A 56,424-nucleotide genomic window follows, 5' to 3' on the forward strand; every position below is an offset into this window, starting at 1 on the left:
TGCGCCGCAGCGATCCCTTTTTTGAGCGCGAAAGCCTCAACTATGAGTTTCCCTTGCCAAGCCGGGAATTTGTCATCCAGATGCTTGCAGACCAGGGGGTGCCCCTTTCCTTCGATGAGCTGTCTGAAGCCCTGGATATCCTTCCTGTCGAGATGGAGTTTTTTGAACGCCGGATGATCGCGATGGTGCGCGATGGTCAGGTGGTACGCAACCGTCGTGGGGCGTATCTCCTGCCTGCCAAGGCAGATCTCATCCGTGGCAGGGTACAGGGGCATCCGGATGGCTACGGTTTTGTGGTGAGCGATGAGGAGGGGCCGGATATCTTTCTCGGTCCCAATGAAATGCGTGAGCTGCTTCATGGGGACAGGGTGATTGTCCGGATCGCCGGTCTGGACCGGAGAGGTCGCCCTGAAGGCAAATTGGTGGAAGTGCTGGAGCGGGCCAATACGCGAGTTGTTGGCCGGGTGCTGGTGGAGAATGGCGTCACCCTGGTTGTGCCAGAGAATCGCCGGATCTGCCAGGAAATCCTGCTCCAGCCGGGTGCCAAGAAAAAAGCTGTGGCGGGGCAGGTGGTCATGGTCGAGTTGATTGAGCAGCCCACCCGCTATGCTCAGCCCATCGGCCGCATTGTCGAGGTGTTGGGCAATTATGCTGATCCGGGCATGGAAATCGAGATTGCCCTGCGCAAGCACGAGCTTCCGTTTGAGTTTTCATCGGAAGCCAGGGCCCAGACCCGCAAGCTGCCAGAGAAGGTCCGGAAGATGGACTGGAAAGGTCGGGAAGACCTGACCGCGCTTCCCCTGGTCACCATTGATGGAGAGACAGCCAGGGATTTTGATGATGCCGTCTTTTGCGAACGACAGGGCAGGGGCTTTCGTCTGGTGGTGGCTATCGCGGACGTGTCCCACTATGTTGCGGTTGGTTCCGCCCTGGACGGGGAGGCTTACGAGCGGGGGAATTCCGTGTATTTTCCGCGACGGGTGATTCCCATGCTGCCGGAAAAGCTCTCCAATGGCCTGTGCTCCCTCAATCCGCAGGTCGAACGACTGTGCATGGTGTGCGACATGGCCATCTCCATGACCGGTACGATCAAGCAGTACCGCTTTTATCCTGCAGTGATGCTCTCCAAGGCGCGGCTCACCTATGATCAGGTGGCCCAGGCCCTTTACGAGGAAAATCCGGCGGCGATTGAGAGCGTCGGTGAGTTGCTGCCGTATCTGCGCGATCTGGACAAGCTGTTCCGGGTGTTGCTCAAGGCACGTGCCAAGCGGGGAGCCATTGATTTCGAGACCCGGGAAACCCGGATGATCTTCGACGATAACGGAAAGATTGCACAGATCGTTCCGGAAAGCCGTAATGATGCCCATCGGCTTATCGAGGAATGCATGCTGGCCGCCAATGTGTGTGCATCTGACTTCCTCCAGGTCCATGAGCACCCGGCGCTCTACCGGGTGCATGAAGGACCCACACCGGAAAAGCTTGCCAAATTGAGGGAGTTTCTCGGGGAGTTCGGCTTGCAGCTGACGGGAGGGGAGGCGCCTCGGGCTGCCGACTATGCGAAGCTGCTGGAGCGGATCAAAGACCGGCCTGATTTGCAGCTGCTGCAGACCGTCATGCTTCGTTCCCTTCGCCAGGCTGTCTACAGCCCTGACAATGCGGGCCATTTCGGTCTTGCTTACGAGGCCTATACCCACTTCACCTCCCCTATCCGGCGTTACCCTGACCTTCTGGTTCATCGGGCGATCAAGGCTGTGCTGACCCACCAGCAGTACGTCCCGGCCCAGGAAGAAGGCGCCTGGGAGGCTATCGGGATGCACTGCTCAATGACCGAAAGGCGTGCTGATGAGGCCGATCGTGATGTGGAGAACTGGCTGAAGTGCTATTACATGCAGGATCGCATCGGCGAGGAATTCGACGGCAGTGTATCGGCAGTGGTACCTTTCGGCCTCTTCGTGGCCTTGGATGACGTGTTCGTGGAAGGGCTCGTTCACATTTCAGAGCTGGGTAGCGATTATTTTCACTACGACGATGCGCACCACAGTCTGGTGGGGGAGCGTACCGGCGAGCGTTATCGCCTTTCAGATCGGGTCCGGGTTCAGCTGGTTCGGGTCAACATGGAAGCCAGCAAGATCGACTTCCGTCTGCTCCGTGGCCCTGAGCGCAGCACCGAACGAATCGGCAAGACTGCGCGGGACAGGGAGGCTGGCGTGTCAGCCTCGGTACTGCCGGTGAAGGAAGCTCGCCAACGTAGCCGCAAGGCGGACGGGGTGGCTGAACTCCCGGAGACTAAGGTCGTCAAGGCACGAAACGCCACCAAGTCACCCACGACACCGAAGCCGCGCAAGAGCGCGACCGCCGCAACCAAGAAGAAAGTCAAGTCCCGTGTCTGATAACACCCCTGCCAGTTCCCGCCTGATTTACGGCTTTCACGCTGTCCTGGCCAAGCTCCGCCATGATCCGGAGGCCCTCTTCGAAATCTATGTTGACGCTCAGCGCAGCGATGCCCGGGCCAGGGATTTGCTCCGTCACGCGGAGCAGTTGGGAGCCCGTGTCATCCCTTCCGAGGGCGAGCGTCTTGACAAGATGGTCGGCACCCGACGTCATCAGGGCGTTGTTGCCCGGGTGGACGGTCGCCGCAAGGAGCTCAAGCTGGTTGATGTGCTGGATGGCCTCACCGAACCGGCCTTGTTTCTGGTCCTCGACGGTATTCAGGACCCCCATAACCTGGGAGCGTGTCTACGGGTTGCCGATGCGGCAGGTGCTCACGCCGTCATCGCACCGAAGGATAAGGCTGTTGGCCTCAATGCCACGGCAGTGAAGGTTGCCAGTGGCGCAGCCGATACGGTTCCTTACATTACCGTCACCAACCTTGCCCGTGCCCTGCGTGAAATGCAGGAAGCGGGGGTATGGATCCTGGGTGCTGCGGGCGAGGCGGAAAAAACCATTTACACGGTTGATCAGAAGGGACCGATCGCCTGGGTCCTGGGGGCCGAGGGGGACGGTTTGCGCCGACTGACCAGAGAGACCTGCGACGAACTCGCCCGCATTCCGATGCACGGTACCGTTGAAAGCCTCAATGTCTCTGTGGCCAGCGGCCTGTGCTTGTTTGAGTCCCGGCGGCAGCGGGCTTGAATCATTTCCATTACAGCCCCGGACGCGATGCGTCCAGGGCTGCACGACTCATCAATCCACCCGATTGAGCTTGTCCATGTACTGTTTCGTGAAAACCCGTTCAGGCAGATCTTTTGGGGTCATCTGGGAGTAACGCAGAGTGGAGACGTCCCCCTTTTTGAGGGCATCCTCCATGATCAGCTGCGTGGGTCGGATACGCCCTCCCAGGCTCTGGAAGTTCTCGTAACGACAGACCTTCAGGAGCCGGTTGGACAGGGAATAGAACTCTGCCCGGTGAGGCCAGTTGTTGGCCTGGCGCACCCAGTAGATTACCTTGGCGTAGGTGACACCCCGGTCCACCGCATTGAGCTCCAAGACGTACATTTTCTCTCCGTTGATGGTCTCGCTTCGCAGGAGCTTCGGTTCATAGTCACCGGCAAAGTTGGCCCGCGCCAGGTCACCATTGGAGACCTGTCCGGTCAGGCGCTGGGAGAGGGACAGGCGCACGGGTTGCGAAATGTTCGGCATGAAGATCCACAGATCCCGCCCCCGCATGAGCATCGCCTGGCCGCGGTCGACGGCAGGCTCGATGGTCTGGACGATGGTGTTTTCATTGCCCTTGGAAAGGACCCGGTATTTCCGCTTGTCCAGTTCTTCGCCAGGGCTGAGCGTGTCGATATCGATGACGACTTGGAACCCGTCCCGGGGAAAACGCACCTCATCCGCCTTGGCAACGACTTCTCTGGCCAGTTCGGTATCGTCGGCCATTGCTAAGGGGGGGGCGAGGACTGCGGCAAGGGTCACACAGATGCAGACCGCTTGCGAGCGGACGGTGGAAAGATAAAAGTTGAAGCTCATAGTGTTATCCTTTGGACGCAAACAACATACTCCAGAGCATCGATGCCAATCATTCGTGTAGAAGATGTCTCCAAGACATACCGACTCGGCGAACAGAATGTTACCGCGCTGGAAGGCGTTTCGTTGACAGTTGAGCCTGGAGTGTTCATGGCGATTGCAGGACCTTCCGGAAGCGGTAAATCCACGTTGCTGAACATCATGGGCTGCATCGACACGCCGAGCAAGGGGCGTGTGGAGATTGACGGCAAGGATGTATCCGGACAGACCCCGGATGCCCTGGCGGAGGTTCGGGCCAGAACCATCGGTTTCATCTTTCAGACGTTCAACCTCTTGCCGGTCCTCTCTGCCGAAGAGAACGTGGAATACCCTCTGCTGCAATTGCCGGAGCTGTCCCGGGCCGAGCGCAGGGAACGGGTGGCTCATTATCTGGCCATGGTGGGCCTGTCCCGGTACGCCCGTCACCGCCCCAACCAGTTGTCGGGGGGGCAGCGTCAGCGGGTAGCCATCGCGAGGGCGCTGGTAACCCACTCGCGGGTGGTGCTGGCGGACGAGCCCACTGCCAACCTTGATCGTCGTACAGGTGAGAGCATCCTTAACCTGATGCGGGACATCAACCAGAACGCCGGAACGACCTTTGTGTTCTCAACTCATGACAAGCGAGTCATGAACCGGGCGGATCGGCTGGTTCGCATGGAGGACGGTCAGATCACCGCACTTGGCATGAAGCGCGATGGTAACTGGATTTTTGTCCAGGATCGCCGCAAGCCGGAAGACGATCCTGAGATCTGAGTGTCTGACCGAGGAGTTTTTTGTGAAAACATTGCCTGGCTTGCGCTTTTCCCCTGCGTGTACGGTTTTCTCCCTGGCCTTATGCATGGGTCTTCCCTCCGCCTGGGCAGAAGAGGATCTGCCTGATCTGGAGTTGGAGACAGGGGGCGTCAGAACGGGGGGGTATCTCCAGTTCGACATGGCACGCACCTATGTTCAGCCTGAGCACTGGTCGATGGCGCGAGCCCGGGCCGAGGTTTCGGCCACCGGGGGAGGCTCGGGATTCAAGTGGAAGGTGTCGGGGCGCGGCGATGTGGATGGGGTGTTCGCTATAGACAATGGCTTCTATCCGGACGCGGTCAGACGCGATCAGCAGTACCAGTTCGATCTACGGGAAACCTACCTGGATTTCTCGGCAGGAGACGTAGATTTCCGGCTGGGGCGGCAGCATGTGGTCTGGGGGGAGATGGTTGGTCTGTTCTTTGCCGACGTGGTGTCCGCCCGGGATCTTCGCAGCTTTTACCTGCCCAGTTTTGACCAGTTGCGGATTCCCCAATGGGCGGCACGGGCAGAAACCTATTTTGGTGAAACCCATGCGGAACTGCTCTGGATTCCAGTACCAAGCTATGACCGCATCGGGAAACCCGGTGCGGAGTTTTACCCGGTCAGGCCACCTGCGGGCGTAACTGTACTTGGAGAGGCGAAGCCGGATAACAGTCTGGGCAACACCAACTGGGGTGGGCGTCTGTCCCGCATGATTGGCGGTTGGGATATGTCAGGCTTTTACTACCGGAGCATGGATGTCTCGCCCGCTTTTTATCTCGAGGCCGGTGCCCTGCAGGCGCGCCATGAGCGCATCAACCAGCTTGGCGGAACCCTGACCAAGGATTTTGGTGACTTTGTCCTCAAAGGGGAAGTGGTCCGTACCAACGGGCGCAAGGTGAGCAACCTCTGGGCGCCTCAGGGGCTTGCTCCACAGGAGCAGACTGACTATGTGGTGGGGATCGATGTTCCCACCTTCAATGATGGCCGTGTCAACATCCAGTACTTTGCCCGGCGGACTCACGATCTTGATCGGGGCACCGGGCTTGAAAAGACCGAAGGCGGCGTGAGTCTGCTGCTGGCCACCCGGCTGACGAAAGGCTGGGAGGCAGAGGCTCTGCTGGTATCCATGCTGCAGCGCACCGACTACATGTTCCGGCCCAAAGTGACCTGGACGGCCAGCCGTAGCTGGCGGCTGACCTTTGGCGTTGATGTTTTTGGAGGCGAGCAGGTTGGTCTTTTTGGTCGCTACGACGACAGGGACCGCATTTATACGGAAGCCCGGTGGTCCTTCTAGAGGATGCCTTGGGGAAGTGAAGGGGCTTCTGGCTACGTTCGGTCGTGCGGCGTGATGTTTTTCTCCAGAGCCCTCCGCTGGCTGTCTTAATATTCACTTGTTATCATCAAGGCCTTGCCAAAAGTCTAAATCAGGGAAAACACCACATGAAGCGCTTATTGACTATGGGTTTGACGGCGTGTGCCTTGGCAGGCCTGGCGGGCTGCGCAACCAAGTTTCCTCCGGCACCCGAATCGGCAGGCAATCCGGAGTACAGCTATGTCATCGGGCCGGGTGACAGCATCAATATCGTTGTCTGGCGCAATCCCGAGCTCTCGATGTCAGTGCCTGTTCGCCCCGATGGCAAGATCACGACGCCTCTGGTTGAAGACCTGCCGGCGGCGGGCAGGGATTCGTCGACCTTGGCCCGGGAAATCGAGAAGGCTCTTGGCAAGTACATCCGAGATCCGGTAGTCACCGTGATCGTGACGGGTTTCGTCGGCACATCTTCCTTGCAGGTCAAGGTGGTGGGTGAGGCGGCCCGGCCCCAGGTGCTCCAGTACAAGAAGGACATGTCCCTGCTGGACGTGATGATTGCCGTGGGTGGTATCACCGACTATGCCGATGGAAACTCCGCGGTCCTCCTCCGCACTTCGGAGGGCAACAAGCAATACACGGTTCGTCTCAAGGATCTGGTCAAGCGGGGTGACGTTTCTGCCAACGTGGAAATCCGGCCTGGCGATGTGCTGATTGTCCCGCAGGGCTGGTTCTGAACGCCTGTCAGCTTCACTCTCCTTGTCCCCGGAGCTTGTTTTCCGGTGACTCTGTCATGCTTGGAATAGCCTAATGGAAGAAATCTTAAGACAGCTGTCGGTGCTGCTGCGCGGCATGTGGCTCTACCGCTGGTGGGGGCTTCTTGTTGCCTGGATCGTGGGACCGATTGCTGCCGTTACCATCTATCTCCTCCCCGATCGGTATGAGTCATCAGCCCGGGTGTATGTGGATACGCAGTCCATACTCAGGCCGCTGATGTCCGGCTTGGCGGTGCAGCCCAACGTGGACCAACAGATCAACATGCTCAGCCGGACCCTGATCAGTCGGCCAAACGTGGAAAAGCTGATCCGTATGGCAGATCTCGACATCACTGCCCAGAGCAAGGAAGAGCGTGAGGCCCTCATTCAGAGGGTGTCCAAGGCACTCGAGATCCGGGTGGCGGGTCGGGACAATCTTTACACGCTGGCCTATACGGACACCAACCCGGAACGGGCCAAGCGGGTGGTGCAGTCTCTCGTTTCCATGTTTGTGGAGTCGGGATTGGGGGACAAGCGGAAGGATTCCGATTCGGCACGCAAGTTCATTGAAGATCAGATCAAGAGCTACGAGCAGAAGCTCGAAGAGGCTGAAAACCGCCTGAAGGAGTACAAACTGCGCAATCTGGCGACGGTGGGAGGCGGACAGGATTATTTTGGAAAAATGACGGCGGCGAAGGAGCAGCTTGAACAGGCGCGGCTTGCCTTGAGCGAAGCGGAGAATTCCAGGGATGCTCTCAAGCGGCAACTGGTTGGCGAGGAGCCTGTGTTCCTTCCTGACAATCCTTCGAGCTCTGCACTGGCGACCGTATCGGTCCCGGATCTCGACGGTCGTATCGACACGCTGAAGAAATCCCTGGATGGCTTGCTGCAGCGCTACACCGACCAACACCCGGATGTGGTGGGGGCACGGAAGATGATCGAGACCCTGGAAGCCCAGAAGCTTCAGGAGATCAATGCCCGCCGCAAGGCCGCTTCCAGTTCCGGTGCAGTACAAACTGCGCCATCGCTGGTGTCGAATCCCGTTTTTCAGCAGTTGAAGCTGTCTCTTGCCGATGCGGAGGCGAATGTTGCGTCGATCAAGGCCCGCGTTGTTGAATATGAGAGCCGAGTCCAGTCCCTGATGGCATCCTCGCGCATGCTGCCCCAGATCGAGGCGGAATTCACCCAGCTCAATCGGGACTACGACATCAACAAGCGCAACTACGAGGCGTTGGTGTCCCGTCGTGAGTCGGCTGTTATGGCCGTCGAGATGGGGGCAACCTCCGGTATTGCCGATTTCCGGCTCATCGACCCCCCTGCGGTGCCCAGCAAACCTTCCGCGCCCAACAGGCCGTTGCTGATGCCCCTGGCTGGCTTGGGGGCTCTGTTGATTGGCGCTGCGCTGGCCTTCCTGATCAGCCAGATCAGACCCGTCTTCTCGGATCCCCAGGTTTTGCGGGATGTTACCGGTCTGGCGGTGCTGGGATCGGTCAGTGTGACCGCGGATCCGGCCCGGGAGAGGACCCTGCGGCGGGCCCGGATTGTTTTCCTTGCGTGCCTGGGCGCATTTGTAAGCTTGTTTGCGGCATTAACGGTTTGGCTGACTCTGGCCAGGCTAGCGTGAGGGCGAACCATGAGCATTATTGAAAAAGCGGTCGAGCGGCTGGAGCAACTGCAGAAAGTATCGGCCCTCCGCACCCCTGAAGCGGAGTCTCCGCCAGAGCAGGCCTCGGTTCCGGCTGCCGATCCCGGCAGCTCCCCCCCAAAAATCACGGCTGCAGCCACGGCGGATCTGGATGCAGGAGCCAAGCCTGTGCAACAGCCTGTCCAGACGCAGCCGAATCCCGAGCGCTATGTGGAGATCGATATCGATCGGCTCAATTCGATCGGAATCGTGACCCCCAACGCTCCCCGTTCCCTGATTGGTGACGAGTACCGGATCATCAAGCGTCCCCTGCTTCGTAACGCCCAGGGCAAGGGGGCGGCGGCGATCGCCAATTCCAACCTGATCATGGTGACCAGCTCCCTGCCTGGGGAAGGGAAGAGCTTCAGCTCGATCAATCTGGCCATCAGCATAGCGATGGAGCTGGATCATACTGTTCTGCTGATTGATGCAGATGTGTCCCGTCCATCCGTTTTGAATGTGCTCGGACTGCCCCCCCGGAAGGGCTTGATGGACGTCCTGACGGACAGCAGTGTGGAGTTGGGCGATGTCCTCCTGCGTACCAACATCGAGAAGCTCAGCCTGCTTCCGGCGGGTTCGGCGCATCCGCGGGCGACAGAGCTTCTTGCCAGTGATGCGATGAATTCATTGCTGGCTGAACTGGCTGAACGATACTCCGACCGGATCATTGTGTTCGATTCCCCCCCACTCCTCGTCACGACGGAATCCCGGGTGCTTGCAACCCACATGGGACAGATCGTGATGGTCGTGGAGGCCAACAAAACGACCCAGAGTGCGGTCCGGCAGGCCCTCTCGACCATCGAGTCGTGTCCGGTTCGCCTCATGCTCCTTAACAAGGCAGAGCGCTCCGGGAGTGGTGCCTACGGGTATGGTTATGGCTACGGTTATGGGTATGGTTATGGATACGGCCATGCCCCCAAGGAGGGAACGTAAGCGTGCGGGCAATCGGACTAGCAAGACGCAGCGTTTCTCTTGCCGTTCTTTCAGCATTGGCCGTCATGCAGTCGGTGCAGGCACAGGAAGGCAAACCGTTTTTTACCCCTTATCTGGGGGTGTCGGAAACATTTACCGATAACGTCCGGCTCAATGAGGACAAGGTTTCTTCGCTGATCACTACCTTGTCTCCTTCCGTGAGTACGGTATCCCGGGAAGGACGAATCAATGGTTCCCTGCAGGCTGCCTGGAACATTTCCCGCTATTCGTCCGACGAAGGCAGGAACAGCAGTTTCTTGACCCTCAACGGCAAGGGCAGGGTCACGGCTGTTGAAGGGCTGGCCTATGTGGATCTGGCAGCCCTTTCGTCGCGGCAGATCCTTTCAGAGTTTGGGCCCCGTTCAGCAGATGGTGTCACTGGCCTGAACAACCTTGCCTCCACCAAGACGTTTTCAGTCACGCCTTATCTGACCCGACGGTTTGGTTCCGCAGGCACCGCTGAAGCCCGTTACGCACTGATCGACAGTCGTACGGACGGTGGCCTTGGAGGGAGCTCGGACATCGAGAACAAGCAGCGTAATCTTTCCCTGTCGGCCTCGGACCCTGCAGCTTTCGGGCGGCTTGGCTGGGGTGTGGATTACCGCGATCAGACGACCGAAAACAGCCGTTCCCGAAGCCTTGAACTGCAGTCCTTGCGGGCTAATCTCACGTTGCGTTATGACGCGGAGTTGCAGTTCCGCCTGATCGGTGGCAAGGAGCGCAACAACTACAACTCCTCGCGTACGAAGGACGCCACGCTTTACGGTGTTGGCATGGATTGGTCTCCGGGGCCCAGAACAAAAGTCAAAGCGCTCTGGGAAGAACGCTTTTTCGGACCGGCGTTTGACCTCAGCCTGAGTCAGCAGCAGGGACGCTTCGTATTCAGTGGAAATTTCTCCAGAAACATTTCTTCCATGGGACAGAGCGCCCTGAATCAGGCGGCAATGGGCACCTACGACATGCTGATGCAGATGACGTCAGGATTGATTCCCAACCCTCAGGAGCGCGACCTCTATGTGCGCCAGTACATGCGGGATCGTCAGTTGCCAGAGCAGATTGGCGTCAACCAGACTGTTTTGACAAGCAGCGTGTTCCTGTCCCGAAGTCTCAACCTGACCTCGGGTTATCAGGGTAGCCGTACGAGTCTATTTCTGACCGGGACCCGCTCCGAGCGTAATTCCGTGAGCAGTCAGGAATTTTCCATCGGTAGTGATTTCGAGAACTACAACAAGATCACGACAACCTCCGGCTCGATTCTCTTGAATCACAGTCTGACTCCGCTGAGCTCGGCCAACGCGACGTTCACGGTCTCGCGCAGCGAGGGGGACAGAAATGCATCTGCCAGAAATTCCTCCCGGTCCCGGTCCCTCCAGGCGGGCCTGAGCCGTGCCCTGAGCAAGACAGTGAACGGTGCGATCACCCTGCGCAACGTGCGCGGGCAAACCCTGGCGAATGATTACACCGAGAATGCCATCATTGGCACGATTGGCCTGCGGTTCTGAGGATATATGTACGAAGCCTATTTCGGTCTGCGGGGCAAGCCCTTTCAGCTCAATCCTGACCCGACTTTCTTTTATGGTAGCCGTGGGCATCGGAGGGCGATGGCGTACCTGGAGTATGGCCTTCACCAGAATGAAGGATTCATCGTCATTACTGGTGAGGTCGGGGCTGGCAAGACCCTCCTCGTCCGCAGTCTCCTCGAAAAGCTGGATTCGACAAGAATTGTTGCCGCCAATCTGGTAAGCACGCAGATCGACGCGGATGACATCCTCAGGATGGTAGCCGCCGCTTTTGGCATTCCGTGCAAGCAGATGACCAAGAGTGATCTGCTCCTGGCAATCGAGGCTTTTCTGGTCAGCACTACCGCCAAGGGAAAACGGGCACTGCTGGTGGTCGATGAGGCTCAGAACCTGTCTCCCAGGGCGGTCGAGGAGCTGCGCATGTTGTCGAACTTCCAGCTGGAGGATCATGCGTTGCTGCAGAGTTTCCTGGTGGGGCAGCCGGAATTTCGCAACATCATGCAGAGTCCCGAAATGCTGCAACTCCGGCAGCGGGTGATTGCCTCCTATCACCTGGGACCTCTGGATCTGACTGAAACACAGGCCTACATCGAGCACCGACTGAGTTGCGTCGGCTGGAAGGGCAGTCCGGCCTTCGAGGCCGAGGCCAATAAGGCAATTTATGCGTTCAGTCAGGGAATTCCACGACGAATCAATGCACTGTGTGACCGCCTGATGCTGGGTGCGTTTCTTTCGGATCAGCGGAACATCAGCGCTGGACTGGTGGAACAGGTCACTACGGAAATGCAGGATGAGCAGGTCGTGCCGAGCCCACTTCAGGCTGCGGCGACCGGTAGCGGCGGCTCGCTGCAGCCAGTGGGGCTGGAGCAGCTGCTGGCAAACCCGGAGACGGTTCGCACGTTGCAAGGTTTGGGGCCGGGTTATGATGCCGCGCGATTCGAGGAGCGTCTTGCGCTGCTGGAGCGTACCCTTTCTGCGACCCTGAATGTCCTGAATCAAGTGTTGACGGCGGCGACTGGAAAACCTGCCAGCAATGAGGAAGAAAGGCTTGGGAAGGAATGAGCGCGATGAAGAGTGGCGAAGGCCATGTCGTGAATGCCCTGACCATCGATGTGGAAGACTATTTTCAGGTTTCTGCCCTGGCGCCGCACTTTCCAAAGGATGTCTGGGACACGACCCCATGCCGCGTGGAAAGGAATGTGGAGCGCATCCTGGAAATGCTCAATCAGCGTGGAGCCAAAGCCACTTTCTTCACGCTCGGCTGGGTTGCCGATCGTTATCCGGAGCTTGTCCGGCGGATCACTGCCGAGGGGCATGAGCTTGCCAGTCACGGTTATGCCCACGAGCGGGCCAGCGACCAGTCTCCCGACAAGTTTCTAGCCGACATCCGTCTGGCCAAACTGGTCCTGGAAGACATCAGCGGTTGTCTGGTCAAGGGATATCGGGCACCGAGTTTTTCGGTTGGCCTGAGCAATCCCTGGGCGCACGCCTGTATTGAGGATGCCGGTTACGTCTACAGCTCCAGCGTCTATCCAGTCAAGCACGACCACTACGGTGTGCCCGACGCTCCCCGCTTTCCTTATCTGGTGGGCTCGCTGGTGGAGATTCCGATCACGACCGTCCGCCGGTTTGGACGGAACTGGCCGGTCGGAGGAGGGGGGTATTTCCGGCTTCTGCCTTATCGTCTGTCCTCCTGGGGCATACGCAAGGTCAATCGGGAAGAGCGGAAACCGGCCATTTTTTATTTTCATCCCTGGGAAATCGACCCTTCTCAGCCGGTGGTACGGGAGGCGTCCGCCAAGACCCGTTTCCGCCATTATGTAAACCTGGAGCGGACCGAAGCCCGTCTGGACCGTCTGTTGCAGGATTTTGCCTGGGGTCGGATGGACGAAGTCTTTCTCCCGCTCGCCCGCGCCACTGCCTGAGGTTTTCGATCATGTTCCCCATTGATGTTCGCCCTTGCGGACCGGCCGATGCTGCTCGCTGGAATCAGTTCGTTCTTTCCTGTCCGGATGCCAGCTTTTTTCATCGAATCGAATGGCGGGGGATCATGGAGGAAGTCTTCCGTCATCGTACCCACTATCTGTTGGCGGAGCGTGCAGGTGAGATCGTTGCTGTTTTGCCGCTCGTCGAGGTGAAAAGTCGTCTTTTTGGCCACTCTTTGAGCTCATTGCCTTTTGCGGCCTATGGCGGTGTAGCAGGCTCCGATCCGGAGGGGGTGGCCGCGCTGGAGGAGGCTGCAGAGGCCTGTGCCCGCCAGGTCGGCGCCGAACATCTGGAATACCGCAATCTGGTAGTTCGTCACCTGGAATGGCCCCGGCAGGATCTGTATTTCACCTTCCGCAAGCCGCTCTTCGATAACGATGAATCGAACATGGCGGCGATTCCCCGCAAGCAACGGGCCATGGTCCGAAAAGGCATCAAGAATGGCCTGGTCAGTGCCATTGACACGACCGCCGATCGTTTTTTCAGCCTTTATTCCGACAACGTACTTCGTCACGGTACGCCAGCCCTGTCGAAGCGGTATTTCGAAACCCTCTTGCGTGTGTTCGGGCGGGACTGCGAGATCATGACGGTCACCACCGCCGACGGCAAACTGCTGTCATCGGTGCTGAGCTTCTACTTCAGGGATGAAATCCTTCCGTATTACGCGGGGGACGATCTTGCCGCCCGGGATCTGGCGGCCAACGATTTCAAATACTGGGAGTTGATGCGCCATGCCACTGCCCGAGGCTGTCGTCTCTTCGATTATGGACGCAGCAAGCTTGGCACGGGTCCCTTCAGTTTCAAGAAGAACTGGGGTTTCGAGCCCACACCTCTTTCTTATGAATATCGCCTTTTCAAGCGAGAGGGCATTCCTCAGAACAATCCGATGAATCCCAAGTACCGGGCGTTCATCGCTCTCTGGCGCCGTTTGCCCATCAGGGTGGCCAATACGCTGGGCCCCCATATCGTCCGCAACCTGGGGTGACGGGGAGTGACTGACCGTACGCCGCTGCTGTACCTCGTTCACCGGATTCCCTTCCCGCCCAACAAGGGTGACAAGGTGCGCTCCTTCAATATCCTGCGTCAGCTCGCGCGCCGCCACCGGATCTTCCTGGGTACCTTTGTGGACCAACCGGAGGATCTCCAGCATGTGGCGCGTCTGGCTGAATGGTGTGAGGAGGTCCATGCAATACCCCTGTCACCTCGCCTGGGCCGAGTGGGCAGTTTGCGCGGAATCCTGACGGGAGAGGCATTGAGCCTGCCTTATTACCGGAATGGAGGGCTGCGAAGCTGGGTGAATACCGTGATTTCCCGCCATGGCATCCGTCAGGCCGTCGCCTTCTCGGGGCCCATGGCCCAATATCTTGATCATCCGGCGCTGCAGCGCCGGATCGTTGATTTTTGCGACATGGATTCGGCCAAGTGGTCCCAGTATGCTGGGGATTGCCGCTGGCCCATGTCCTGGCTGTATCGTCGGGAGGGTACGTACCTGCTCGAGTTCGAACGGACCGCCGCGGCGCTCAGTGATGCGAGCCTGTTTGTAACCGAAGCCGAGGCATCCCTGTTCAGAGGGGCCGCACCTGAGGTGCAGGAGCGGGTGGCGGTCATGCAGAACGGGGTGGATGCAGATTTCTTCTCCCCCGAGCACGCCTTCGATACGCCCTATCCTGCGGGTGGGCCGGTACTTTTGTTCACTGGCGCGATGGATTACTGGCCCAACGTGGATGCCGTGTGCTGGTTTGTCAGTGATCTGCTCCCGAAGATCAAGCTGCGATATCCGGGTGTCCGCTTCTGGATTGTCGGCATGAATCCAGCCCCGGCTGTGCAGGCGCTGGCGGGGGAGGGCGTGGTGGTGACCGGTACCGTGCCCGATGTAAGGCCTTACCTGGCGCATGCGGATGTGGTTGTTGCTCCCTTGAGGATTGCCAGAGGAATCCAGAACAAGGTCCTTGAGGCGATGGCCATGGCTCGTCCGGTGGTGGTTTCTTCTGCCCCAGCAACAGGGCTGGCAGCAGTTTCTGGCACTGAGTGTGAGATTGCCCATGGTGACGAAGAATTCGTTTCGCGTATCCTGACCCTCCTGGATGATGTAGTATTGCGCCGCAACATGGGTGCGGCTGCCCGTGGGCGGGTTCTCGCCAGTTACAGCTGGGGCGCGCACCTTGGATTGCTGGAACGCCTGCTTCATCCGACCGTCTAGCCCGCATTGGTGCGGGGGCAACTCTTCAGTATCGTGACTCCATGAACGACTCTCGGCTCCTGATCATGCATGTGGTCTTCCGCTTCGATGTGGGCGGACTGGAGAACGGGATCGTCAACCTGATCAATCACATGCCGGCAGAGCGCTATCGTCACGTGATCGTGGCCCTGACCGAGTGCGTGCCATCCTTCTGCGCCCGCATCCGTAACCGGGAAGTGGTTTTCCTGTCACTCCACAAGGGAGACGGCCACGGCTTCAGGCTCTATCCCGAACTGTATCGCCTGTTTCGTCAGTATCGGCCGGCGGTAGTCCACACGCGGAATCTCGCAGCCCTGGAGGCGGTGGTGCCGGCATGGTTGGCCCGAGTGCCCGTCCGCATTCACGGGGAGCACGGCTGGGACAGTTTCGATCCTGATGGACGGGTAGCCAGATACCAGGTCCTGCGACGGCTTTATGCTCCCTTCGTGTCTGGATATGTGGCCTTGTCCCGACGGATCGAAAATTACCTGCTCGACAAGGTGCGGATCAAAGCGTCCCGAATCCGGCGGATCTGCAATGGGGTGGACGCCCGCCGTTTTGCGCCGGTGACGGAGCGTCAGCCGGTGGCGGGATCGCCTTTCAATTCTGGTGGCCTGCTGGTGTTCGGTGCGGTGGGCCGCCTCCAGAAGGTCAAGGATCACGCAACACTGATCAGGGCCTTCGCCGAATTCCTGCAGCGATGCCCGGATGCCCGTGCTACAGCCCGCCTCGTTATCGTGGGTGGGGGACCGCTCCGGGACGAACTCGAGGGACTCGTCGGCCGCCTTGAACTGGCAGATCTGGTCTGGCTGGCTGGGGAGCGTTCGGACATACCCGAGATCAATGCAGGGCTTGACGTGTTCGTTCTTCCTTCCTTGGGAGAGGGGATTTCCAACACCTTGCTTGAAGCCATGGCATCGGGGCTGCCCGTGATCGCCACCGATGTGGGGGGCAATGGGGAACTCGTGGTGGCCGGGGAGACGGGGCTGCTTGTCCCATCTGCTGATCCGGGCGCCATGGCACAGGCTCTTCTGCTGCTCTTCAGGGATCGGGAAATGCTGGAATCCATGGGGCGAAAGGGGCGAGCGCGGGTGGTCGACCTGTTCAGCCTCGATGCCATGGTCAGTGCCTACATCAACTGTTACGAGGATACGCTCACCCATGCAGCCTGAGCGATCTGCCAGCCTGTCCCCAGCCTGACCAAGGAGCTACATCGACATGTGCGGAATTTCCGGTCTCTTCGATACCCGCGGTCTGCGTGCATTTGATCCTGCCCTGATCCGGCGGATGAATGACATACAGTTTCACCGGGGACCTGATGAGGGCGATATCTACCAGGAGCCCGGGGTGGCGCTCGGGCATCGTCGTCTCTCCATCATTGACTTGTCCTCCGGTCAGCAACCCCTCTTCAACGAGGATGGTTCGGTCGCCGTGGTCTTCAACGGTGAGATCTACAACTTCCAGGAGCTGGTACCGGAGCTTGAGGCACTGGGGCACGTATTTCGTACCCGCAGCGATACGGAGGTGATCGTTCATGCCTGGGAGTCGTGGGGCGAAGCCTGCGTCCAACGCTTCCGCGGCATGTTCGCCTTTGGCCTGTGGGACAGAAACCGCCAGACCTTTTTCCTTGCCCGCGACCGTCTTGGGGTCAAGCCCCTTTTCTACGCGCTTCTCGGCGACGGGACGCTGGTGTTTGGCTCCGAGCTCAAGGTGCTGATGCAGCATCCGGGGCTGGATCGGCGTATGGATCCCCTGGCTGTGGAGGAGTACTTCAGCCTCGGCTACGTGGCCGAGCCCCGCTGCATTTTTCAGGGTGCGCGCAAGCTGGAGCCCGGCTTCAGCCTATGTATCCGCCGCGGTCAAGGGGTCCCTGAACCCCGAGCTTACTGGGATGTGCGCTTTACGCTGGATAACCCTGTCCGCTTCAGCGACGCTGCGGCTGAACTGACCGAAAGACTGCGGGAGTCCGTCCGTTTGAGGATGATCGCCGATGTCCCTTTGGGCGCATTCCTCTCCGGTGGTGTGGACTCCAGTGCGGTGGTAGCCACCATGGCTGGTCTGTCGAAGACGCCGGTAAATACCTGTTCCATCGCCTTTGATGATCCAGCTTTCAACGAGTCGGAGTTTGCCCAGCAAGTGGCGGATCGTTATCAAACCCGCCATTTCGTCGAAACCGTCAGATCCGACGATTTTGACCTCCTCGATACTCTGGCAGCGCTTTATGACGAACCCTATGCCGACAGTTCTGCAATTCCAACCTACCGGGTCTGCCAGCTGGCCAGGAAGCATGTGACCGTCGCCCTTTCGGGCGACGGGGGTGACGAGAGCTTTGGCGGGTATCGCCGTTATCGCACTCATCTGATGGAGGAGCGCATGCGCTCCGCATTGCCCCTGGGACTTCGCAGGCCCCTGTTCGGATTGCTGGGGCGGGCGTACCCCAAAGCGGATTGGGCGCCCCGGGTGTTCCGGGCCAAGTCAACCTTCCAGTCCATGGCCCGGGATGGCGTGCAAGCCTACTTCCATTCCGTTTCGATCCTGCGGGACGACATGCGTCGCCAGTTGTTCTCGAACTCCTTTCGCCGGGAGCTCGGGGGGTACAACGCCATCGAGGTGTTCCGGCGGCACGCTGCCAGTGCGGCCACCGATGATCCCCTGGCCCTGATCCAGTATCTGGACCTCAAGACCTACCTGGTGGGAGACATCAATACCAAGGTGGATCGGGCCAGCATGGCCCATTCCCTGGAGGTGCGTGATCCCCTGATGGATCACCCGCTGGTGGAATGGCTGGCGACACTCCCCTCTGCCTTCAAGATCAAGGGACAGGAGGGCAAGTATCTGTTCAAGAAATCCATGGAGCCCTTCTTGCCACAGGAGGTTCTGTATCGCCCGAAAATGGGGTTTGCCGTGCCTTTGTCCCGCTGGTTTCGCGGCCCTCTCAAGGACCGTTTGCGGGAAGTGGTGCTGGGGGACACCCTGGCAGAGACCGGTATCTTCAATCAGGGTTATCTCAAACACCTGATGGATGCTCATCAGGCGGGTGCCCGGGACTACAGCGCTTCCCTGTGGTCCGTGATGATGTTCGATGCCTTCCTGCGTCATACACGCGGCCTTTCTCCCTTGCCCGCCTGATACTCCGTCGTTCATGCGAATCCTACACGTACTTGACCATTCGATTCCGCTGCACAGCGGCTACACGTTCCGCACGGCCGCGATCCTGAGGGAGCAGCGTGCCTTGGGGTGGGACACTTTTCATCTGACTTCGCCGAAGCAAGGAAGCACGTCGGCCGCCGTGGAGGAGGTGGATGGCCTGCGTTTCTATCGCTCCACCGTTCCATCGGCGGGGCCACCGGGAATCAATGAGTGGCGCCTCATGCAGGCGACGGAGTCCCGTCTCGACGCGCTGGTTCGGGAGCTCCGGCCTGATGTCCTGCATGCCCACTCGCCGGTGCTCAATGCCATTCCGGCCCTCCGGGTGGGGCAGCGCCTCGGCATCCCGGTGGTGTATGAGATCCGGGCTTTCTGGGAGGATGCAGCTGTCGACCACGGAACCACTTCGGAAGGCAGCCTCCGTTACCGGGTAACCCGCGCCCTTGAAACCTGGGCGATCAAGCGGGTGGACCATGTGTTCACCATCTGTGAGGGCCTGCGCAAGGATATTGTCGGGCGGGGCATCGCGGAGGCGAAGGTCACCGTGATTCCGAATGCGGTGGATATCGACAATTTCCAGATGTCCGCACCAGATGCCCAGACAGCTCAGCTTCGGCAGCGCCTGGGGCTGGAGCACTGTGTCGTGCTTGGCTTTGTGGGTTCCTTCTATGCATACGAAGGTCTGGACCTGCTGCTGGAGGCCTTTGCTGCCGTAGCGTTGGCACGTCCCGAGTTGCGGGTTCTGCTGGTGGGTGGGGGGCCCCAGGATGCACGCTTGAAAGCTCAAGCCCAGGCGTTGGGCATTGCCGGCAAGGTGGTGTTTACCGGACGGGTGCCCCACGCCGAGGTCAGCCGTTACTACGACCTCATTGACCTTCTGGCTTACCCGCGTCACTCCATGCGGCTGACCGAACTGGTGACGCCCCTCAAGCCGCTGGAAGCCATGGCCCAGGGACATCTTTTCGTGGCGTCCGACGTCGGGGGGCATCGGGAGCTGATCAAGGACGGGGAGACCGGACGTCTGTTCCAGGCTGGGAGTGCTCAGGCCCTGGCTGCCGCAGTCACCGACATGCTGGATCACCGGGAGCGCTGGCCGGCCATGCGCCAGGCGGGCCGCCATTTCGTTGAAGAGGTCAGGAACTGGAAGAATAGCGTGGCCAACTACAAGCGTGTCTATGATCGCCTGGTGCCAGGCAAGACAGCATGAAGCTGACCGGCTTGCGGATTGCGCTGATCGGTCCGCTGCCCCCCCCCGCGGGGGGCATGGCGAACCAGACCCGTCAATTGCATGAGTTGCTCTCTGCAGAAGGCGCTTGCGTCGAGGTGGTTCAGGTCAATGCTCCCTATCGCCCCGCCTGGATGGGCAAGCTCCAGGGCGTGAGGGCTCTGGCCCGGTTGCTGCCTTACCTGAACGCCCTGTGGCAGGCGGCCGGGCGTGCCGATGTCTTCCATGTCATGGCCAATTCCGGGTGGTCCTGGCATCTTTTTGCCGCACCCGCGATCTGGATCGGTTCCCTGAGGGGGGTTCCGGTGGTTGTTAACTATCACGGGGGAGAGGCAGAGTCCTTTCTCCGGGAGCATCTGGCCTCCTTTCGGCGGACCCTGGCCAGGGCATCCTTGCTGGCAGTCCCGTCGGGGTTTCTCGAGGATGTTTTTTCCCGGTTCGGGATTCGCAGTCAGGTGGTGTCCAACGTGGTGGATCTGGCGCGCTTTCATCCCGCGGCCCCAGGGCGTGTCGCGGAGCCGCATCTGGTGGTGGCTCGCAATCTGGAAGCGATCTACGGAATCGATACGGCTCTCCAGGCCTTTGTCCACATTCTGCAGCGCTGGCCGGGGGCACGCCTTTCTCTCGCGGGGAGTGGCCCCCAGGAGAAGGTGCTGCGGGATCGGGTGGAGGCCCTGGGGTTGGGAGCGCAGGTCTGTTTCACGGGCCGGCTTGACCGGGAAGCGATGGCCAGCCTGATTCGGAGTGCCGACCTGATGCTTAACCCCAGCCGTGTGGACAACATGCCGATTTCCATCCTTGAGGCACTGGCCAGCGGGGTGCCGGTTGTCAGTACGGATGTGGGAGGGATTCCCTATCTGGTGCGCCATGGAGAGAGTGCCTTGCTGGTCCCCCGGGATGATCCGGCCAGCATGGCCGGAGCGGCGCTGAGGATCCTCTCTGATCCGGCGCTGGCAGGGCGGCTGCGTGAGTCCGGGCTCAGGGAGGTCAAGTCCTACAGTTGGAGCGTGGTCAGGGAGCATTGGGCGCATGCCTATTCAGAGGCAGGCCTGGGCAGATCCAGACCGATTGTTCAAGGCGTTCAGGTATAGGAGCATCATGTCCGATCTATATGGCCGATTTGTCTCCCGCGTGCTTTTTCCCTTGCAGGAGCGCTTGAAGAAGCATGCAACCGTTCGGGTCCGGCGGGAGATGGAGGCCTCCCAGTGGTGGTCAAGGGAGCGCATTGAGGACTTTCAGGCTGAGCGCCTGAAAGCCTTCCTCATGGATGTGAGCCGTCATTCACCGTATTACCGGCAGGTTTTCCAGGATCGCGGCTTCAATCCGGCATCGCTCACTTCGATTGCCGACTTGCAGAAACTGCCTTTCCTGACCAAGGCGCTGATCAAGGCCCATAGCGACTCGTTGCGGGCGGACAATGCGGTGGGATTGTCCCGCTTCAATACCGGGGGGTCCAGCGGAGAGCCGCTGATTTTTTTCATCGGTACCGAGCGGGTGACCCATGACGTGGCCGCCAAATGGCGTGCGACCCGCTGGTGGGATGTGGATATCGGTGACCGGGAGGTGGTGATCTGGGGATCTCCCATTGAGCTGGGTACCCAGGACCGGGTTCGTCTGATTCGCGACACCCTGATGCGGACCCGTCTGCTGCCTGCCTTCGAGATGTCCGATCTCAAGGTGGAGGGGTTCATCGACACCATCATCCGGATGCGTCCCGCAATGCTTTTCGGTTACCCATCAGCGATCTCCCACATCGCTGGGTACGCGGAGCGCAAGGGTATCCGCCTGGACAATCTCGGGGTCAAGGTGGTTTTTGTCACCTCGGAGCGGCTGTACGATCATCAGCGTGAGCTGATCAGTCGTCTGTTTGCATGCCCGGTGGCCAATGGCTATGGCGGGCGGGATGCCGGTTTCATCGCTCATCAATGCCCCTCGGGCTCCATGCATGTCACTGCAGAAGACATCGTGGTGGAGATCATCGACAGTGAGGGACGGGTACTGCCGGCAGGCGAAGCGGGTGAGATTGTCGTGACCCACATGGCAACCCGGGATTACCCCTTTGTGCGCTACCGAACGGGCGACGTGGGCGTGCTTGGCCGTCAGGCCTGTGCCTGTGGTCGGGGCTTGCCCGTCCTGAGTGAGATTCAGGGCCGCAGCACCGACTTCCTGATCGCTGCGGATGGCACCGTGATGCATGGCCTTGCATTGATTTATGTTCTTCGGGATATTGCGGGCGTCGCATCATTCAAGATCGTTCAGGAGAGCCTGGGCTTGACGACGGTATATGTCGTGCCCGGGCCGGCCTTCCTTGCGGAGGATGTTGATCGGATTCAGGCAGGTTTGAAGCGCAGGCTGGGTGAGCAAGTCGTCATTGATGTCAGGCTTGTGGATATGCTGCCTGCAGAGGCCTCGGGCAAATTTCGTTATGTGGTGAGCCGGGTGACTGCGGGCGGTGTGGTGAAGGGTTGAAACCGGCTGCCATCGGAGCCAGGGGAGAGGCAGGGCGTGAGACGTGCGTGACCTACTTGTATTGCTGTTGTTTTCGTATGGAGCGATACGGGCGCTCAAGAGTCCCTATTACGGTGCCTTGCTGTGGGTGTGGATCGGGGTCATGAACCCCCACCGCCTCGGCTGGGGGTTCGCGTATTCCATGCCCTTTGCGCTGGCTGCGGTGGCCATCACCGGGGTCTCGATGTTTGCCCATGCCAGGGAAGTGCGCTGGCCGAAGGGAGCGCCCATCACGATCCTCATCCTGATGGTGATCTGGATGGGGCTGACAACTGCCCTCGCGATCCATCCGGCGGACAGCATGAGCGTTTATGTGGATGTGCTGAAGGTGATGCTGATGGTCGTCGTCACGGCCGCAGTCGTCCGCACCCGGGAGCAGATTGTCGGGTTGATTGGCGTGCTCGTGATTTCCATCGGTTACTTCGGTGCCAAGGGGGGCATATTCACGTTGAGCACGGGCGGCAATCAGCGGGTCTGGGGACCGCCGGCCAGTCCGATCGAAGGTAACAACGAGCTGGCCGTTGCGCTCATCATCACCATTCCCCTCATTTATTACCTGATCCAGCAGTCCGAGCTGATCCTCAAACTGCCCGCACTGCAGAAACTCGGCAAAACCTGGCTAAAGCGCCTGTTGTTCGTCCTGATCGGACTGTGCGCGCTGGCGGCCATCGGCAGTCAGTCACGAGGCGCCTTCCTGGCCATCAGTGCCATGTCCGCTGTCTTGTGGTGGCGCAGCAAATCCAAGCTCACGATCGGTATCGTGCTCCTGATCATGGCGCCCGCGGTGTTGCTGTTCATGCCGGAAGGCTGGACCGAGCGCATGAACACGATCCAGACCTATGAGCAGGATGAGTCGGCCATGGGGCGCATCAATGCGTGGACCATGGCGTTCAACATTGCCAACAGCCGTCCTGCGGGCGCGGGGTTCGTGACGGATACATCCTTCATTTACCAGATGTATGCACCCGATCCCAACTTCGTGATCGTAGCCCACAGCATTTATTTCCAGATCCTTGGCCAGCATGGCTACATTGGCCTGCTGCTTTATCTTCTTTTCTGGTTCCAGACCTACCGCATTGGAGGACGACTGATGGCAGCTTCCAGGATCCGGCCTGACTTTGAGTGGGTGGGGCAGCTGGGAGCCATGTTCAAGGTTAGTCTCATTGGTTTCGCAGTAGGTGGTGCGTTTCTCAGCCTGGCGTACTGGGATCTGCCCTTTTACCTGATGGTCATCCTGGTGACGACAGATCTGTGGGTCAAGGACAAGCTGGCGGAGCCTTCTTCGAGCTCCACTGTCCAGGGGGCACGGAGTGGTGCTGATGGCTTGCGTGCAACCTAATGGGAAATGATCGGATGTCCTTTTTCAAAAACAAACTCCCGTCTGCGCTGATTTCCCCGTCAGGGGCTGTTGCCCTTGCGGTACTTCTGGCCTGGGTCGCGATCCTGTTGAGTTTCGCGCGTCATGTCGCGCTGGTCCTTGAAGCCTGGGAAACCTTGCCGAGTCATTCCCATGGTTATGTGGTGTTGCTCGTCGTTGCCTATTTTCTGTGGATGAAACGCCCCTTGCTGGCCGAGCTGAACTTCGCGCCCTCCTGGAAGGGGTTTGTGTTTCTGAACATCATGGGCCTGGCCGCCCTGCTGGGCAGCATGATCTCCGTTGCGGCAGTGGTTCAGTTTGCAACGGTTTTCATGATGTTCGGAGCGGTCTGGGCCATTGCGGGAGACCGTGCCGCAAGAGTGACCTTCGGGCCTCTCAGTTTCCTGCTCTTTGCAGTGCCTTTCGGCCATGAAGTCCTGCCGGTCCTGATGAACTGGACTGCAGATGCGACCGTTGCCGCCCTTCGTGGCAGCGGCATTCCTGTGTATCAGGAGGGTCGTAATTTCATCATCCCGAGCGGAAGCTGGTCCGTTGTGGAGGCATGTGGCGGCATTCGCTACCTCCTCACCTCGATTTTCATCGGTGCCGTTTTTGCCTACATGACCTACACCCGTCCGCTCAAACGCATGGTTTTCATGCTTTGGGCGGTTGTCATGCCCCTTGTGGCGAACTGGATTCGTGCTTACGTCATCGTGGTGGTGGCCCACCTGAGCGGTAACGAATGGGGGCTGGGAATGAGTCACCTGGCCTTGGGCTGGGTGATTTTTGGCCTTGCGATCCTGGCAAGTTTCGCTGTCGGTGCGCGCTGGGCGGATCCTCAGCCGGTTCTGCCGACGAGCATCCCCGCAGTCCCGGCGATACCCTTGCGGAAGGTGTTTCTGGCAGCGTTTTTTGCTGCTGTGGTTCCTGTGGTCTGGTATGGGGCTGCCCTTGGCGTGGAGGCGGCGGGCAAAGCGGATACGCCCATCCTGGCCATGGAGTCCCTTTCCCGTCTGGAGCGCAGCACCTCTGCCGTGCCCGGGATACAGCCCTCATTCCCCGGAGCGAAGGTGGTGCATCAGGGCACTTATGTGTTTGAGGGAGAGCCGGTCGAAGTTTTCATTGCTTTCTTTCGTGATCAGACTCAGGGCGCCGAAATGGTGAATGTATCAAACAAGCTGGAGCCCTCCGGTGACTGGAGCTGGGGCTATTCAGGCAAGGCTGGACGCGCGTCGGCTGAACTGCCCGAGATGCAACTGGAGGGGTATGTCCGTGGCCCCCGCTATGCGGCGCTCCATCGCCTCTATTGGGTAGGGGGAATGACCACTACCGGCGAGATCACCAGCAAAGTGTTGCAGGTTCTGTCCCGGCTGCGGGGGCGTGGAGATGATTCCGCCTTTGTCGCCTTCACTGCTTACAGTGGGGAGAGTGTGGCTGACGCCAGTCGCAAGCTGCAGGCCTTCGAGGCGGCGCTGTTGGCCGGAGTCCTGAAAGATCTGGACCGTACCGCGCTTGAAGGGCAGGCTCATTGATGAGTGTGAAGGCCTTGCAACAGCGCGATGTGCCGTGCCTCATGGTGGCCAGCATCTTTACACCGATCCAGGGCGGATCGGCGACGGTCTATGCCAACCTGTGTCGCCATGCGCCCGACGGCAGCATGGTGGCGCTGGCCACCCGCCGCCACTATGAGAGCGGGGAGGAGATCCCCGGCTGGCGGGAGCACGATCTCCGATGCGGGTTCCCCGTGTACCGCGTAGACCTGCTGCGTCCGCAGGTCATGCCTCCCCCCGCCAACAAGCTGGTGTCGCTCTGGCGCCACCTGACCATCGATATTCCCTTGAAGTTCCAGATTGTGAGTCAGGTCTGGAGCTTGATCAGAAAGCACGACATCCGCGTGATCTGTATTGGTGAGCTGGCCTCCATGGCCTGGCTGGCCTTGTTGTTCAGGCGGCTCTTGGGTACCCGGATGGTGCTCTATGTGCATGGGGAAGAAATCACCCAGCGGCTGAATCTCGGCTCCTTTGGCCGACGGCGGGCGGCCCACCTGAAAGCGGCGGATGCCGTGGTGGCTGTGAGCCGGTTTACCGAGCAGGCTCTTGTGGAGCAGATGGGGGTTTCCCGGGACAAGATCTGCCTGATTGAAAATGGCGTGGATACTCAACGGTTTTCACCAGGCCCTGACGACCCGGAGTTACGGGAGCGTTTTGGTCTGGTGGGCCGGAAGCTCGTGGTTACGGTGGGTCGGCTGGTTCCCCGCAAGGGCTTCGATAAAACGATCGCAGCCTGGTCCGGGGTGTGTGCCGAGCACCCAGACGCCCATCTGCTGATTGTCGGCGACGGACCCCAGCGCGCAGAACTGCAGGCCATGGCTGATGCCTCGGGCGTGGCCGATCGAATTACCTTTGCCGGTTCGGTGGATGACGCCACGCTGCTGGCGGCCTATCGCAGTGCCAGTCTGTTCGTGATGCCTAACCGGACCATGCCGGATGGCGATACGGAGGGGTTTGGACTGGTATTCCTTGAGGCCAATGCCTGTGGCCGGGCGGTGGTGGGGGGGCGTGCCGGAGGCGCAGTGGAAGCCGTTTCCGATGGGGTGAGCGGTCTGCTCGTCGACGGCGAAAACGTCGACGAGATTGGCCGTGCCATTGGTCGCATCCTGGGGGATGACGCATTCCGGAGCCTGCTTGAAGAGGGGGCGCTTAGACACGCTCAGGCCAACAGCTGGGGCCGTCGGGTGACAATTTTCCAGAATCTGTGTCGTTCGCTGCAAAAGGGAGAGAAGAATGTCTGAGCCGCGCACCTTGCTGGTGATTGCGGGCGAGTTTCCGCCGCTCAAGACGATTGGGCGAATCCGCACCGTCAAGTTCGTCGATCAGCTTCGTCAGCACGGCTGGCGCTCGATCGTCATCACCCTCAAGCCTTCCGGCACCGAGCCCAACTACGACCCGTCCCTGATGGCGGAGATCGTCGATGGCGTGGAGGTTGTCCGGGTGCCCATCCGCAACCGGGAAGACGAAATCGCCAACGCGGTCAAGCGCCTGCTCGGGCGCAAGCCGGCCGCGCCGGCGGTCAGTGCCGGCACTTCGTCCGGCGCCGCGGTGGCCGTGCCAGCACCGGTGGCCACCGCCGCTTCCGGCGGGCTGATGGATCATGCCCACGCGATGACGCGCTGGGTGCTGCGCAGCTTTGTGGATGTGCCCGACGACTTCCGTCTGTGGGCTGACGAGGCTCTCAAGGTGGCCCGCAAACTGTGCGCCGAGCGCCACATCGACGCGGTCTACACGACCCTTCCGCCTTTCTCGAGCATGTTCGTGGGCCACGCGCTGCGCCGCGAAACCGGCCTGCCGTGGATCGCCGACTACCGTGACCTGTGGTACGGCGACGTGCTGCGTGAGTGGGTGCCCGACTGGCGCAAGAAGATCGAACTGCGCATGGAGCGCCGCCTGCTGCGCGAGGCCGATGTGATTGTCACCGTCTCCGAGCCCAAGACCGCCTACATGCAGCGCCTGCATCCGGAGCTCAAGGCGCGCTGGGAGACCCTCACCAACGGCTACGACACCGAGCTCTACGGCGAACGCAAGCGTACGCGTCCGTTCACCGGCGAGACCATCGAGTTCGTGTACACCGGCCGGCTCTTCAAGAACCGCCGTGGTCACGCCTTCGCCGAGGCGCTTGGGCGCCTGCACCGCAGCGACCCGGCCCTCGCCGCCCGGGCGCGGGTACGCATCCTCGGTGGGGTCGAGCCGGCCATCCGCAAGCGCTATGACCAGATCCTCGCCGAGTACGGCATCGCCCACCTGTACGATTTTGCCGGTGACGTGAGCTATGCGGAGGCGATGGATGCACAGGTGAACTGCGACTATCTGTTGCTGATCGTGGATACGGGCGAGACGTCCGATGGTGTGATACCGGGCAAGCTTTTCGAATATGTCTCGGTGCGCAGGCCGATCTTTGCCCTCTGTGATCCGGGTGCCACCCAGCAGATCATCGAGCGGGCCCGGCTGGGCAAGGCGGTTCCTGCTGAATCCGTGGAAGCCTGTGAGGCGATGTTGCGGGAGTGGCTGGCCCGTCCGGTTCCACAGACGGTGGACTCCGACGATGCCTATCTGGCTCAGTTTGACCGCAAGGCCATCAGTGCCCGTCTGGCCTCCCTGCTCGATGAAGTGGTGGCAGGTACAACCGAGGGTAGGACATGAGCCGGCTGACTTCCTTGAAACAATGGGTGAAAAGCACGGCAGCCCGTACCCTCTGGGCCTATGGCGCCGACGAGTTGATTGCCCGTCTGCGTCAGTGTGGGGTGGTGCCGGGGACGACCCTGGTGGTTCACTCATCCTGGCTGCCTCATAACGGCTTTCAGGGAAAACCTGCGGACCTGGTGAAGGCGCTCAAGCTGGCGGTGGGGGACAAGGGATTGCTGGTGATGCCCTCCATGCCCTATCACAACATGAGTTCTGCCCAATGGCTGGCCAAGGGCAAACCCATGAACGTGGCCCGCAGCCCATCAATGATGGGCCTGGTATCAGAGGTCTTCCGCCGCAGCCAAGGTGTGCGCAGAAGCCTCAGTCCTACCCACCCGCTCCTGGCCTGGGGACAGGATGCTGCGGAGTTCATTGCCGGACACGAGCAGGCGGATCGTCCCTTCGGGGCTCGATCGCCCTTTGCCCGGATGCTTGAACGGGATGCCCTGATCCTGGGTTTCGACGCCCCGTTTGCCTCTTTCACATACACCCATTTTGTCGAAGATCAACTGGAAGCAAGCTTGCCATGCCCCCTCTATGAGCCTGTGCCCGTGGAGGGGCAGGTGCTGGATGCAGATGGTCATCTTCTCCGCTGCCCAGTAAGGGTTCTCTCGGCCGAAGCCAACCGTCTGCGCCGGGAAGTGCGGCTGGTGGAGCACCTGAAGCAGGCGGGTGTCCTCCGGGAGGGAAAGTTGGGTAACACGCGCCTGACCTGGATTTCTGCGACCGATCACAGCCATCAATCGGCCCGTTTTGTGGCAGGAGGAGGACATTTTTTCGATGCTCCTCCCCGCACATGATCGAATAACGCATTGCGAAGAACTGGAAAAAACCGATGAACATCAGTGAAACCCTCCGTCAGAAACGTCTCGTCTTGAAAGACACCCTCGGTCTTGGGCTGACCCAGCCCACCGACAATCGGGTGCACCTGGATGCCGCCATCGCCTGGCTCAAGCATGCTCAGGATGTCACGGGCAACGGAGGTGTCGCCCAGACATGGCTGGTGCGTTCCCGCCGCTGGGCGCCGTCCTACCCGGAGACCACCGGCTACATCATTCCAACCCTCTACCGTTATGCGGCCCTTTCCGGTGACGAGGACTCAAGGGTTCGCGCCCGTCGCATGGCCGACTGGGAAATCGATATCCAGTTGCCGGAAGGAGGGGTCCTGGCAGGGGCACTCGGTGATTCCGATCAGCCGACGGTCTTCAACACCGGGCAGGTGATCTTTGGCTGGGTGCGTGCCTTCGAAGAAGAGCAGGACGAGCGCTACCGGGACGCGGCGGTCAGGGCCTCCCGTTGGCTCTGCGACATCATGGACGATGACGGGTGCTGGCGAACCTTCGGCTCCCCGATGACTGGCAAGCACATCAACACCTATAACACCCGTTCGGCCTGGAGTCTGGCGCGCACGCATCAGATCACCGGCGAACAGCGTTTCCTGGATGCGGCCGTACGTAACTGTGAATGGGCGCTGACCCAGGCGCGGGCCAACGGCTGGCTGGATACCAACTGCCTGCAGGACAACAAGCAGCCATTCACCCATACCATCGCCTATGCCATGCGTGGCCTGCTGGAGATCGGTGCCTATGCGCAGCGGGAGGATTTCATTCTGGCTGCCCGCAGGATCGGTGATGCGATGATTGCTGCGCTGCCGGCGGATGGACGTCTGCCGGGACGCTTTGATGAAAATTGGCAGCCTACGGTCAAGTGGTCGTGTCTCACGGGTGATTGTCAGCTGGGTATCAACTGGGGCCGCCTCTTCCAGATAACGGGAGAAGGGGCCTACCGGGATGCGACCACCCGGATCCTCAGCTTCGTGAAGCGAACCCAGTTGCTGGCAGGAGACGAGCGAGCTACGGTGGGGGGGATCAAGGGGTCTCACCCAGTCAATGGTGGCTACCATCCCTGGCAGTACCCCAACTGGGCGACCAAGTTTTACGCGGATGCGCTGATGATGGATAGCGCGAACCGTAGCGGCAAGCGATATGGTCTGACGGGTCAGGACAATGCCGTCTGAGCAGAGATCCGGGCATCCACCGGGTAAGGTTCTCCTGTTCCAGCCCTTCCACTTCGATCTGCTGGGGGGAGTGGATGTCGTTGTCGAAAATCTTTGGCGGGGTCTTGAGCGGCAACAGCCTGGGCTTGCCTCGATCGGTGTTCAGGACTGGACAAAAGCGGGTGACTTCGTGGATGCAGAAGGTCGGCGCTTCCTCCATATCAACTTGCCGCAACCACCCGATAAAGGTTTGGCAGCGCAATTTCGCTATTTCATTACCCTATTGCGCCGGATTCCGCCGGTTGTACGGGAGTTGCGACGTCGGGATATCACTGTAGTCAATTTCCATTTCCTTACCCTTAATGTCTTTCCATTGGCGCTGATCAAGCGCCTGGGCTTGTGGCGAGGGCGGCTCGTCTTGAGCTTTCATGGTTCGGATGTTCTTGCCGTCGATCCCAAACGCCCAGCCTGGAAACTGATTGCTTCACAAGTCGATGAGGTCACTGCTTGCTCGAACGCGCTGGCGGAGCAGGTCAAGGCCCTCAATCTGTTCCGGCGCCCGCCGCAAGTCGTTTACAACGGCATCGATATTCCAGGCTTTCTGAAACGGGCAGACGGAGTGTCATTACCCGTTCCCGAGCCTTACATCCTGAATGTGGGAACCTTTGTGTCGAATAAGGGACAGGATGTACTTCTCGAGGCTTTCGCCCTGATCGCCCGCTCCCGTCCACTGCTAAATCTTGTGTTTGTCGGTGGCACCGACAATGGCGTCTGGTTGGCCACCCTGCGGGAGCGTGTGGCGGCTCTGGGATTGGAGGAAAGAGTTTTTTTCTTCGAAAATCAACCCCAGAAGCATGTGGCAGCCTTGATGAAGAATGCTGTTTGTTTAGCCCATTCTTCTCATCGTGAAGGCTTGCCCATTGTACTAATCGAGGCAGGTGCCTGCAGTCTGCCCATCGTGTCTACGCAAGTCGGGGGAATTCCCGAAATCATCGAGTCCACAGAACAGGGCCTGTTGGTCGAGCCGGCTAACAGCGGAGCGCTCGCGTCAGCGATTGCTGCGGTCCTGGAGTTACCGGCGGAGGCGGATCGGCGAGCAGAAAATCTCCGATCAAGGATCAACTGTTCGTTTTCGGCGGAGTCGATGGTCAGCGGCTACAGGAGAGCGTATTTGAATGTTTGATTCTGGCGGGAAAATTTAATGCCTTGTAGCCAGGTTGAAGCATGTAAAAACTGCTTTGAAGTTCTTCTTGGATCCTGACGGACATCCGCCGTACAGGATCACGTCAGTGCAATTTGAAATCAAGAAACGCAAGAGTCAAGCTGGGCAGGGAGTTTACGCCATTGATTCGAGGAGAAAAGTAGGGTGAGTGTATTAAGAGGTCTCGCGATCAATTATATGGAAAAGTATGGTCTGATGCTGGTCGGCTTCGGATCATCCATAATTCTGGCGAGATTTTTGTCGCCCGACGATACGGGTATTTTCTCCGTCGGCATGTTCGTCATCTCCCTTGCGCATACGGTGCGTGACCTGGGCGTCAGTAGCTATATCATTCAGGAAAAAGAACTGACCATTGATCGCCTGAGAAGCGCCCAGTTCGTCACCCTCGCCATGTCCTGGCTGATGGCGATCTGCCTGGCGGTTCTGAGCGGCCCGGTGTCTGCTTACTATGCGGAACCTCAGGTGCGCGAGATCATGCTGGTGCTGGTCATCAATTTCATTCTCCTGCCTTTTGGTTCAATCACGATGGCGCTTCTCAAGCGAAATCTGGAGTTCGGGAAGCTGTCGAGCATCAACGTGGTTTCATCGATCAGTCAGGCTGTCACTTCGGTTACCCTGGCCTATTATGGCCATGGCGCCATGAGCCTGGCATGGGGTGGGGTGGTGGGTAGCTCGATGTCGGTAGCCTTGTCGATGCTGTGCCGTAAGCCGCAACAGCCTTGGCTTCCGGGTACCGGAGAATTGGGCCGGGTGCTCGACAAAGGGGTCAAATTCAGCGGGGCAGGGATATGCTATGACATTGGCCAGGGTGCTCCGGAGCTGATCTCGGCCAAGCTTCTGTCCTTTCACGATGCCGGCTTGTTGAGCCGCGGTGTGGGTGCAGTGATGCTGATTCAAAAGCTTTTTGTCGATGCAGTTTATCCGGTCATGCTTTCCCATTTTGCTCAGGTGTTGCGCAATCAGCCCCAGCAATTTCGGGAGAAATATCTGGCTTCTTGTGTCAATTTGGCAACCTTGGCGTGGCCAGTGTTCGGTTGCTTCGCTGTGGTCTCTGGTGATGTGATCCTAGTCTTGTATGGCGAAGCTTGGGCGGACGCAGCAGTGCTGGCATCAATCCTTTGCATCGGCGCGGCCGTCGGAGGGCTTAGCGGCATTGCCAGCAGTGTCCTAGTCGGAGGCGGCGAGGCTGGAATCTCATTTAAGTTGCAGTTGGCTGTCCAATCTTCTAGAGCTGTACTGGCGCTGATCGGTGCGGGTTACGGGATTGCGGGGGTCGCGGCTGGCATGGCGGTAGCAGATGTCTTGGGTGCCTTTTCATTCGTCATCGTTGTGGGTCGAAAGTACGATGTAGAGGTCACTCGGATGGTGAATGCTCTGGTCAAACCAGTCTGTGCTGCCGTAGTCATTACATCCCTGACGCTGATTCTGAGGTCGAGTCTGATGGATATCTCGGCATTTTCCAGGCTCGTGATCATTGCAGTTGTCGTGACCGCTGCGTGGTTTGCGCTGCTTCCTGTCGTCAATAGGCTGCTGTGGGACGTTCTCAACAAGCTTGGTGCTGCACTGCTGGCAAAGGTGAGCGCCATGGTGGGCATGGAGAAAAAGTGATGAAACGTGATGGAATCTTGCTCAGTGTGATTATTTGTACGTACAACCGCGGAGATCGCCTGGGAATCCTGTTCGACGCCCTGCGTAAATTGCGTACGGACGGCACATTCAATGCCGAGTTTATTTTTATTGATAACAACTCGTCGGACAACACCAAATCCGAAATTCTGGGCTTTGTAGAATCAGTTACTTTCCCGGTTGATTATGTTTTTGAAAAAAAGAGGGGTTCGAGCGCTGCGAGGAACGCTGGAATCAAGGCTGCATCCGGATCGGTGATTGTGGTTCTCGACGATGATTGTCTGCCTGCCCCGGATTGGCTGATCAAAATTGCTCAGTATTTTTCCCGGTCCGATGTCGATGTGGCAGGTGGGAAAGTGCTTCTCTTCAACCCCCTGGATCTTCCCATGTCGATCCGGACCAGCGAAAATGATGTCTCGCTGCAAAGGCTCGATCAATTGTTTGGAACGATCCCCGGCTGCAATATGGCATTTCGGCGGAGCGTCCTCGAAAACATCGGTCTGTTCGATGAAGAACTGGGCGCAGGTCTTCCGCTGGCCGGGGAGGATGTCGATCTGATTTACCGGGCGCTCAGAAAAGGATACAAGCTGCGATACACGCCGACATTTTGTGTGTATCACAATCACGGCCGTCGGACATCACTAGACGCAAGCTTTTTGAATAGATCATACGTCCGGGGGCGTGGTGGGATTTATGCTAAATATATACTCCAGAAGGATTGGAAAATGGCCAGGATGGCTTACTGGGAGATGCGGACACTCTTTCGACAGGCTGCCAGAAAAATTATAGCCGGGGAGGGGCCAGCCCAGGATTTGAAGGACATGGGCTATCTGGCACAAGGGTTTTCGGTCGTTACCTGGAAAGCGTTGTGGGGCTGTAGAGACTCCGTCTAGAGATGAGAGGTTCTTGGGCTGTGGGTTTGTCTTGGTGCAGGCCCTTCGCTACATGATTAGTTTTTGTCTGTCCGAATACGCTAACCAGTTTTTTTCAGGTTGCTGAACGCCCATTTAATGAGGAATTAATTCTTGAAAAAAATTGATGTCATCATTGTTACGTACAATGGCGCCACCTGGATTCGACGCAATCTGATGTCACTCAGGCAGAGCTCCCTGCTGCCGCATGTGATTGTGGTTGATAATGCCTCCACTGATGATACAGTGCAGATTGTCAGGGATGAGTTTCCCGAAGTGGAGCTTATTACACTCCAATCCAATTTAGGATTCGGCATCGGCAATAACGTTGGAATTTCCAAGTCGATTGCCCAGGGCGCCGAGTATACCTATTTGTTCAATCAAGACGCTTACGTTGCGCCGGATGCCATCGAAAAACTGGCGTCTTTTATGGATCAGCATCAGGATTTCGGGGTTGTGTCGCCGCTTCATTGTTGCCCTGACTTGGATAACATAGATCGTAAGACCTGCAATGCCTACATAAGCCCGTTTGCATCGCCATTTCTGTGTGATGCGGCAATGGGAAAAATCGAGAATTATTATAAGATTCGGGGAATCAACGCGGCTGCGTGGTTTATTCGTACATCGGTTTTTTTGAAGGTGGGGGGGTTTGATCCAATGTTCTTCATGTACGGAGAAGACGACGACCTGATAAATCGCTTCGAGCTTCATGGTGTCGGCTTCGCGCTGTTGCCGTCTGCACGGATCGTTCATTTCAACCAGAGCGCCCCGAAGAAACACGAGCCAAACTTTTGGACAGATGTTAAGCGCAAAGCCGAACGGGAGCGTTCCAGGCTGGTGGTGAGAGTCAAGGATCCAACTTATAGTTATCCGTACATGTTCCGCATTCTTATAGCAGAGGGTCTTTTCTTGCCACTTACAAATTTTATAGTAAGGGGGCAATGGAAGGATTTCCTGATTACGATGCTTGCGACCTTCCGTGTATTTACGGAAACTGGACTAATTCGGAAGCGGGCACGTATGTGTGCAAAGCCGGCTGCACATTTCCTTGATCTAACCCATCCAAAGGATGATCTTGGGTCTGTTGTTGCGCCTGCACTCAAGTAAAAATCGATTCAGGAGTGGCTCGTGTGCTGGTGCAGTAGGGTCATTCCTTTTGTTCCGTGCTCCCGGATGCTTCCGTTTCAGTATTTCCTGGTTTAGCCCTGACAGGATGACCGTTGCGCTGGAGCTTGTCGGCGAGGCCAGGTAGTGGAATGCCTCTGCTGTAGGCTATTTCGGCTTGGGTCCGGGCTTGGTCCCATTTTTTCATGTCGGCCAGAAGTAACCCATAGTTGTAGTGAAAATTCGCGCTTTCCTCGCCCAGTTTTTCGGCAAGTTCGTATTCTGTCAGGGCATCTTTCAATTTTCCCTGTCGGTGCAGGTGCATGGCATGTACAAAGCGTACGCCCTTGTCTTCCGGTCTGAAGCGGATTGCGCGATCAAAAAAACAATCTGCAGTGAGTGCCTTTCCCGCGCCGGGAAGCTGTTTGCTATAAAATTGCTCCAGCCGGGAAAAAGCATTCAAGGCCAGCCGATGGTTCGGGAAGGCCCTTAGCGTGTATGCAAATTCCGAACGGATTCTTTCAGGTGAGTAATTGCGAATGTTCAGGTACTGCATGCCGGCGTGAAAGTGGACATTTTCAACCCGCTTCAATTGTCCCATCGGATTTTCGCCGTTGGGAACGTGAATCGCAGGGTCATTGTAGTCGAAGGGGCCGACACCATTTTCCAGTGAGCCGCAGGTGAATTCATCCGCCTGGGCGGTGCCCACGGAAAGACTGATCAGCAGCAGGGCTGCTGCAACCGTGCTCCGGTACATTCAATATTCCTCTCGTTGATCCCGTCGGGCCGGGCCGGGGAGGGCACTGCCCACTCGGGGGATTTTTCCCTGTTCCGGCCAGGGTTGAATGATACCCGGGATGCTTGTTGAAAGTGCAGCGTGCATGGCACCCGGTGATGCAAGGGGAAGAGTCCTGATCTGGCCAACTACACGGCGGGTCTCCTGTACAAGGCCACCTCTGGTAGTCTAGAATCCTCCAGTGTTTTGATATCCAACGGCGGCTGATGTCGCCGTTTCGTCTTTCTGATGCCAGCCCCAGGGGCTGGCTTGGGGAGGCTAACAGCGGAGCAGGGTTTTCATGTCCCACTTGATGAATACTTACGGTCGTCTGCCGGTTTCTTTCAGCCACGGCAACGGCTCCTGGCTTGTGGACACCACGGGCCGGCGTTATCTGGATGCCTTGTCCGGCATCGCGGTCTCCACCCTGGGCCACAATCATCCCCGTTTGGTCAAGGCGATCGCTGATCAGGCGGCCAGCGTTCTCCACACCTCCAATCTTTACGGGATTCCCAGGCAGGAAGCGCTGGGGGACAAGCTGGCGTCCGTTGCGGCGATGGACGAAGTGTTCTTCTGCAACTCCGGGTGTGAGGCTAACGAAGCGGCCATCAAGCTGGCGCGTCTGTATGGTCACAAGCGCGGCGTTGCCAAGCCAGCCATCATCGTGATGGAACAGGCCTTCCATGGCCGTACCCTGGCGACCTTGTCGGCGACCGGTAACAAGAAGGTGCAGGTTGGCTTCGAGCCTTTGGTGACCGGGTTCGTACGGGTCCCCTTTGATGATCTGGCGGCCTTGGAAACTGCGGTCGAGGGGCGTGAGGACATCGTTGCCGTGCTGCTTGAGCCTGTGCAGGGGGAGGGCGGCATTCATGTGGCTCACCGTGAATACCTGCAGGCAGTGCGGGCCCTCTGCGATCGGCACGAGTGGTTGCTGATGTTCGATGAGGTGCAGTGCGGCGTTGGTCGTACGGGCAAGTGGTTTGGCCATCAGCACGCGGGTATCAGGCCCGATGTGATGACCCTGGCCAAAGGGCTGGGTTCCGGTGTGCCTATTGGCGCGTGCCTCGCTGCGGGCCGGGCAACGGGAACATTTCAGCCGGGCAACCACGGTTCAACCTTCGGCGGCAACCCGCTGGCCTGCGCTGCAGGTCTGGCAACCCTTGAGGCCATTGAGGAGGAGGGGCTGCTGGCGAACGCGGCTCGAGTGGGCCAGCAACTCTGTGATGGCTTTGCCAGGGCTCTGCAAGGGGTTGAGGGTGTCAAGGACATTCGTGGTGCGGGTCTGATGATCGGCATCGAGCTGGATCGCCCCTGTGGGGCGCTGGTGGGTCAGGCTCTCGAGGCTGGCCTTCTGATCAATGTGACCGCGGACAAGGTGGTACGCCTCCTGCCGGCGCTGAATTTCAGCGAGGCGGACGCTGCTGCGCTGGTGGAGGGCCTGGCGCCGCTCATCAAGGCGTTTCTTTCCGCACACTAACTTAGAACGAGTGCCATGAAAGCACCGAGACACTACCTTCAGTTCAAGGACCTTACCCGGGAAGAGTACGACTATCTCTTTGCCCGGACCGCCTGGCTCAAGGAGCGCTTCAAGCGCTATGAACCCCATCATCCGCTGTTTGATCGCACCCTGGTGATGATCTTCGAGAAGGCCAGTACCCGAACCCGCCTCTCCTTTGAGGCCGGGATGCAGCAACTGGGTGGTTCTGCCATCTATCTCAATACCCGCGATTCCCAGCTGGGCCGGGGGGAGCCGGTGGAGGATGCTGCACAGGTCATTTCCCGGATGAGTGATATGGTGATGATCCGGACGTTCGAGCAGTCGATCATCGAGCGTTTTGCTGAATACTCCCGGGTACCGGTCATCAACGGATTGACCAACGAGTACCATCCCTGCCAGATTCTGGCAGACATCTTCACCTTCATCGAGCATCGCGGTCCTATCCAGGGCAAGACGGTGGCCTGGGTCGGAGATTCCAACAATGTCTGCAATACCTGGCTGCAGGCTGCAGAGGTGCTGGATTTCCAGGTTCGGGTATCCACCCCGCCTGGCTACGAAGTGGAGCCAGAAAGGGCTGGCCTGATCGGAACGGGGCACTTTGCCCATTTTTCCGATCCGATGGAGGCCTGCCGTGGCGCCGATCTGGTCACGACCGATGTCTGGACCAGCATGGGCTTCGAGGCCGAAAATGAAGAGCGGATGCGCGACTTCGCGGACTGGCAGGTCGATGCGGACATGATGCAGGTGGCCAACCCCGACGCTGTGTTCATGCATTGTCTGCCCGCCCACCGGGGCGAGGAAGTCTCGGCTGAAGTGATCGATGGTCCCCAGTCGGTGGTCTGGGACGAGGCGGAAAACCGTCTCCACGTACAGAAGGCTTTGATGGAATACCTCCTGATCGGCAAGGTCGAGGGGGACTGCGCCTGACGCGCCAGATTGATCGTCAACTTGATTACTCCTATTCGGAAAGCAGGAAATGAGCGACGTAAATAAGGTTGTGCTCGCCTACTCGGGCGGGCTGGATACTTCGGTGATCCTCAAGTGGCTGCAGGACACCTATCAGTGCGAGGTCGTCACCTTCACGGCGGATCTGGGGCAGGGTGAAGAGCTTGAGCCTGCCCGTGCCAAGGCCCTGCAGTTTGGCATCAAGCCCGAGAACATCTTCATCGACGATTTGCGCGAGGAATTTGTCCGCGATTTCGTTTTTCCGATGTTTCGGGCCAATACGGTCTACGAGGGTGAGTATCTGCTCGGCACCTCCATTGCCCGCCCCCTGATTTCCAAGCGTCAGATCGAGATCGCCCGCCAGACCGGCGCGGATGCGGTATCCCATGGCGCTACCGGCAAGGGTAACGACCAGGTGCGCTTTGAACTGGGCTATTACGCGCTGATGCCGGGTATCAAGGTCATCGCGCCGTGGCGGGAATGGGATCTGCTGTCCCGCGAGAAGCTTCTGGCTTATGCCGAGAAGAACGGCATCCCCATCGAGATGAAGCACAAGCAGGGCGGCTCCCCGTATTCCATGGATGCCAACCTGCTGCACATTTCCTTTGAAGGTCGCCACCTGGAAAATCCGGCAGCCGAGGCTGAGGAGTCCATGTGGCGCTGGACGGTGTCCCCTGAGGCAGCTCCCGATGCGGCTGAGTACGTGGATCTGGAGTTCGAGAAGGGCGATCTGGTGGCCATCAACGGCACCCGCATGAAGTCCCATGAACTGCTGGCCAGACTCAACGAGCTGGGCGGCAAGCACGGCATCGGCCGCCTGGATCTGGTGGAAAACCGCTACGTGGGCATGAAGTCCCGTGGGTGCTATGAAACTCCGGGGGGTACCATCCTCCTCCGTGCCCACCGTGCCATCGAGTCCATCACCCTCGACCGGGAAGTCGCCCACCTCAAGGACGACCTGATGCCGCGCTATGCGAGCATGATTTACACCGGGTACTGGTGGTCGCCGGAGCGTCTGGCCCTGCAGGCCTTGATCGACCAGACTCAACAAACGGTCAACGGCTGGGTTCGTGTCAAGCTCTACAAGGGCAACGTGATTGTTGTGGCGCGGGACTCCAGGACGGATTCCCTTTTTGACCCGACCATCGCGACCTTTGAGGATGACCAGGGGGCTTACAACCAGAAGGATGCCCACGGCTTCATCCGTCTTAATGCGTTGCGCATGCGCATTGCTGCCAACGCAAAGAACAAGCGGGGCTGAACGTCTGGCATGGATCCCAATGCCCCCTTCCTGTTTGGGCTGACCATCGCGGAGTTTGAGGATATTTCCCTCAAAGTCTGCGTCGGCGGTCTGATCGCCTACATGGTCTTCATCATCGGCCAGCTTGCCTGGGAGTCAAAGGCCGGCAAGTATGGGGCGATCTGGATGTTCGTGGGCCTGGGGGTCGGCTTCATCGGCTTCATGGCCAAAGGGATCATCCAGCGCCTGCTCGGCATCGAATAATTTTCACTCAACAGCCATCATGACCCAATCTACCCAGTTCGACGGCGTTTCCGTTGTCAAGCAAGCGAATGTTTATTTTGACGGCAAGTGCGTGAGCCACACCGTCCTCTTTGCCGATGGCAGCAAGAAGACCGTTGGCGTGATCCTGCCGGCTGCCCTCACCTTCAACACGGGGGCTCCGGAAGTGATGGAGACCGTGGCGGGTTCCTGTCGTTATCGCCTGAAGGGGGAGACCGAGTGGAAGACCTCTTCCGCCGGGGAAAGCTTCAACGTGCCGGGTGATTCATCCTTCGACATTGAAGTCAGCGGCGAGCCTTACCACTACGTCTGCTATTTCGGCTGATCAGGAGGACACCGTGCCGTCCTTCGACATTACGTCCGAAGTCGATATGGTTGCCCTGCGCAATGCGGTCGAGGGCGCTAATCGCAAGATTACAGGCCGTTACGACTTCAAGGGCAGCGATGCCCGGGTCGAGCAGAACGACAAGTTGCTGACGCTCCATGGAGATTCCAACTTTCAGCTGGAGCAGATGCTCGCGCTCCTGTTGCCGGAAATGACCGCCAAAAAAATCGACGTCCGATGTCTCAAGCACGGAGATGTCCAGAAGGTCAGTGGTAACAAGGTCAAGCAGGAACTGACTGTGCGTGTGGGTATCGAGCAGGAGCAGTCCAAAAGGATTGTCAAGCTGATCAAGGACAGCAAGCTGAAGGTGCAGGCCAGCATCCAGGGCGAAGCGGTTCGGGTCAGTGGAGCCAAACGGGACCTGCTGCAGGAGTGCATCGCTCTGGTCCGCAAGGAAGTGACCGACTATCCTTTACAGTATGGAAACTTCCGGGACTGAATCATGAACATTTCAGGCGCGGTACCCACTTCGCAAGTGCAGACCGGAGATGGCGTGTCCATCCTGATGCTGCGCAAGGCACTCGATCAGCAGCAGCAGGCGGCCCTGCAGTTGCTGCAGGCCCTTCCGCCGGTCCAGGCCATGCCCCAGGCGACACCGGATCCCGGTGCCATGGTGGGCGGCACGATCAACACATACGCCTGAGATGGTTTCCCTGAGCGAGGGCCAGCGCAAGCTGGCCCTTTTTACGGTGGTGCCCGGGATTCTGGTTGGGTGGCGTGCTGTGGTATTCGATTTTGGGCTGCTGCTGTGCTGCCTGGCTGTCGCTTCGCCTGCATGGGCGGTCGATGTCGTACTGGCTGGTGTCTTTCCGGGCAAGGCCTTGCTCGTGATCAATGGGGGGGCTCCACAGGCGCTTGGAGAGGGGAGCATGACGCGTGAAGGGATTCGGGTTATGAGCGTGGCCAGCGATAGCGTCGTCATCGAATTGAATGGGCGCAGAGAGCGGATCCGGTTGGGGGATGGCGCTGTGCACCTCAACGGCGGGGGAGGGAGCTCCCCTGCGATGAGTATTTTTGCCGATGGCCGGGGCCAGTTTCATGCCACCGGCGCAGTCAACGGCGTGACAGTGCAGTTCATCGTCGATACGGGCGCAACTTTCGTGTCCCTGGGGCGTTCTGACGCACTACGCGCCGGTATTGAATATGGCAAGGGGCAATCCGTCAGCCTGCAGACGGCAAACGGTGTCATACCAGCCTGGCAGGTGACCCTGGACAGTGTGAAGCTGGGAGAGATCACCCTTCGTAATGTCGAGGGGATTGTGCAGGCGACAGATCTCCCCTTTGTCCTGCTCGGGGCCAGCTTTCTCAACCGCATGGAAATGCGTCGTGACGGTTCTGCCCTGCAGTTGAAGCGACGCTATTGATGGCCACAGGCAGAAAATGAGTGATGTCAATCCGCCCCGGGGGGTTCTTTCCGTCAGCGCCATCCGAAAACGTTTTGCGACGCCTGGCCGTCATCTGGCGCCTGTGGAGGAGGGCATCCCGGATGGTCCGCTCAAGCCAGCGGCAGTACTGGTTCCGATTGTTTTGCGAGAGCCTGAACCGACCCTTCTGCTCACTCGCCGAACCGATCATCTGCATCACCATCCCGGCCAGGTCAGTTTCCCTGGGGGACGGGTTGAAGTGAGCGACACCTCTCCAGTCGAAACGGCCCTGCGGGAAACGGAAGAGGAGATCTCCCTGTCCAGGAGTCACGTGGAACTGCTGGGGCATCTGCCTGATTACCTTACCGGTACCGGTTTCCAGGTGACGCCTGTGGTGGGGCTTGTCAGTCCGCCGTTCGAGCTGAGCCTGGATGCCTTCGAAGTGGCTGAAGCGTTCGAGGTTCCCCTCTCCTTTCTGCTCGATGTGTCCAATCACCAGCGGCACGTTGCCGAGGTGCGGGGGCATCGGCGAGAGTACTATGCAATGCCCTATGGTGAATATTTCATCTGGGGAGCTACCGCGGGGATGATTGTCAGCCTGCAGCGCTTTTTGCAGTCGTGATGCCTTGTGATTTGTGTTGCAGGCTTTTGGTGGTATCTTGAATCATCTCCAAGAGGCTTGATTATTGAGGGCTGGTTACAGTCCCATGCCGCATGACCCTGTTTGCATTGATTGTTGCCCTCCTCATCGAACAACTTCGCCCGCTACCGGCTGCGCGTGTCGTCGATGCACCCTTGAAGGCCCTGGCCCGTTTCCTTGAGAACCGTTTCAATGACGGCCAGGCTCGCCATGGCGCGATCGCCTGGTGGCTGGCGATCCTTGGTGCCTGTTTTTTGAGCGCGCTCGCCTATTTTGTCCTGTGGCACTTCCACCCGGTGCTGGCGATCCTGTTCAATGTCATGGTCCTGTACCTGACGATGGGCTTTCGCCATGTGAGTCACTACTTTACGGACATCCAGCTGGCTTTGCGGATGGGTGAGCTCGTACGGGCAAGGCAGCTGATTGGCGAATGGAGAGGTCGTCACCATGATCAATCCAGTTCCTCCGAGGTTGCCAGGCTTGCCATCGAAGAAGCCCTTGTTGCATCGCACCGTAATGTTTTTGCCGTAGCCTTCTGGTTCATCCTGCTGCCTGGCCCCAGCGGTGCTGTTCTTTATCGTCTGGCTCGATTTTTCGAGAAGGAATGGGGGCAGCGGGCCGGGAGCGCGGAGTTCGGTGATTTCGGAGATTTCGCCCACAGAGCCTTTGCGGCCCTCGACTGGATTCCTGTGCGGCTGACTGCCGCGGCCTTTTCCATCGTCGGTGACTTTGAAGATGGGGTGTACTGCTGGCGGGCCCAGGCCAGCCAATGGACGGAGAAGGCTTCCGGTATACTTCTGGCAAGTGGAGGGGGGGCACTGGGTGTCCGCCTCGGCATGCCGATCCAGGAGTCCGGCGAAGTGCTGGAGCGTCCGGAAATGGGGATTGGCGATGATGCAGATGCAGATTTCATGCAGAGCACCATCGGTTTGATCTGGCGTACGCTCGTGCTGGTGATCTTGCTGCTGGCACTGCTGGGTGTCGCAGGATGGGTTGGTAACTAAACGTAGCAATACAGAGGAGGAATACAGATGGCTAATCGTGATGTCGTGGTTTTGAGTGCAGTTCGTTCCGCTATTGGCGCCTTCGGTGGTTCCCTTTCGGACATTGAACCGTCCGAGCTGGCAGGTACCGTCATGAAGGAAGCGGTCGTTCGTTCCGGCGTCGACCCCCAGCAGATCAACTACGTGACTGTCGGCAACTGTATCCCGACTGATTCCCGTTATGCCTACGTGGCCCGCGTTGCCTCCATTCAGGCCGGTCTGCCGATGGATTCCATCGCGATGGCTGTGAACCGTCTGTGTTCCTCTGGGCTGCAAGGTATCGTGACGACTGCTCAGCAGATTCTGCTTGGCGATTGCGATTATGGTGTCGGTGGCGGCGTTGAAGTGATGTCCCGTGGTGGCTACATGATGCCTGCCCTGCGTTCTGGCGCCCGCATGGGGGATGCCAAGGCGATTGACATGATGGTCGCCGTTCTCACTGACCCCTTCGGTGTCGGGCACATGGGTATCACCGCCGAGAACCTGGCTGCCAAGTGGGGTATTTCCCGCGAGGAGCAGGATGCCTTCTCCGTCGAGTCCCAGCGCCGCGCAGCCCTGGCCATTGACGAGGGGCGTTTCAAGTCCCAGATCGTTCCCATCGTGAAGCAAACCCGCAAGGGCGATGTGGTGGTTGATACCGATGAGCATCTGAAGCGTGGTACCACCCTCGAGTCCCTGGCCAAGATGAAGCCAGCCTTCAAAAAGGATGGTACCGTCACCGCCGGGAATGCGTCGGGCATCAATGATGGTGCGGCCTTCTTCGTGCTGGCCGATGCCGCCAAGGCTGCCGCTGCCGGCCAGAAGCCGATTGCCCGTCTGGTGTCCTATGCAGTGGCTGGCGTGCCCAACGACGTGATGGGTGAAGGTCCCATCCCTGCCTCCAAACTGGCCCTCAAGAAGGCGGGTCTGACTCTGGATCAGATGGACGTCATCGAGTCGAACGAAGCCTTTGCCGCCCAGGCGCTGGCCGTTTCCAAGGCACTGGGCCTCGATCCTGCCAAGACCAACCCTAACGGTGGCGCCATTGCCCTTGGGCATCCGGTGGGTTGTTCCGGTGCATTCATTGCCACCAAGGCTATCCATGAACTGCACCGCACCGGTGGCCGCTATGCATTGGTCACCATGTGTATCGGTGGTGGTCAGGGTATTGCCACAATTTTTGAGCGCATCTGATCGGATTCATTCTTGACGCACGAGGCCTTGCCACTCGGCAAGGCCTCGTTTCTTAAACCTTTCCGATGATGAATCAGAAGAAAAAGCTTGCAAGCCCATATTCTTTTCTTTTAGAATCCTAGGCTTCATTGCATTTCTTTCAGGAATACTAAAAGATGGCCAATTCGGCACAAGCCCGTAAGCGCGCCCGTCAAGCGGTCAAAGCCCGCACCCTCAACGTGAGCCTGCGCTCCCGTCTGCGTACCGCCATCAAGGCTGTCCGCAAGGCAATCGTTGGTGGTGACAAGCAAGCTGCCCAGCAAGTTTTCGTTTCTTCCCAGCGCACGATCGACAGCATTGCTGACAAGAAAATTATCCACAAGAACAAGGCTGCTCGTCACAAGAGCCGTCTGTCCTCCGCCATCAAGGCGATGGGCGCTGTGGCTGCCTGATTTTCACCGAGATTGGCAACGTAAAAGTTGCCATTCAGAAGAAAAAGGATCGCATTGCGATCCTTTTTTAATTTGTGCCGCATGATTTACATGAATTTCTGATAAATCAGCCGCTCCCTTTGTCTTGACATGCTTTTTGTTCAGGCGTTAGATACTCGTCATGCGGTCGCACGTGCGTACCCGAAGGCAATTGTGGTTTGAAGTCGCAGTTTCGTGTCTGGACTTTTCTATAAAGAGGGGGCGAATGTGAACAAATCCGAATTGATCGATCAGGTAGCAGCCGAGACGGATATCTCCAAAGCGGCTGCCGGGCGCGTCATCGACGCATCCATCGCAGCCATCAAGCAAGCGCTCACCCGTGGGGATACCGTCACTCTGGTAGGTTTTGGAACTTTTCATGTGGGAAAGCGCGTTGCGCGCAGTGGCCGAAATCCACGCACAGGGGTGGCCATCAAGATTGAGTCCGCCAAAATTCCTAAATTTAGACCTGGCAAAGCACTTAAAGATGCGCTAAACTGATGCCCTGTTGATTCATTGAATCCGTTTGATGAATAAACGGGTGCTTAGCTCAGTCGGTAGAGCGTCGCCCTTACAAGGCGAATGTCGGCGGTTCGACCCCGTCAGCACCCACCAGATTTTGCTTTAAACACGCAGGCTCTATTGGAGTGGTAGTTCAGTTGGTTAGAATACCGGCCTGTCACGCCGGGGGTCGCGGGTTCGAGTCCCGTCCACTCCGCCAAGAATGCATAGACCTGACTGGTCTGAAAATTTAAAAGGCTGCTTATGCAGCCTTTTTTACGTATGTGCGTACTCCACGTGCAATCCTGCTCGTGCGCAGAACCAACTGGCAAGGGCTTGTTAGGGCCCGGGACTGCAGGTAGACTTTGCGCGGTTAGTCTGACAAGCGTTCAGCCAAGCAGTATTCAGGGCGCACCGTTCCGTACGTATTGCCAATATTCCAGGTGCTGGATCGGCATATTGACTCGTGGCAAAGGCGAACGTGAGTTCGCCTTTTTACATTGGTTTTCGCCTTCACCTGCCGCTCGCAGCAATAGAGGATTTCTCATGTTTGATGCAGTACGCAACAACAAGAAAATTGTTCAGGGATTTTTGCTCCTGATCACGTTGCCATTTGCTTTTTGGGGGGTCGACTCCTACGTAAAGGGGGGCAGTGGTGGCGACGAAGTCGCGTCCATCGGCGGCAGCCCGATCTTTCAGGCGGAGTTTCAGGAGGCCTTGCGCGAGCAGCAGGACCGCCTGCGTAACATGATGGGGGAAAATTTCAACCCAGCGATGCTGGATACCCCTGAAACTCGTCAAGCCGTGCTCGAGAATCTGGTTAATCAGCGCCTTCTTGCGCTGGAGAGCGGCCAGCTCCGCTTGACCGTATCCGACACGCAGTTGCGGGATACCATCGCGGGCATTGCCGCCTTTCAGGATAACGGTCAGTTCTCCAAGCAACGCTATGAAGCTGTTCTTCAGTCCCAAGGCATGACCCAGCCGGTCTTCGAGGGACGTCTGCGCAGGGACCTCGCACTGCAGCAACTGGTGGGCGCAGTTGCAGAAGGCAATGTTGTCTCTCGTGCCGCCCTGGAGCGTGTCTTTGCTGTCCAGTTTGAACAACGACAGGTCAGCCAGGTTGCCCTGGATGCCCGGACGCTTGCTGCTTCCGTGAAGCTGGCTGATGGTGCCGTACGCAAGTACTATGACGATAACCGCAGTCGATTCGAACTGCCCGCCCAGTTGAAGGCGGAGTATGTATTGTTTACTCAGGAGGCGGTGGCAAGCCAGCTTGTGGTGAGCGAAGGAGATCTGCGCAAGGAATACGATGCCCATCCCGAACGCTACCGCCAGGAAGAAGAGCGTCGCGCCAGCCACATTCTTATTCAGGCTCCCAAGGACGGGGATGAGGCAAGCCGCAAGACAGCTCGGGAAAAGGCCGTGGCGCTGCTGGCTCAACTCAAGGCCAAGCCGACTGATTTTACCCGCCTTGCCCGGGAGAGCTCCCAGGATCCAGGCTCTGCCGAAAAGGGCGGTGACTTGGGCTTTTTCCCTCGGGGAGCCATGGTCAAGCCCTTTGAGGATGCCGCGTTTGCTCTTGCACACCCTGGCGATATTTCCGACTTGGTGGAGTCCGATTTCGGTTATCACATCATCCGTCTTGAGGCAGTCAAGGCCGCCAAGGTTCGGGCTTTCGAAGACGTGAAGGCTGAGATCAAGGAGGAGCTGAAGCGGACGGAATCCGGGCGAAAGTTTGCCGAGTTGGTGGAGGGCTTCAGCAATACGGTTTATGAACAAGCCGATAGCCTCAAGCCAGCGGCTGAAAAGTACAAGCTGGAGGTCCTTAGCTCCGACTGGCTGGCCAAAGGGCAAAAGGCGGCGAGTCCTTTTGACAATGACAAGGTCCTGACGGCCCTGTTCGCTGACGACGCAGTCAAGAACAAGCGCAATACTGACGCCATTGATCTGGGGCAGGGGAGGGTGATTGCGGCCCGCGTTCTTGAGCACAAGCCAGCGAGTGTGCGTCCCTTTGAGGAGGTCAAGGCCGATATCGAGAGGCTGCTGACCACAGAAGAGGCGGTGAAGCTGGCTGAGAAGGATGGTAGTGACAAGCTTGCGAAACTGCTCAAGGGGGAGAGCGTCGAGCTCGCCTGGACGACGCCCCAGACAGTCAGCCGGGCTGATCAGGGGGTACCTCCTGATGTCCTCGCCGCAGTCTTCAGGGCCAGGGCGGACAAGCTGCCTTCCTATGCTGGGTTGACCGTACCCGGACGCGGCTATGCGCTGTTCCGCATTGAAAAGGTCATGCGCCCGGAAATTACCAGCAAGGACGATCCTCGCCTGAAAGCGCTGGGAGAACAGTACGCACGCCTGCAGGCGGAGCAGGACTTCGCTGCTTATATCGCTTCCCTGCGCAAACGTCACGAAGTGAAGCTCAGTCTGCCAGCCATCAGCGAGCAGAAGGACCGTTGAATTTTCGCCGGGGGCAAAGAGCCCCTGGCTCACGTCAAGCATCCCGTAAGAAGCCCCGGAGTATTCCCCAAGATCGTCTCACACATGAAAAATCCGGAACCTGTTTGAGGTTCCGGATTTTCAGGGAGCCTGCCAGGCGGCAAGCAGTCCTTAAGCGAACAGGATTGTGGGATCCCTGTTTTTTACGGATAGCGTTTTGCCACCAAGGCTCAGCCCTGATCCGGGTTGCCCAGGGCTGTGGTATTGAAGCCTCCGTCCACATACATGATCTCGCCGGTGATGCCGCTGGCGAGATCAGAGCACAGGAAGGCAGCCGCGTTGCCCACCTCTTCGATGGTGACATTCCGGCGCAAGGGAGCATTGCGCTCGTTGAAGGAAAGCAGCTTGCCAAAGCTGCCGATGCCGGAAGCAGCGAGGGTCTTGATTGGGCCGGCTGAAATGGCATTGACCCGGGTACCTTCCGGTCCCAGGCTCACGGCCATGTAGCGTACGGCGGCTTCCAGGCTGGCTTTGGCCATTCCCATGATGTTGTAGTTGGGCATCGTCCGCACGGCACCCAGGTAAGACATGGTCAGCATGGCACCGTTGCGCCCCTTCATCATGGGCCGGGCTGCTTTGGCAAGGGCCGGGAAGCTGTATGCGCTGACCTCCTGGGAAATACGGAAGGCCTCACGGGTGGCACTGTCAAGGAAATCCCCTTCCAGCGCATCGCTTGGAGCGAAGGCGATGGAGTGCACCAGGCCGTCCAGACCATCCCACTGCTGGCCGAGTTGTGCGAACAGTCCGGTGATTTCGTCATCGTTCTGTACATCACAGGGATAGGCCAAGACACTGCCGAATTCGGCAGCCATCTTGGTCACGCGTTCCTGGAAACGCTCATTCTGATAGGTGAAGGCGAGCTCTGCCCCTTCCCGGTGCATGGCTTTGGCGATCCCGTAGGAGATCGAGCGGTTGGACAGCAATCCGGTGATGAGAATGCGTTTGCCGGCGAGAAAGCCCATGTAAGGTGTCTCCAGTTAATAACCGCTCGATTATAGCGGATGCTTTCCGGACGTGGTCTGTCGCGGAATTCATCACATCCGGTAGACTGAAACCATGCGTGCGACGATCACAACCCTTGCAATCCTGATCTTCTCCGGCCTGCTGGCGGGCTGTAGCCAAATCTGGAATGATCCATACCCGGCTGCGGAGCGGGGACAGAACATCCTTTACAGTGCTTTTACTCAACGCCCAAAGCACCTGGATCCGGTCCAGTCCTACAGTGAAGATGAGGCGACCTTCCTGTACCAGATCTATGAGCCACCCTATCAGTACCACTATCTGAAGCGCCCATTCCAGTTGATGCCCGCCACTGCAGCGGGCATGCCGGTAGTGCGCCACTATGGGCAGCAGGGGCAGTTGCTGGCGGCTGGCGGCGATCCTTCCGAGGTGGCGTACAGTGAGTACGAAATCCGGATTAAGTCAGGCATCCGTTTTCAGCCTCATCCAGCCTTTGCCACAGGATCTGACGGACAGCCCCTTTATCTGGGCATGAGTGCCAGGGATCTTGCGGATAAGCGCAGTCCGGGGGATTTTCCCAAGACGGCTACCCGCGAGCTTACTGCAGAGGATTATGTTTACCAGATCAAGCGTCTGGCTCATCCGCGGCTGCATTCCCCGGTCCTGGAGTTGATGGGAGACTACATCGTCGGGCTCAAGGCCCTGCATGCCCGCCTTGTGGAAGACGAGCGCAAGAGGCCGGACAAGGATAGGGGGCGCTGGATCGATCTGCGCACCTACCCAATGGAAGGGGTGGCTGTCCTGGACCGGTATTCTTACAAAATCCGTCTCAAGGGGGCCTATCCCCAGTTCCCCTACTGGTTGGCGATGCCTTTTTTTGCGCCCATCCCCTACGAGGCTGAGCGTTTTTTTGCCCAGCCAGGCATGGCGGAGCGCAATCTGACCCTGGATTGGTGGCCCGTAGGAACCGGGCCTTACATGCTGAAGGAAAACAATCCGAACGCACGCATGGAACTGGTGCGTAATCCCCACTATCGCGGGGAGACTTTTCCCTGCGAGGGGGAAGAGGGGGACCGTGAGGCCGGCTTCCTGGCGGATTGCGGCAAGCCAATTCCTTTCATCGACCGGGTCGTGTTTACCCGGGAGAAGGAAAGCATTCCCTACTGGAACAAGTTTCTGCAGGGATACTACGATGCTTCCGGCGTGTCTTCTGACAACTTCGATCAAGCGGTGCAGATGGCCGGGCAGGGGGACGTGACCCTGAGTGATGCAATGGCAAGAAAGGGAATCAAGCTTGCCACTTCCGTGGCACCCACGGTGATGTACATGGGGTTCAACATGCTGGATCCCGTAGTGGGTGGCAAGGACGAACGGTCACGCAAGTTGCGTCTTGCCATCTCGATCGCCATTGATCAGGAAGAGTTCATCTCTGTCTTTCAGAATGGGCGCGGTGTGCCAGCGATGCACCCCATTCCTCCCGGCATCTTCGGTCATCGGGAAGGTCAGGCCGGGATCAATCCCCACGTCTACGACTGGGTGGACGGCAAGCCTCGACGTAAAACGGTGGATGAAGCCCGTCGCCTGCTGGCCGAGGCGGGTTATCCGGGAGGAAGGGATGCCCGGACGGGAGAGCCGCTGATCCTGAACCTCGACACCACCGCCGCAGGCATGGGTGACAAGTCCATTGTGGACTGGCTGGCCAAGCAGTTCCGCAAGCTGGATGTGCAACTGGTGGTTAGGGCGACGGATTACAATCGTTTCCAGGATAAGGTTCGCAAGGGCAGCGCCCAGCTTTTTTACTGGGGCTGGAATGCGGATTATCCGGATCCGGAAAATTTTCTGTTCCTGCTCTACGGGGCCCAGAGCAAGGTCAAGAACCAGGGGGAGAATGCGGCCAATTACGAGAACGGGGAGTATGACCGCCTGTTTGAAAAGATGAAGGCCATGCCCGACAGTCCCGACCGGCTGGCGATCATCGAGCGGATGCTGACGATCCTGCAGCAGGATGCGCCCTGGATTTGGGGCTTCTATGAGAAGGCTTATGCCCTCCAGCATGGCTGGTTGTACAACCGTAAGCCGGGCAAAATCGTCCGGAATACACTGAAATATCAGAGGATCGATGTAGCCGCGCGGGAGCGTCTGCGGGCTGAATGGAACACACCGATCGTCTGGCCTCTGGTCCTGATCGGTCTGGCCTGCGCCGCTTTTGTGGCTCCAGCCGTGTTCCATTACCGACGCAGGGAATGGGCGGACGGTGGTTGCTGAGTGCTCCTCCAGGGCCTCGGCCCCGGATGACTAGCGGATCTGCAGGAGCCCCTCGTCGGCCAGTTTGCCGCCCACCAGCTTGATCAGTTCATCGACTACCTGGGCCGATGAGCGCGGATTGACCGATTCGCTGACGGCAGACCAGATCGGCTTGCCTTCAGGCAGGCGATACAGGGAAGTTTCCACTACCACTGTGGTGTTTTCGACCGTGTAGGCCGGGGTGGTATAGACGTAAGGATAGAAGCTGTAGAAGGGTCCATAGCGGGGACCAAAGCGCCGGAACATGGGGTCAGGCGCAAAGTGGGTCTGAGCGGGAACCCGTGTGATGGATTTGTCCACCGAGACCAGCCGCGCAACCAGCGCCCCGTCGAAGCCTGCAGCCGTCAAGCGGGAGCGGACGGTCCCGGCTTCCAGTGTTGGGTTCAGTTCCAGGGTGTAGCTCGCGGTGGCGGAGCTTCCCGGCGGTAGGGACTGCACTACCCGGTTTTCAGCCATCCGACGCAGATTGTCGTCGTTCACTGCCACAAAGATGGCCAGCTTACGGGGCATTCCACCAGAATCCTGGGGGTCGCGCCAGGTGGACTTGATGCTCGAACTCGCACAGCCTGTAACGGTTAAAAGGCTGATGGCCAGAATCAATACGCGGCTCGGTTTCATTGCGTCTCCCGCAGGGATGGAATCTTGTCTCTTCAGACCACAGCGGGAGAGGGGGATTCAATGAAAATGGGGTCGTCTCAGAAAACGGAAAATAAAGCACGCCAGTCCGGTTGTTACGGGACAACTCATCCTTGGTGTCTGGCAACGCCAGCCGGCTTTTCCGCCCGGTCGCCGCGGGACTGCGGGACAGGAAAGGAAAGGAGCTTAGCGTCGCTTGTAGCGACTGGGAACCGGTCCTCCAGCGTTGCTACCCTCCGGCTGGACCGCGGGTTTGCCGTAGAGCTTGAAGACCCGTTTGGCGTCCTGTTCTGCCCGCAGTTGGGTGCAAATGGCGGGATCATCGTCATGATCGCTGAAGTAGCCGTCGGCCTGAGCCTTCATGACGAGCTGGATGGCGGCATGTTCGGAGAGGTTGAAGCGTTCGAAAAGGAGGGTGGCAACTTCGTCCAGATGTTCTTCGTAGGTCATGGCGGCGGGTCCGGTCGGACCTGTAGGCAGAAGGCCGTCATTCTACCCCTTACAGTACATTGCCCCGAGGGGGAGCGCGCAGGATAATCCTGCCTCCCGACAGTGATTCCAGAGAACGCCATGTCTGCGCACACCCTCCGCTTGTCTGCCCTCTACCGCTATCCGGTCAAATCCATGCGCGGCCAGAGTCTTGAGCGGTCGCATCTGACTCCCCTGGGCTTGGCTTTCGACCGTATGTGGATGGTGGCGGACCGCCATGGCCGGTTGGTGACGGGGCGGGAGTTTCCCGAACTCGTCAAGGTAACAGCCGAGCCGTCGGACCTAGGGGTGACCCTTGCGGCTCAAGGACGCGCGCCTTTGTTTGTGCCCAATACGGCATTTTCCGTGCCTCAGGATGCCACGGTCTGGAGCGATACCTTCCCTGCCTGGGGAGGAGCGGTAGAGGCCGACGCATGGATCTCCCGCTTTGCCGGTGTTTCCCTGCGTTTTTTGTGGGCTGGAGCTCAACCCACCCGGCGGCTCCAGACGGATCCTGAAGTACCCCTATCCTTTGCTGACGGGTATCCCCTGTTGCTGACTGGCCAAAGCTCCCTGGAGGATCTCGAATCCCGGGTGGGGCGTGCCCTGGGGATGGCCCGCTTCCGGCCCAATCTGGTGGTTTCAGGCGCAGAGGCCTTTGCGGAGGACCACTGGAAGCGGATCCGCATCGGTGACGCGACCTTTCGCATCGTCAAACCCTGCGAGCGATGCGTATTCACCACGGTTGATCCGGATGCAGGAAGCAAGGGTCTGGATCAGGAGCCCTTGCGTACCCTCGCCAAATATCGACGAACTCCCGCAGGTGTGATCTTTGGCCAGAACGTGATTGCCGAAGGCAGTGCCGAGTTGCGGCCGGGAATGGAAGTCGAAATTCTGGCGTAGTTCTTTCCGCCTGCCCATGAAAAACGCCGCGGCTGCAACCCCGCGGCGTTCTGGGATCCCTGGCTGGGATCAGCGGCTGATCGGCTTGTAGCGGATGCGCTTGGGTTTGGCGCCTTCTTCACCCAGGCGTTTTTTCTTGTCTTCTTCGTATTCCTGGTAGTTGCCAGCGAAGAAGGTCCACTGGCTGTCGCCTTCGGCGGCCAGGATGTGGGTACAGATCCGGTCCAGGAACCAGCGGTCGTGGGAGATGATCAGCGCGCAGCCGGCAAATTCCAGCAGCGCGTCCTCCAGGGCGCGCAGGGTTTCCACGTCAAGGTCGTTGGACGGTTCATCGAGGAGTAGCACGTTGCCGCCGTCCATCAGGGTCTTGGCCAGATGCAGGCGCCCGCGCTCGCCACCCGACAGGTTGCCCACCAGCTTCTGCTGATCGCCACCCTTGAAGTTGAAGCGGCCGATATAGGCGCGGCTGGGCATTTCGAATTTGCCGATGGTGAGGATGTCAGCGCCGCCGGCCAGCTCGTCAAACACGGTCTTGCTGCCGTCGAGGCAGTCACGGGACTGGTCCACGTAGGCGATCTTGACCGTTGGACCGATCACCACATCGCCGGAGTCGGGCGTGTCCTGGCCGGTGATCATCTTGAACAGGGTGGATTTACCGGCGCCGTTGGGACCGATGATGCCGACGATGGCACCGGCAGGGATGCTGAAATTCACCTTGTCCATCAGCAGCTTGTCGCCAAAGCCCTTGGATACGTCGGTGAACTCGATGACCTTGTCGCCCAGGCGCTCGCCCACGGGGATGAAGATCTCCTGGGTTTCGTTGCGCTTCTGGTATTCCACCGAGGACATCTCCTCGTAGCGGGACAGGCGGGCCTTGCTCTTGGCCTGGCGTGCCTTGGGGTTGGAACGTACCCACTCCAGCTCCTGCTTCATGGCCTTGATGCGGGCCCCTTCCTGCTTGGACTCCTGCTCCAGGCGGGCTTCCTTTTGCTCCAGCCAGCTGGAGTAGTTGCCCTTCCAGGGAATGCCGTGACCGCGGTCGAGTTCGAGGATCCACTCGGCGGCGTTGTCGAGGAAGTAACGGTCGTGGGTGACGGCCACCACGGTGCCCGGGAAACGCACCAGGAACTGTTCCAGCCACTCGACGGATTCCGCGTCCAGGTGGTTGGTGGGTTCGTCCAGCAGCAGCATGTCGGGGCGCGACAGCAGCAGCTTGCACAGGGCGACGCGGCGCTTTTCACCGCCGGACAGGGGGCCGATTCTGGCGTCCCAGGGCGGCAGGCGCAGGGCGTCGGCAGCAATTTCAAGCTGGGTTTCCACGTCGGCGCCGCTGGTGGCGATGATGTTTTCGTATTTGGCCTGCAGTTCGGCCAGCTTGTCGAAGTCGGCATCGGGCTCGGCGTAGGCTGCGTACACCTCTTCGAGCTTCTGTTTGGCCTGCATCACTTCGCCGAGACCGGATTCCACTTCTTCGCGCACGGTCTTTTCGGCGTCGAGCTGCGGCTCCTGGGGCAGGTAGCCGATGGACATGTTGGGCTGCCATTGCACTTCGCCGTCGTATTCCTTGTCGGCGCCGGCCATGATGCGCAGCACGGTGGATTTGCCCGAGCCGTTGAGGCCGAGCAGGCCGATCTTGGCGCCGGGGAAGAAGGACAGGGAGATGTCCTTGATGATCTGCCGCTTGGGCGGGACGACCTTGCTCACGCGGAGCATGGACATGACGTATTGGGCCATGGGAAGTATCCAGTAACGCAAAAAACCAAAGGCGAGACTTTACCCGAGTTGCCCGTCCCCGCGGCACTCCTGGTGCCAAATGCCTGTTCAGTGACTGCCGAGCAGGTCGCGGAGGATTTCGTCCTGCTCTTCCTGGGACAGGAAATAGGCATAGAGGGAGCGGGCCCGACTGCTGGCGCATCCGCCGAGGAGCGCGATCTGCTCGTCCATGTGCTTCAGGTCCAGGTGGAGCAGGATGGCAGGAGCTCCCTTGACCCGGGGGCAGGCCTTTTCCCTGCCGGCTTCCGTGAAGCCCAGCATCCGCTTGTAGAAGCGGGCGTGACGGGGATGGACCTCGATCACGGCATCGGTCATCCCGTGGATCAGGCGGGCATGGATGTAGATCAGGTGGAAAAGGGCGCCCAGGACTTCCTTGGGATTGTGCTGGGTGTCCACGGCAAGCTTGGTGATCTCGCACAAACGCGTTCCCGGTTGGCGCAGAAACCGCAACTCATGGGCGTAGAGGGTGTCGGCCAGCAGCCCGTCTTCCCCGTCCAGACGCAGCGTGACAGTGCCAAAGACCTCGGCTTCGCTGGAGGCCACCAGGGTGATGCAGTCCGGATGGGATTCAATCAGGCCGCAGTCGCCCGGGTGTATGCCACGCCAGGCATAGCGCCGTTCGATCAGCAACCGGACCGCATGCCCATGGTTGTCCGGGTCCGCGCAATGAATGGCATAGGACGAAGACTGGATGGAAGCGAAAAGTCGATCATCCGGCAGGATGTCTGGCGCAACGGGGGAGCGAGAACCTTGAGCAGTGGGCATTGAACGCTCGTACGCAGGATCCTCTGCCAGGATGGGGGCTGAAGCGTGCATCAGTGCCAGGATTTTCCGTGTCGGAAAAAAAGTAAGAAAAGATGACTTTTTTAACACGTCAGTAGAGATTAAGTCATTAAGGTTGTATTGATTTTTTGTAAATTAAATTATGTGACGAACTGCAGTCGTGCCAGATGCGCATACACACCATTGGATGCCATCAGGGTTTCGTGGTTGCCTTGCTCCACGACTCGCCCCGACTCCATCACCACGATCCGGTCTGCCTTCTGAACGGTGGCAAGACGATGGGCGATCACCAGGGTTGTCCTGTCTCGCATGAGTCCCTCCAGTGCCCGCTGGACCATACCCTCACTTTCGGCATCCAGGGCTGACGTCGCCTCATCCAGCAACAATATGGGCCGGTCGGCGAGGAGTGCGCGGGCAATTGCAATGCGCTGACGCTGGCCCCCTGAGAGGCGCACCCCCCTTTCTCCCAGATCGGTGTCGTAGCCCTCGGGCAGGCCACGAATGAACTCGTCGGCAAAAGCTGCCCGGCAAGCGCCCTGCACCTCTGCCAGGCTCGCCTCGGGCCGGCCGTAGCGCACGTTCTCCAGCACGCTGGCCGCAAAGATCACCGCATCCTGGGACACCAGGGCAATGTGCTGACGCAGGGCCAGGGGATCCGTGTTCCCCAGTGCCACGCCATCCATCCGGATGGTGCCCTGATCCGGATCGTAGAATCGCAACAGCAGCTGAAAAACCGTGCTCTTGCCTGAGCCTGATGGGCCGACCAGGGCGACGGTTTCTCCTGGGCAGACGTGCAGGCTGAAATTCTCCAGGGCGGGGGTATCCGGGCGGCTGGGGTAATGGAAGACCACGTCCGTCAAGCTCAGCTCACCCCGCGCAGGATGCGGAAGGGGCTGGGGCTCAGGGTGGGGGCGCACTGCCGGCTGGGCTGAAAGGATTTCCATCAGCCTTTCGGTGGCGCCCGCTGCCCGCTGCAGGTCCCCCCAGACTTCTGACAGGGCCCCGACACTGCCTGCGACAATCGCCGCGTAGAACACGAAGGCGGATAATTCCCCGGCGCTCAGGCGGCCGGCCAGCACGTCATGTCCTCCGATCCACAGGATGAAGGCGATGGCGCCGAACACAGCACCATGACGGCGGCCACCAGCCGGGCCCGGTTGGCCACCCGCTCCTGGGCGGTGGCAAAACTGTCTTCCACCAGCCGGGCGAATTCATCCCGATCCAGGCCCTCATGGCCATAGGCCTGGAC

Annotated in this window: 52 protein-coding genes and 2 tRNA genes; 45 read left to right on the forward strand and 9 right to left on the reverse strand. The window is 58.9% G+C overall.

Annotation, left to right across the window (positions count from 1 at the left end):
- Positions 1-2,390, forward strand: a 2,390-nt coding sequence (gene rnr / locus PHD22_RS02575) for a ribonuclease R (protein WP_299861852.1), incomplete at its 5' end; no start/stop codon positions are given.
- Positions 2,383-3,132 (forward strand): 23S rRNA (guanosine(2251)-2'-O)-methyltransferase RlmB, encoded by a 750-nt coding sequence (gene rlmB, locus PHD22_RS02580; protein ID WP_299861855.1) that lies wholly within the window; start codon positions 2,383-2,385, stop codon positions 3,130-3,132. The genes rnr and rlmB, both read left to right, overlap by 8 nt.
- Before the next feature lie 51 nt (positions 3,133-3,183).
- On the opposite strand, the gene PHD22_RS02585 is transcribed toward rlmB, so the two are convergent.
- A complete protein-coding gene (locus tag PHD22_RS02585) occupies positions 3,184-3,969 on the reverse strand; it encodes an outer membrane lipoprotein-sorting protein (RefSeq protein ID WP_299861858.1) in 786 nt (261 codons plus the stop codon).
- A 42-nt stretch (positions 3,970-4,011) separates the two neighbouring features.
- Here PHD22_RS02585 and PHD22_RS02590 point away from each other — a divergent pair, with 42 nt between their 5' ends.
- The 25 genes from PHD22_RS02590 (at position 4,012) to PHD22_RS02710 (ending at position 34,563) form a co-directional block, all read left to right on the forward strand.
- Complete coding sequence (locus PHD22_RS02590; RefSeq protein ID WP_299861862.1) at positions 4,012-4,758, forward strand: ABC transporter ATP-binding protein; 747 nt, start codon at positions 4,012-4,014, stop codon at positions 4,756-4,758.
- A gap of 85 nt (positions 4,759-4,843) precedes the next feature.
- Positions 4,844-6,076 (forward strand): DUF1302 family protein, encoded by a 1,233-nt coding sequence (locus PHD22_RS02595; protein WP_299861865.1) that lies wholly within the window; start codon positions 4,844-4,846, stop codon positions 6,074-6,076.
- Between the two features lie 146 nt (positions 6,077-6,222).
- A complete protein-coding gene (locus PHD22_RS02600; protein WP_299861867.1) occupies positions 6,223-6,828 on the forward strand; it encodes an XrtA/PEP-CTERM system exopolysaccharide export protein in 606 nt (201 codons plus the stop codon).
- Between the two features lie 73 nt (positions 6,829-6,901).
- Complete coding sequence (locus PHD22_RS02605; RefSeq protein WP_299861870.1) at positions 6,902-8,470, forward strand: XrtA system polysaccharide chain length determinant; 1,569 nt, start codon at positions 6,902-6,904, stop codon at positions 8,468-8,470.
- 9 nt (positions 8,471-8,479) lie between these two features.
- Positions 8,480-9,463 carry an XrtA-associated tyrosine autokinase gene (locus PHD22_RS02610; protein WP_299861873.1) on the forward strand — a complete coding sequence of 328 codons (984 nt, stop codon included), beginning with the start codon at positions 8,480-8,482 and terminating at the stop codon, positions 9,461-9,463.
- 2 nt (positions 9,464-9,465) lie between these two features.
- Positions 9,466-11,004 carry a TIGR03016 family PEP-CTERM system-associated outer membrane protein gene (locus PHD22_RS02615; RefSeq protein WP_299861876.1) on the forward strand — a complete coding sequence of 513 codons (1,539 nt, stop codon included), beginning with the start codon at positions 9,466-9,468 and terminating at the stop codon, positions 11,002-11,004.
- Positions 11,005-11,010: 6 nt separating this feature from the next.
- Positions 11,011-12,084, forward strand: a complete 1,074-nt coding sequence (locus PHD22_RS02620; RefSeq protein ID WP_299861879.1) for an XrtA/PEP-CTERM system-associated ATPase — start codon at positions 11,011-11,013, stop codon at positions 12,082-12,084.
- A 5-nt stretch (positions 12,085-12,089) separates the two neighbouring features.
- Complete coding sequence (locus PHD22_RS02625) at positions 12,090-12,947, forward strand: XrtA system polysaccharide deacetylase (RefSeq protein WP_299861995.1); 858 nt, start codon at positions 12,090-12,092, stop codon at positions 12,945-12,947.
- 11 nt (positions 12,948-12,958) lie between these two features.
- Positions 12,959-13,993 (forward strand): FemAB family XrtA/PEP-CTERM system-associated protein, encoded by a 1,035-nt coding sequence (locus PHD22_RS02630; RefSeq protein ID WP_299861882.1) that lies wholly within the window; start codon positions 12,959-12,961, stop codon positions 13,991-13,993.
- A gap of 6 nt (positions 13,994-13,999) precedes the next feature.
- On the forward strand, positions 14,000-15,208 hold the full coding sequence (locus PHD22_RS02635; protein WP_299861885.1) for a TIGR03087 family PEP-CTERM/XrtA system glycosyltransferase: 1,209 nt from the start codon (positions 14,000-14,002) through the stop codon (positions 15,206-15,208).
- 41 nt (positions 15,209-15,249) lie between these two features.
- Positions 15,250-16,398 carry a TIGR03088 family PEP-CTERM/XrtA system glycosyltransferase gene (locus PHD22_RS02640; RefSeq protein WP_299861888.1) on the forward strand — a complete coding sequence of 383 codons (1,149 nt, stop codon included), beginning with the start codon at positions 15,250-15,252 and terminating at the stop codon, positions 16,396-16,398.
- A gap of 46 nt (positions 16,399-16,444) precedes the next feature.
- Entirely contained in the window at positions 16,445-18,355 is a 1,911-nt protein-coding gene (locus PHD22_RS02645; RefSeq protein WP_299861891.1) for an XrtA/PEP-CTERM system amidotransferase, read from the forward strand.
- A gap of 13 nt (positions 18,356-18,368) precedes the next feature.
- Positions 18,369-19,580, forward strand: coding sequence for a TIGR04063 family PEP-CTERM/XrtA system glycosyltransferase (locus PHD22_RS02650; protein WP_299861894.1), 1,212 nt, complete (start codon positions 18,369-18,371; stop codon positions 19,578-19,580).
- A complete protein-coding gene (locus PHD22_RS02655) occupies positions 19,577-20,689 on the forward strand; it encodes a glycosyltransferase family 4 protein (RefSeq protein ID WP_299861897.1) in 1,113 nt (370 codons plus the stop codon). Before PHD22_RS02650 ends, PHD22_RS02655 begins: the two co-directional genes overlap by 4 nt.
- Before the next feature lie 7 nt (positions 20,690-20,696).
- Entirely contained in the window at positions 20,697-22,067 is a 1,371-nt protein-coding gene (locus PHD22_RS02660; protein ID WP_299861900.1) for a phenylacetate--CoA ligase family protein, read from the forward strand.
- A 43-nt stretch (positions 22,068-22,110) separates the two neighbouring features.
- A complete protein-coding gene (locus tag PHD22_RS02665; RefSeq protein WP_299861902.1) occupies positions 22,111-23,445 on the forward strand; it encodes a putative O-glycosylation ligase, exosortase A system-associated in 1,335 nt (444 codons plus the stop codon).
- 14 nt (positions 23,446-23,459) lie between these two features.
- Entirely contained in the window at positions 23,460-24,995 is a 1,536-nt protein-coding gene (gene xrtA / locus PHD22_RS02670) for an exosortase A (protein WP_299861905.1), read from the forward strand.
- Complete coding sequence (locus tag PHD22_RS02675) at positions 24,995-26,254, forward strand: glycosyltransferase family 4 protein (RefSeq protein ID WP_299861908.1); 1,260 nt, start codon at positions 24,995-24,997, stop codon at positions 26,252-26,254. The genes xrtA and PHD22_RS02675 overlap by 1 nt, the downstream gene beginning before the upstream one ends.
- Positions 26,247-27,659 carry a glycosyltransferase gene (locus PHD22_RS02680; protein WP_299861911.1) on the forward strand — a complete coding sequence of 471 codons (1,413 nt, stop codon included), beginning with the start codon at positions 26,247-26,249 and terminating at the stop codon, positions 27,657-27,659. The genes PHD22_RS02675 and PHD22_RS02680 overlap by 8 nt, the downstream gene beginning before the upstream one ends.
- Positions 27,656-28,501 (forward strand): AAC(3) family N-acetyltransferase, encoded by an 846-nt coding sequence (locus PHD22_RS02685; protein ID WP_299861913.1) that lies wholly within the window; start codon positions 27,656-27,658, stop codon positions 28,499-28,501. The genes PHD22_RS02680 and PHD22_RS02685 overlap by 4 nt, the downstream gene beginning before the upstream one ends.
- Positions 28,502-28,536: 35 nt before the next feature.
- Entirely contained in the window at positions 28,537-29,718 is a 1,182-nt protein-coding gene (locus tag PHD22_RS02690) for a beta-L-arabinofuranosidase domain-containing protein (RefSeq protein ID WP_299861916.1), read from the forward strand.
- Positions 29,708-30,880, forward strand: coding sequence for a glycosyltransferase family 4 protein (locus PHD22_RS02695; RefSeq protein WP_299861919.1), 1,173 nt, complete (start codon positions 29,708-29,710; stop codon positions 30,878-30,880). The genes PHD22_RS02690 and PHD22_RS02695 overlap by 11 nt, the downstream gene beginning before the upstream one ends.
- Before the next feature lie 183 nt (positions 30,881-31,063).
- Positions 31,064-32,527, forward strand: coding sequence for an oligosaccharide flippase family protein (locus tag PHD22_RS02700; protein ID WP_299861922.1), 1,464 nt, complete (start codon positions 31,064-31,066; stop codon positions 32,525-32,527).
- Positions 32,527-33,438: a glycosyltransferase family A protein gene (locus PHD22_RS02705; protein ID WP_299861924.1), complete on the forward strand. Its 912-nt coding sequence runs from the start codon at positions 32,527-32,529 to the stop codon at positions 33,436-33,438. Before PHD22_RS02700 ends, PHD22_RS02705 begins: the two co-directional genes overlap by 1 nt.
- A 132-nt stretch (positions 33,439-33,570) precedes the next feature.
- Complete coding sequence (locus tag PHD22_RS02710; RefSeq protein ID WP_299861926.1) at positions 33,571-34,563, forward strand: glycosyltransferase family 2 protein; 993 nt, start codon at positions 33,571-33,573, stop codon at positions 34,561-34,563.
- 40 nt (positions 34,564-34,603) lie between these two features.
- On the opposite strand, the gene PHD22_RS02715 is transcribed toward PHD22_RS02710, so the two are convergent.
- Positions 34,604-35,317 carry a hypothetical protein gene (locus tag PHD22_RS02715; protein ID WP_299861928.1) on the reverse strand — a complete coding sequence of 238 codons (714 nt, stop codon included), beginning with the start codon at positions 35,315-35,317 and terminating at the stop codon, positions 34,604-34,606.
- 319 nt (positions 35,318-35,636) lie between these two features.
- Between PHD22_RS02715 and PHD22_RS02720 the strand changes: the two genes are divergently transcribed.
- The 16 genes from PHD22_RS02720 (at position 35,637) to PHD22_RS02795 (ending at position 47,309) form a co-directional block, all read left to right on the forward strand.
- Positions 35,637-36,812, forward strand: coding sequence for an aspartate aminotransferase family protein (locus tag PHD22_RS02720; protein ID WP_299861931.1), 1,176 nt, complete (start codon positions 35,637-35,639; stop codon positions 36,810-36,812).
- 15 nt (positions 36,813-36,827) lie between these two features.
- Positions 36,828-37,760, forward strand: coding sequence for an ornithine carbamoyltransferase (gene argF / locus PHD22_RS02725; protein WP_299861934.1), 933 nt, complete (start codon positions 36,828-36,830; stop codon positions 37,758-37,760).
- A 49-nt stretch (positions 37,761-37,809) separates the two neighbouring features.
- Positions 37,810-39,039 carry an argininosuccinate synthase gene (locus PHD22_RS02730; RefSeq protein WP_299861937.1) on the forward strand — a complete coding sequence of 410 codons (1,230 nt, stop codon included), beginning with the start codon at positions 37,810-37,812 and terminating at the stop codon, positions 39,037-39,039.
- Between the two features lie 9 nt (positions 39,040-39,048).
- Positions 39,049-39,282 carry a DUF2788 domain-containing protein gene (locus tag PHD22_RS02735; protein WP_299861940.1) on the forward strand — a complete coding sequence of 78 codons (234 nt, stop codon included), beginning with the start codon at positions 39,049-39,051 and terminating at the stop codon, positions 39,280-39,282.
- 19 nt (positions 39,283-39,301) lie between these two features.
- On the forward strand, positions 39,302-39,625 hold the full coding sequence (locus tag PHD22_RS02740; RefSeq protein WP_299861943.1) for a pyrimidine/purine nucleoside phosphorylase: 324 nt from the start codon (positions 39,302-39,304) through the stop codon (positions 39,623-39,625).
- A 13-nt stretch (positions 39,626-39,638) separates the two neighbouring features.
- Positions 39,639-40,124, forward strand: coding sequence for a YajQ family cyclic di-GMP-binding protein (locus PHD22_RS02745; protein WP_299861946.1), 486 nt, complete (start codon positions 39,639-39,641; stop codon positions 40,122-40,124).
- Positions 40,125-40,127: 3 nt separating this feature from the next.
- Positions 40,128-40,328 carry a putative motility protein gene (locus PHD22_RS02750; RefSeq protein WP_299861949.1) on the forward strand — a complete coding sequence of 67 codons (201 nt, stop codon included), beginning with the start codon at positions 40,128-40,130 and terminating at the stop codon, positions 40,326-40,328.
- Position 40,329: 1 nt separating this feature from the next.
- Positions 40,330-41,049: a TIGR02281 family clan AA aspartic protease gene (locus PHD22_RS02755; RefSeq protein WP_299861951.1), complete on the forward strand. Its 720-nt coding sequence runs from the start codon at positions 40,330-40,332 to the stop codon at positions 41,047-41,049.
- A 16-nt stretch (positions 41,050-41,065) separates the two neighbouring features.
- On the forward strand, positions 41,066-41,671 hold the full coding sequence (locus PHD22_RS02760; protein ID WP_299861952.1) for a CoA pyrophosphatase: 606 nt from the start codon (positions 41,066-41,068) through the stop codon (positions 41,669-41,671).
- 92 nt (positions 41,672-41,763) lie between these two features.
- Complete coding sequence (locus PHD22_RS02765) at positions 41,764-42,693, forward strand: CobD/CbiB family protein (RefSeq protein WP_299861954.1); 930 nt, start codon at positions 41,764-41,766, stop codon at positions 42,691-42,693.
- Positions 42,694-42,720: 27 nt separating this feature from the next.
- The gene (locus PHD22_RS02770; protein ID WP_299861957.1) at positions 42,721-43,905 is read left to right on the forward strand and encodes an acetyl-CoA C-acyltransferase family protein; all 1,185 of its coding nucleotides are present in this window, start codon (positions 42,721-42,723) and stop codon (positions 43,903-43,905) included.
- Positions 43,906-44,060: 155 nt separating this feature from the next.
- Positions 44,061-44,336 carry a 30S ribosomal protein S20 gene (rpsT, locus tag PHD22_RS02775; protein ID WP_299861960.1) on the forward strand — a complete coding sequence of 92 codons (276 nt, stop codon included), beginning with the start codon at positions 44,061-44,063 and terminating at the stop codon, positions 44,334-44,336.
- 246 nt (positions 44,337-44,582) lie between these two features.
- Entirely contained in the window at positions 44,583-44,855 is a 273-nt protein-coding gene (locus PHD22_RS02780) for an HU family DNA-binding protein (RefSeq protein ID WP_299861963.1), read from the forward strand.
- Positions 44,856-44,893: 38 nt separating this feature from the next.
- A tRNA-Val gene (locus PHD22_RS02785) sits at positions 44,894-44,969 on the forward strand.
- Between the two features lie 29 nt (positions 44,970-44,998).
- Positions 44,999-45,075, forward strand: a tRNA-Asp gene (locus PHD22_RS02790).
- Positions 45,076-45,137: 62 nt separating this feature from the next.
- Positions 45,138-47,309 carry a SurA N-terminal domain-containing protein gene (locus tag PHD22_RS02795; RefSeq protein WP_299861966.1) on the forward strand — a complete coding sequence of 724 codons (2,172 nt, stop codon included), beginning with the start codon at positions 45,138-45,140 and terminating at the stop codon, positions 47,307-47,309.
- 209 nt (positions 47,310-47,518) lie between these two features.
- On the opposite strand, the gene fabI is transcribed toward PHD22_RS02795, so the two are convergent.
- The gene (fabI, locus tag PHD22_RS02800) at positions 47,519-48,310 is read right to left on the reverse strand and encodes an enoyl-ACP reductase FabI (protein WP_299861969.1); all 792 of its coding nucleotides are present in this window, start codon (positions 48,308-48,310) and stop codon (positions 47,519-47,521) included.
- Positions 48,311-48,404: 94 nt separating this feature from the next.
- On the opposite strand from fabI, the gene PHD22_RS02805 reads away from it, so the two are divergent.
- Positions 48,405-50,573 carry an ABC transporter substrate-binding protein gene (locus PHD22_RS02805; protein WP_299861972.1) on the forward strand — a complete coding sequence of 723 codons (2,169 nt, stop codon included), beginning with the start codon at positions 48,405-48,407 and terminating at the stop codon, positions 50,571-50,573.
- A 30-nt stretch (positions 50,574-50,603) separates the two neighbouring features.
- Here the strand turns inward: PHD22_RS02805 and PHD22_RS02810 are convergent, their stop codons facing one another.
- The gene (locus PHD22_RS02810) at positions 50,604-51,122 is read right to left on the reverse strand and encodes a hypothetical protein (RefSeq protein ID WP_299861975.1); all 519 of its coding nucleotides are present in this window, start codon (positions 51,120-51,122) and stop codon (positions 50,604-50,606) included.
- Positions 51,123-51,434: 312 nt separating this feature from the next.
- Positions 51,435-51,698 (reverse strand): hypothetical protein, encoded by a 264-nt coding sequence (locus PHD22_RS02815; RefSeq protein WP_299861978.1) that lies wholly within the window; start codon positions 51,696-51,698, stop codon positions 51,435-51,437.
- 120 nt (positions 51,699-51,818) lie between these two features.
- Here PHD22_RS02815 and PHD22_RS02820 point away from each other — a divergent pair, with 120 nt between their 5' ends.
- Positions 51,819-52,619 (forward strand): MOSC domain-containing protein, encoded by an 801-nt coding sequence (locus PHD22_RS02820; RefSeq protein WP_299861980.1) that lies wholly within the window; start codon positions 51,819-51,821, stop codon positions 52,617-52,619.
- A 69-nt stretch (positions 52,620-52,688) separates the two neighbouring features.
- Here PHD22_RS02820 and ettA read toward each other — a convergent pair whose 3' ends face one another.
- From ettA to PHD22_RS02840, 4 genes are all read right to left on the reverse strand, one after another.
- On the reverse strand, positions 52,689-54,353 hold the full coding sequence (ettA, locus tag PHD22_RS02825; protein ID WP_299861983.1) for an energy-dependent translational throttle protein EttA: 1,665 nt from the start codon (positions 54,351-54,353) through the stop codon (positions 52,689-52,691).
- Between the two features lie 87 nt (positions 54,354-54,440).
- On the reverse strand, positions 54,441-55,157 hold the full coding sequence (locus PHD22_RS02830) for a long-chain N-acyl amino acid synthase (RefSeq protein ID WP_299861986.1): 717 nt from the start codon (positions 55,155-55,157) through the stop codon (positions 54,441-54,443).
- 158 nt (positions 55,158-55,315) lie between these two features.
- Positions 55,316-56,254: an ATP-binding cassette domain-containing protein gene (locus tag PHD22_RS02835; RefSeq protein ID WP_299861989.1), complete on the reverse strand. Its 939-nt coding sequence runs from the start codon at positions 56,252-56,254 to the stop codon at positions 55,316-55,318.
- The coding region (locus PHD22_RS02840; RefSeq protein WP_299861992.1) for a hypothetical protein at positions 56,236-56,424 on the reverse strand (189 nt) is incomplete at its 5' end. The genes PHD22_RS02835 and PHD22_RS02840, both read right to left, overlap by 19 nt.

Source organism: Zoogloea sp. (assembly GCF_028693495.1).
Classification (GTDB): domain Bacteria; phylum Pseudomonadota; class Gammaproteobacteria; order Burkholderiales; family Rhodocyclaceae; genus Zoogloea.

Bases quoted from the DNA above. Each gene is read 5' to 3' on its own strand.
- PHD22_RS02815 (WP_299861978.1), bottom strand. From the start codon at position 51,698: ATGACCTACGAAGAACATCTGGACGAAGTTGCCACCCTCCTTTTCGAA.
- PHD22_RS02630 (WP_299861882.1), top strand. From the start codon at position 12,959: ATGTTCCCCATTGATGTTCGCCCTTGCGGACCGGCCGATGCTGCTCGC.
- PHD22_RS02650 (WP_299861894.1), top strand. From the start codon at position 18,369: ATGCGAATCCTACACGTACTTGACCATTCGATTCCGCTGCACAGCGGC.
- PHD22_RS02765 (WP_299861954.1), top strand. From the start codon at position 41,764: ATGACCCTGTTTGCATTGATTGTTGCCCTCCTCATCGAACAACTTCGC.
- fabI (WP_299861969.1), bottom strand. From the start codon at position 48,310: ATGGGCTTTCTCGCCGGCAAACGCATTCTCATCACCGGATTGCTGTCC.
- PHD22_RS02720 (WP_299861931.1), top strand. From the start codon at position 35,637: ATGTCCCACTTGATGAATACTTACGGTCGTCTGCCGGTTTCTTTCAGC.
- PHD22_RS02600 (WP_299861867.1), top strand. From the start codon at position 6,223: ATGAAGCGCTTATTGACTATGGGTTTGACGGCGTGTGCCTTGGCAGGC.
- PHD22_RS02770 (WP_299861957.1), top strand. From the start codon at position 42,721: ATGGCTAATCGTGATGTCGTGGTTTTGAGTGCAGTTCGTTCCGCTATT.
- PHD22_RS02740 (WP_299861943.1), top strand. From the start codon at position 39,302: ATGACCCAATCTACCCAGTTCGACGGCGTTTCCGTTGTCAAGCAAGCG.
- PHD22_RS02695 (WP_299861919.1), top strand. From the start codon at position 29,708: ATGCCGTCTGAGCAGAGATCCGGGCATCCACCGGGTAAGGTTCTCCTG.
- PHD22_RS02830 (WP_299861986.1), bottom strand. From the start codon at position 55,157: ATGCCCACTGCTCAAGGTTCTCGCTCCCCCGTTGCGCCAGACATCCTG.
- rpsT (WP_299861960.1), top strand. From the start codon at position 44,061: ATGGCCAATTCGGCACAAGCCCGTAAGCGCGCCCGTCAAGCGGTCAAA.
- PHD22_RS02795 (WP_299861966.1), top strand. From the start codon at position 45,138: ATGTGCGTACTCCACGTGCAATCCTGCTCGTGCGCAGAACCAACTGGC.
- PHD22_RS02760 (WP_299861952.1), top strand. From the start codon at position 41,066: ATGAGTGATGTCAATCCGCCCCGGGGGGTTCTTTCCGTCAGCGCCATC.
- PHD22_RS02640 (WP_299861888.1), top strand. From the start codon at position 15,250: ATGAACGACTCTCGGCTCCTGATCATGCATGTGGTCTTCCGCTTCGAT.
- PHD22_RS02675 (WP_299861908.1), top strand. From the start codon at position 24,995: ATGAGTGTGAAGGCCTTGCAACAGCGCGATGTGCCGTGCCTCATGGTG.
- PHD22_RS02755 (WP_299861951.1), top strand. From the start codon at position 40,330: ATGGTTTCCCTGAGCGAGGGCCAGCGCAAGCTGGCCCTTTTTACGGTG.
- PHD22_RS02620 (WP_299861879.1), top strand. From the start codon at position 11,011: ATGTACGAAGCCTATTTCGGTCTGCGGGGCAAGCCCTTTCAGCTCAAT.
- PHD22_RS02810 (WP_299861975.1), bottom strand. From the start codon at position 51,122: ATGCCCCGTAAGCTGGCCATCTTTGTGGCAGTGAACGACGACAATCTG.
- PHD22_RS02715 (WP_299861928.1), bottom strand. From the start codon at position 35,317: ATGTACCGGAGCACGGTTGCAGCAGCCCTGCTGCTGATCAGTCTTTCC.
- PHD22_RS02610 (WP_299861873.1), top strand. From the start codon at position 8,480: ATGAGCATTATTGAAAAAGCGGTCGAGCGGCTGGAGCAACTGCAGAAA.
- PHD22_RS02605 (WP_299861870.1), top strand. From the start codon at position 6,902: ATGGAAGAAATCTTAAGACAGCTGTCGGTGCTGCTGCGCGGCATGTGG.
- PHD22_RS02685 (WP_299861913.1), top strand. From the start codon at position 27,656: ATGAGCCGGCTGACTTCCTTGAAACAATGGGTGAAAAGCACGGCAGCC.
- PHD22_RS02750 (WP_299861949.1), top strand. From the start codon at position 40,128: ATGAACATTTCAGGCGCGGTACCCACTTCGCAAGTGCAGACCGGAGAT.
- xrtA (WP_299861905.1), top strand. From the start codon at position 23,460: ATGTCCTTTTTCAAAAACAAACTCCCGTCTGCGCTGATTTCCCCGTCA.
- PHD22_RS02820 (WP_299861980.1), top strand. From the start codon at position 51,819: ATGTCTGCGCACACCCTCCGCTTGTCTGCCCTCTACCGCTATCCGGTC.
- PHD22_RS02705 (WP_299861924.1), top strand. From the start codon at position 32,527: ATGAAACGTGATGGAATCTTGCTCAGTGTGATTATTTGTACGTACAAC.
- PHD22_RS02680 (WP_299861911.1), top strand. From the start codon at position 26,247: ATGTCTGAGCCGCGCACCTTGCTGGTGATTGCGGGCGAGTTTCCGCCG.
- argF (WP_299861934.1), top strand. From the start codon at position 36,828: ATGAAAGCACCGAGACACTACCTTCAGTTCAAGGACCTTACCCGGGAA.
- PHD22_RS02805 (WP_299861972.1), top strand. From the start codon at position 48,405: ATGCGTGCGACGATCACAACCCTTGCAATCCTGATCTTCTCCGGCCTG.
- PHD22_RS02595 (WP_299861865.1), top strand. From the start codon at position 4,844: ATGGGTCTTCCCTCCGCCTGGGCAGAAGAGGATCTGCCTGATCTGGAG.
- PHD22_RS02660 (WP_299861900.1), top strand. From the start codon at position 20,697: ATGTCCGATCTATATGGCCGATTTGTCTCCCGCGTGCTTTTTCCCTTG.
- PHD22_RS02735 (WP_299861940.1), top strand. From the start codon at position 39,049: ATGGATCCCAATGCCCCCTTCCTGTTTGGGCTGACCATCGCGGAGTTT.
- PHD22_RS02590 (WP_299861862.1), top strand. From the start codon at position 4,012: ATGCCAATCATTCGTGTAGAAGATGTCTCCAAGACATACCGACTCGGC.
- PHD22_RS02690 (WP_299861916.1), top strand. From the start codon at position 28,537: ATGAACATCAGTGAAACCCTCCGTCAGAAACGTCTCGTCTTGAAAGAC.
- PHD22_RS02645 (WP_299861891.1), top strand. From the start codon at position 16,445: ATGTGCGGAATTTCCGGTCTCTTCGATACCCGCGGTCTGCGTGCATTT.
- PHD22_RS02655 (WP_299861897.1), top strand. From the start codon at position 19,577: ATGAAGCTGACCGGCTTGCGGATTGCGCTGATCGGTCCGCTGCCCCCC.
- ettA (WP_299861983.1), bottom strand. From the start codon at position 54,353: ATGGCCCAATACGTCATGTCCATGCTCCGCGTGAGCAAGGTCGTCCCG.
- PHD22_RS02625 (WP_299861995.1), top strand. From the start codon at position 12,090: ATGAAGAGTGGCGAAGGCCATGTCGTGAATGCCCTGACCATCGATGTG.
- PHD22_RS02730 (WP_299861937.1), top strand. From the start codon at position 37,810: ATGAGCGACGTAAATAAGGTTGTGCTCGCCTACTCGGGCGGGCTGGAT.
- PHD22_RS02585 (WP_299861858.1), bottom strand. From the start codon at position 3,969: ATGAGCTTCAACTTTTATCTTTCCACCGTCCGCTCGCAAGCGGTCTGC.